This window comes from Streptomyces uncialis (assembly GCF_036250755.1).
GTDB lineage: Bacteria > Actinomycetota > Actinomycetes > Streptomycetales > Streptomycetaceae > Streptomyces > Streptomyces uncialis.
On the sequence record NZ_CP109583.1, the window covers coordinates 2125055 to 2180790 of the forward strand.

A 55736-nucleotide genomic window follows, 5' to 3' on the forward strand; every position below is an offset into this window, starting at 1 on the left:
CCCCGCCCATTCCAGACACGCGGTGAAGCCGATGGCGCCGATCCGCATACGCTCCGCGAAGCGTTCGGCCGCTGATTCCAGGTCATGGGACGGCCCGTCGATGGCTTTGGCCATCCGGTTGATCACCGCCAGCATCGCGCTCGTCGGGGCCCCGGGACGACCGGCCCGGACCATGTCCTCGGCCATGAGTTCCATCATCGCCTTGAGGTCTTCCATCGCGGACTCCACATCGGCCATCTCCCCCGTGATGGCCGCCAGTTGTTCCTCGGACTCCGCCACCAGATCGAAGAGGCCGGGGCCGTCGTCGTCGGGCTCGCCGACCGGGTCCGCCACGGCCGGTACCACCGCACCGACAGGCGGAGCCACGCATGGCACCTCGCGCAGGGCGTCGGTCAGCAATGCCGTGAGCTGCTGCCGGGCGGTGTCGGGGGCCGTGGAATGCGGTGGGATCTCGATGCGGGGGGTCCACCCGGCCCCGGGAAGGGCCACAGCTCCCTCGGCAACATGGATGGTGCGGCGGCCGAGCGCGTGGCGTACCCCCAGCGCGAAGGACAGCTCCTCGTCGGCGCCGCTGAGGCTCACGACGACGATGTCCACTTCGGAGACCAGGCGCAGCAGTTGGTCCGCGGGCAGACCGGCGTCCGTCAGCTGATCGGCCTGGACGAAGGTGACACCGAGCTCTTCGCAGGTGGGGCGTACGACATCGTCGTAGAAGGTCGTGGAACGCCGCTCGTCCGGGACAGGTCGGCCGGGCTCGTCCGGAACGGGTCGGTGGGAGGGAGGAACGACGGTGGCCGTCGTCCCGATGGCCAGGCAGGTAGGCATGGCGAAGCCCTTCGGATGGTTGGGGGATGTGCCCTGTGGGCGGTGATCGGTGACCGGCCGGAGGTCCGGGTCCGGGTCCGGGTCAGTCGAAAAGGGTGAGCGCCACTCCGTCGGCGATCTCGTCGGCGAAGACGGGGCGTTCGTCGACGCCCAGCGCGCGCAGCAGATCCGTGGTGAGTACCCGGTGCCGGTGCCCGACCCGGAGCGTGGGGCAGGGGAACGTGCCGAGGGCGATGAGCCGGTAGGCCGTGCCGAGGCACATACCGAAGGCCCTGGCCGCCGTCCTCAGATCGACACTGACCGGAAGGTCGAAGATCTCGCGGAAGGTGAGCGGCGTCGGGGCGGGAGCGGTCATCCGTTCCTCCCGACCCGCCGCAGGGAGAGCGTCGCGACCCGGTGGCCCCGGCCCGAGTACCGGAGGTCCGTGGCCGTCCCGGCCAGGCCCCACGCCTGGGCCAGCGCGCCGATCCGTACGCCTTCGAGGCGGTGCGCGGGGACGGTGATGCGCAGCCCGGCCGGGAGTCCGGACGGACGAACGGGCGGTTCGTAGTCCGCCTGCCAGACCTCGTCCGTGCCCGTGCCGGGCGAACGCCCGCCGACGTACTCCACGTCCTCCACGGCCAGTTCGGGGCGGACCGCCCGCCATGCCGTCCAGGTGCGGGAACAGGCCGACCGCAGGATATGGCCGCCCGGATCGGGGGTGTCCGCCCCGGTCTCCGCGAGGGCTTCGAGGTAGCACGTGACGAGTTCGGCCTCGACGTCCTGTCGCTCCGCGCGGAAGGAGCGGACGATCCTGGACGCGGTGCGGCTGAGACCTGGCAGCCCCATCCACACCACCGCCGAAGGCCAGTCGGACCGGTCGGCGTCAAGGCGCCCCCGCTCCGCGATCTGGTGCCACAGCGCGGTACGCGCCGCGGGGTCCGCGGAGCGGTCGTAGAGCGTCCGGCGGGCCAGTTGCATGGAGACCGGGACGCCCGCGGGGTCCGACCCGTCGATCAGTCGCAGCTCCGGGGCGGGATTGCGTTCGCCGTACCGCCGTTCGACGGAGGTGAAGATTCCGGGGTGAGGGGGAAGGGACATCGGTTCCTCCTGATCAGTCCGTGTCCGTGTCCGTGTCCGTGTCCGTGTCCGGGGTCGCGGTCCTGCCGTGCCACACCGTCAGCAGCCGCGCCGCCGTCTCCTTGCCGGGCATCGCGTCGTGGCCACGGGCGACGGCCATCAACCAGCGGAGGAATCCGGGCTGCCGGGCTTCGGTGAGAGCGTTGAGTAGTTCCTCCAGCCCCGGGTCCGGCCGCGGTGTGCCGTCCGCCTCGCGGCACCAGGAGAGAAGGACGTCACGCATGGACGCGAAGGTGGCCGCCTCGTTCAGGGCGTGTCCGGTTAGCCGGACCAGCTCCGAGGCCGCCTCGCCGCCGGTGAGCATCCGGCTGCCGCACCAGGCGGGGTCTGCCCCCGCCATCGCGGGAAAGGCGAGGGCGGCGATCAACTCCGACATGTCGTCCGACCCGGCCCATGTCCGCATCCGCTCCAGGACGATCCCCCTGGTACGGGTGTCGCCCGTCGCGAAGCGCTGCACCAGCGCGTCCACGACCGCGAACGCGACGGTCACCTCGTCCGTGCCACCGCCCGTCGTCTCCATGAGCTGGTGCGCCAGCAGCAGGGCCTGCGCGGTCGTCACCCCGCTGTCCGAGCGGCAGGCGTACGCCACCGCCCTGCGCAGGACGGTCTCGGGCGCGACACTCCACCGCTCCAGCAGTTCCGCCGCCCCGGCCGCCGCTGCCGGGTCCCGCAGGGCCGTGCCCAGCCCCCGGGCGGCGACCTCGACGGCCGCGGGCCACGGGGCCGACGCCACACCCGGCACCAGGTCCAGCGTCCGGCCGTCGGTCCCCGCGGCCATGGCCGCGACCGCCCGGCCGGCCCGTTCGACCTGGTCCGGCCGGTCGCCGGTGCGGGCGAGCCAGGTGTGCAGCAGGGGCAGCAGTTCCCCGTGCTCGCGGCACAGAACCCGCCACACGGCGTCGCCCACGGCGGGCCAGAAGAACGAGAGGGTGTCCGGGTCACCCGTCCCCGCGCGTGAGGTGCGGTGCGCCCCGAGAGTGCGCAGGGTCTCGGACAGGGGCCGCTGAGGTGCCGTGCCCTGCGGAGGCCTGTCGGGCCGAGGGGACAAGCGCGGCGCGGCGGTCTCCCGTTCCCCTCCGGACCCCGCCAGCTCCAGCAGGTCCGAGGCCCGCTCCACCACGGTGTCCCGGTCGAGCCCGCCGTAGACGCTGAGCGCGAGCAGATGGGCGAGGAGTACGGGATCTTCCTGTGCCCTGGCCACGAGGTCAGGGGCCTCGGCCCGGGCCAGGGCGTCCAGCACCTCGGCGCAGTCGGCACCGCCAGTGGAACCGAGCCGGGCCACGGCTCGCGCCACCCGCGCCGCCTGGCGGGGCGGCAGTTCCGCGGGCAGCAGCTCCTGGAAGTGGCCCGCTCCCAGGGCCCGCAGCAACCGGCCGCGCACCTCCTCGTCGGAGCAGATGTCCGCCAGGTGGGCGGCGAAGACCTGCCGTGGGTCGGGTGGCAGATGCCGGACGACCGGTGTACCCAGGCGGTTCGCGAGGTCGGACGCCAGGCCGGGCGCCTCCGCCAGCACGATCAGGAGGCGTGCCCCCGCCTCCGCCAAGGGCGCTTCCAGCCGGGACAGGTCCCAGGGGCGGAGGGCGAACGGGTCCGGAGGCTCCATCACGAGATAGCCGTGCACTCCCTGCGACCGCGGCGCCCACCGGGTGAGGTCCACGGACCCGTCCACCTGGAGGAGCACGGGATCCTCCCTGCCGTGGGCCAGCAGATTGAGGGCGTGTGTCTCACGGCCGGTCCCCGGCGCTCCGACCAGTACGGAGACTCCGGAGTCGAGTGCCGTGAGCGCGCTCTCGAACCCGGGCGGGGGCATGAAGCGGCGCCGCGCCGTCCTCAGGTCCTTCGCCCGTACGGGTCCCTGCCGCGTCGTTCCGGCGGCAGGGCCGCCACCCATCGCGGCGGTGACGGTCTGCCGTTGGCCGCCTGTCACCACACCGGTGTTGACCGTGCCGTGGGGAGCGAGGACCACCATGTTCCGCTCGGGGGGCAGGGCCGCGACGAGGGCGTCAAGGCCGTCGCCCGGAGGCATGTCAGAGATCATGACCGGCTCCGGCGGCACGGTGACCGGGGAATTCGACGGTCGTGACGTGCTGACCGCCGTGGACGGTGCCGGTGTTGATGATTCCCCGCTCGGCGTTCAGCACCGTGGTCGGCACGGGCTCGGCCGCTTCGACGCCGTCCCGCGTCTCCCGGTGGTCGGTCGCCTCCTCCGACGCCGACGCCGCCCGGGGGCGGTGGTTCCGGGGCTGATGCTTGTGCTGGTGCAAGGTGATGACCTCGTCCGCCTGGGGCGCTTCCGCTTCTCGCATGTCGTCCTTTCGAAGCGTTCGGTTGGCCGGGGATTTCTCATGCGCTGTTTCCCGACGACTTGAGATTCGCGGATTCCCGGGTGCCCGTCCGCTTCCGTGGTGCGTACGGAAGGTGTCTGCGGTCACATGCGCGGACGGCACGGAAATCAGCGCGCGAAAGGACGGGCGTGCCACTCCGAGGCAACACGCCAGTCCACTTGTTCGCACATCTCCCGCGCCCGGTACGCCACATCGGAACCTGGCGTCCGCATGCGGATATCCGGTCGACCGCGCACGGGTCGCCGCGGGACGCGGGGAACTCGTCCCGCTCCGGTCCGTCAGCCCTGACCCCGGACGATGTCGGCCGTGGTCCCCTCGACGTGGTCCCCGGCGACGTGATGGTTGCTCACGCTCTGACCGCCGTGGACCGTACCGGTGTTGATGGCGCCACGGGGAGCGCTGTTCCGCACGCGGGGGCCGCGCGGTCCGGCGCCCCCCAGCGGCCGGGTGCCCTCGCGGGCCTCGGCCTCGGCCTCGTCGCCGTCCGGGGCCTCTTCGTGCAGCGGCCCGGACGGCTGGGGTACGTAGACCCAGGCCCGCTGGGAGAAGGGCTTGCCGTCCACCGTCGCGGCGACCTCCACGAAGTGGTCGGGGTGACGCCCTGTGTACCCACCGGCGACGGCGTCCTCGTAGCAGCGGTCCGAGAGGATGGCCGCGACGTGCGTGATGTTCTCCTTGTGGGAGGCGAGCACCGCCTTGACGGGGCGGGAGTCGAGCAGCCGGTGCGTGTCGTTGCGTACTGTCCCGTTGCCGCCGAACTCGTCGCCGGTGTCCGGCAGCGGGCCGACATGCAGGCTGACCCGGAGCCTGATGGGCACCACTCCGTGGGACAGCACGTTGAAGTCGGTGAGCACGTCCTGGAGGACGAGCAGCAGGGGATGGATGACGAAGGGCATCAGCGCGGTGTCGAACCCGAACACGTACCCGTCGCCGGTCGAGTTGGGGAACACCCGGTCGTCCCAGAGTTCCTGGAGACCCGCCCGGGTCAGGGCGGCCTTGAGGAGTTCCGGGACGGCACGGCTGATGGCCTCGTGCTCGATGGCGGGATGTCCCGTGAAGCCCTTGGCGTCCACGGCCAGGACACCCCGGTAGGGGGGCAGGAGGCGGCTGCGGGTGAAGGGCGCCGCGCTCCCCCGGGGCAATTCACCGATGTGCTCGCGCATGGGGCAACTCCTCCGTGAAGCCCTGCCCGGCAGGGGCCGGACAGGGACGTGTCCGTCCGGATGGTCGTGCCACTGGAGCTTCACAGCGCGGGCGCGGACGCTCCGCTCCACGGGTGCGGACAGCCCGTGACGTGAGTCACATCACCGTCACACGCCGATGAAGCCGGCGAGCGCGGACCGCAGACCTTCCACGCTGGTCACGTCGATACGGCTCTTCGTGGCGTGCACACGGTCCGGACCGAGGCGCGCCAGCGCCTTGCTGACGGAGTTGCGGCCGACCCCGATGTGCTGGGCCAGCTCCTCCCGCGTGAGGGAGAAGGAACGCGTCCCCCCGGAGACCTCGACCAGCCGGAGCAGCGCCATGGCCAGGCGTTCGTGCACGGAACCGTCGCCCACCTCGGTCTGCTCCCGCAACCGGCTGGAGGCCAGCCGGGCGAGGGGATACGCCAGTCGGTGCCGGAGAACGAGGCGGTGGAAGTCCTCGGCGGGCACCACGGATGCCGTGCACCCGCTCATCGTCCGCACATCGGCGAGCCGTCGGCCGCCGTCCTGGAGTGCCATCTCGCCCAGGATCTCCCCCGGCCCGCGGAAGGCGAGCAGTCGCTGCCGACCGTCGCGGTCCGTGCGGACCACCTTCACCATCCCACCGGTCAGGGCGAGCACATGGGTGCCCTCGGTCCCCTGCCGCAACAGGGTCAGGTCGGCCGCGTAGGTCCGGGACGGGTAACGGGTCAGCCCGTCCCACGCCTCCGCCGGCAACAGATCCCGCAAGGCTCGCGCCGAGCCGACATATTGTTCGCTCATGCGAATATGCTAGACACACTCTCCTCGCAGGAGAAGGAATTTGGCCCTTTGAACTCGTGTACTAATGCTACGCAGTAAAGTCCGGAAGCACTCATACGGCCTCCCCGACCCCACGGACCAATCGGCCGCGTTCCGGGCGGAGTTCACCGCCGGGGCCGGCGCCGCACCCCGGTACCCGGACGGCCGGCCGCGCGGGGCGAGCCGTCGCCGTCGAACGTGCCCGTCGGTGGCCCGTAGAATCGACGCCTGTGGCCGACACCCAGTACGAAGACCTGTTGCGGCTGGTGCTCACCTCCGGGACCCCCAAATCCGACCGGACGGGCACCGGCACCCGAAGTGTCTTCGGACACCAGCTGCGTTACGACCTCTCGCGGGGATTCCCGCTGATCACCACCAAGAAGGTGCATCTGCGGTCCATCGTGTACGAACTGCTGTGGTTCCTCCGCGGCGAGACGAACGTCGGCTGGCTCCGTGAGCACGGCGTCACCATCTGGGACGAATGGGCCGGACCGGACGGCGAGCTCGGCCCGGTCTACGGCGCCCAGTGGCGCTCCTGGCCCACGCCGGACGGCAGGCACATCGACCAGATCACCGAGGTCCTGGACACACTGCGCCGCGATCCGGACTCCCGCCGGATGATCGTCTCCGCGTGGAACGTCGCCGAGCTGGACAGGATGGCGCTCGCGCCGTGTCACGCCTTCTTCCAGTTCCATGTCGCCGACGGCAAGCTCTCCTGCCAGCTGTACCAGCGCAGCGCGGACCTGTTCCTCGGCGTTCCGTTCAACATCGCCAGTTACGCCCTGCTCACGCACATGGTGGCGCGGCAGACCGGCCTCGAACCGGGCGACTTCATCTGGACCGGCGGCGACTGCCATATCTACGACAACCACGTCGAGCAGGTGACGGAGCAGCTGTCGCGCACCCCGTTCGACTTCCCGGCGCTGCGGCTGCGTCCGGCGGACTCGCTCTTCGACCACACGTACGCCGATGTGGAGGTGCTCGACTACCGGCACCACCCGGCCATCAAGGCCCCGGTGGCGGTGTGAACGTCGGACTGATCTGGGCGCAGACCGTCGACGGGGTGATCGGCGCGGACAACACGATCCCGTGGCGGGTGCCCGAGGACATGGCGCATTTCAAGGCGACCACCCTCGGCCGTCCCGTGGTGATGGGGCGCAGGACCTGGGATTCGCTGCCGCCGCGGTTCCGCCCGCTGCCCGGCCGGCGCAATGTCGTGGCGACCCGTGATCCGGGATGGACGGCCCGGGGCGCCGAGCGCGCCGGGTCCGTCGTGGAGGCGCTGGAACGCGCGGCCGAGCCGCTGGACGGGACGGCCCCTGACACGGTGTGGGTGATCGGGGGCGGGGAGATCTACCGGGCCGCTCTGGGCCATGCGACAAGGCTCTCGGTGACCGAGATCGACTCGCCGGTGAAGGGGGACACCTACGCCCCGGTGCCGGACCCGGCGTGGCGGGTCGCACAGGACACGGGCTGGCTGTCCTCGACGTCGGGGCCGCGCTACCGCATCCGCGAGTACATCCGCTGACCAGGGGTCCGCCCGGCACGGTCGGCGAGGGCCGACGGCGGTCCTGATCGCGGGAAGCCCACGTCCGGTCCCGGGAAGCCCACGTCCGGTCCTGGAGCGCCCGCGTCCGATCGCGGAAAGCCCGGGTCCTCGGACCCGGGCGGTGTGCCGGTGCCCCTGCGGGCGGGGAACGCTCCCCCGCCGTGGGCACCTCCGCCGGAAGGCCGACGGGTGCGTGCCGCCCCGCACCGGTGGGTGCGGGGCGGCACGGCATCAGATCAGACCGGTACGACGTTCTCCGCCTGCGGACCCTTCGGGCCCTGGGTGACGTCGTAGCTGACCTGCTGGTTCTCCTCCAGCGACCGGAAGCCGGCAGCGTTGATGGCGGAGTAGTGGACGAAGACGTCCGGGCCGCCGCCGTCCTGGGCGATGAAGCCGAAGCCCTTTTCGGCGTTGAACCACTTAACGGAACCGGTGGCCATATTGTCCCCTTGTCCAGGGTTGCGGGGCACTGGCTTGTCAATGCCCCTGGGGTGAGGTGATCGCCCTGGTCCTCGGGCACTGCTGCACAGCACAGCGCCCACGGGCGAACCGCGGGCGCTGACTTCGAACCACGACTACTGACGAGAAAGTTAGCCGATCCGCGATCGCCTGGCTACACGGCGCAGCAGCAGAGCGCGTTCCCGCCCAGCTCAGCGGCCGGATTTGCTCTCCACGACGGTCATCAGCGGGCTGACGCCGAAACGATCGTCCGACGTCCCTTTCGTGTACGACGGCCCCCTTCGCCGCCTTCCGCCCGCGCGGTCGCGGCCCTGTCACACGGTGATCACCGCCTTGCCCAGGAGTTCGCGGGACTCGATCGCCCGGTGCGCCGAGGCCGCCTGGTCGAGGGGAAAGGTGGCGCCTATCACAGGGCGGAGGGCACCCTTGGCCACCTCTTCGAGGGCCCGCGCCACGAGCCGGGCGCGCTCGTCGGCGGGCAGCTGGACGTCCGCGATGCCGAACAGGCGGATGCCGCGGGCCGCGGCGGCGTCCGGGTCCACCTCGCTGAAGCCGCCCGACGGGGCCCCGTGGGCGGAGAACCGGCCGCCGTTCGCGACCAGGGGGAACGCGGCGGCGCCGGTCGCGCCGCCCACTCCGTCCAGGACGACGTCCGCTCCCGTCCCGCCGAGTGCCGCACGGGCCTGCTCCACCCAGTCGGGACGGCTCGCGTCGACGACCGCGTCGGCGCCCAGTTCCCGTACCAGTGCGATCTTGCGGTCGCCGCGCGCCGTGCCGACGACCCGTGCGCCCGCCGCCTTCGCGAGCTGTACGAGCACGGTGCCCATACCGCCGGACGCCCCGAGGACCAGTACCCGCTCGCCGGGCCGCAGGTCCGTGGCGCGCAGCAGCGTGAGGGCCGTCACACCGTCGTGGACGAGGGCCGCCGCGTCGGTGAGGGAGACCTGGTCCGGTACGGCGGTGAGCGCCCCGACGGGGACCGCGACCAGTTCCGCGTACCCGCCGGACAGGTCGAGGGAGGCGGCGACCCTGCGGCCGGTCCAGTCCGGGTCCACACCGTCACCGAGGGCGCGGACGGTACCGGCGACGCCGCTGCCGGGGACGTAGGGCGGAGCGATCGGGAAGTAGTCGCGGCCCCACCCGGCGCGTATCTGGGTCTCCACGACGAGGGTGTCCACCGCCTCGACGGCGACCAGCACCTCGCCCGGGCCCGCCACCGGGTCGGGCAGCCGCACCGGTACCAGGACGTGCGGGTCTCCGAACTCGATCACCTGTGTCGCGCGCATGCCGCCCACTCCTCCGCTCGGGCCCCGGACCGTCCCGGGGTGGCCTTGGCCCCCGGACTTCCCGGGGGCCGTTGCGTGAAGTCTTGAACGCCAAGCTTGGTTGAGGTCAAGCGCTCATGGAATGTCCGGCCCGTGGGGGTGCGGGCCGGGCACCGGACGCCCGGCCCTTCCGTTACCCGTCGCGCGGAGGCGTCCGGTCCTCCAGGTCGAGCGGCTGCCCCTACAGGTCCGGCCGACCGGAGAGGCCCGGTTGCTCGCCCAGGCCAGGTCGCTCGCCCAGGTCCAGCCGGTCGGACAGTCCGGCCCGGGCGAAGGCGGCGATCAGCGCGTCACGGCCCTCGGTGAAGTGGGACCAGCTGTCGTGGTGCACCGGGACCACCCGGCGGGCGCCGAGTATCCCGGCGGCCTCGGCGGCCCGGGCGCTGTCGAGGACGAGGAGCCCGCCGCCGAAGAGACCGGGGACCCGGGGGGCGCCGGCGAACAGGACGGCGGTGTCCACCGGGCCGAAGCGTTCGGCGACCTGCCGGACCGGGTCGAGCGAGGCGTTGTCGCCGCTCACATAGACCGTGGGCAGGCCGTCACCGGTCAGGACGAAGCCGACGACCTCACCGAGCACCGGCTCGACATCGGCGCGCTCACCGGGGCCGTGCACGGCGGGCACGCCCGTCACCGTGACCGTGCCGCCGCCGGGCCGGTCGAGCCGGACCGGTTCCCAGTCGGCCAGGCCCCTGGCCCGGCCACCCAGGCGCCGGGCGCCACCAGGGGTGGTGAGGGTCAGCGGCACATCGGCGAGGAACTTCCGGCCCGAGTGGTCGAGGTTGTCCGGGTGCTCGTCGTGCGACAGCAGGACGACGTCGACACGGCCGACCCCGGCGGGACCGACCGCGGAAGGCGCCGTCTTGACCAGGGGCGGACCGCCCGGCACGGGGTACTCACCGGGCGCGTCGAAGGTGGGGTCGGTGAGGAAGCGCAGACCGCCGTGGTCGAACAGGGCGGTCGGACCGCCGAGGACACGGACGGGCATCGGCTCGGCGGGCGGGCGGGATGTGACCATGGGAGAGGCGACCTCACGGTTGAGGGGTGGTTTATCCGTGATGAACGTAACCGTCTCTCACGGATGGAGGCAACCCGTAACATGAGACGGATGAAGGAGACCCTGACCGGCGAGCCCGTACCCGCGCCCGCGCCCGGCGCGGACCGGTATCCCGCGCTCGACCTCGCCAACAGCGCCGTCACGCTGCCCGGCGGCCGGGCCCTCGACCTGCTCGCCACCCCCGCCGACGCCACCGGCTGGCTGACCGGACGCGACCTCGCCCCGGCCGGGTCGGACCTGCGGGAGCCATGTGCCGCGCGGCTGCGGGCGTTGCGCGCGGAGATCCGCTCCCTGCTCGCGTCGCGGGTCGGCGGCCACCCGGCGTCGACCGGGGCCCTCGCCACCGTCAACGAGGCGCTCACCCGGGCTCCGGCGGCCTCCCTGCTGCACTGGGACCCCGTCCACGGCCCCTACCGCGCCGCCGCCCACCCCACCACCCAACTCGTCGAGCACGCGCTCGCGGTGCTCGCCGCCGACGCGGCCGATCTGCTGACCGGTCCCGACGCGGAGCGCCTCACCGCCTGTGGCTCCGCCCCGTGCGACCGGTATCTGCTGCGGCACGGGCGCCGCCACTGGTGCTCGACCCGGTGCGGCGATCGGGCCCGTGCCGCACGCGCTTACGCCCGGCGCGGGGGCCGGGGGCGGCGTGACCGGGAGACGGCGGAGGGCTGATCCGCCGTTCCTCCTGGCCCGGGTGCCCTGGGTTCCCTGTGCTGGGCGCACTTGTTCCTGGGCCGTTGCTCGTCGTTTTGCGCAGTTCCCCGCGGGTCGCCTTCGCTTGCGCTTCCCAGGTCTGTCCGGCGGGGCGCACTTCGTTCCTGTGCCGTCGCTCGGTGGTTTCGCGCAGTTCCCCGCGCCCCTGGATGCTGCCCCTTCGGGTTTGTTCGTCGGGTGCGGGTCTGCCCTCGTCTTTTGCGCAGTTCCCCGCGCCCCTTTGGGGCGCGTTCTGCTGTCTTTCGGGTCGGGGCCGGTCGGGATTCTCCGTCCTCGATCCAACGCGCTCGGTCGGACGTTCCCCTTGCCCGACTGAAGAGCATCGGAGTCTGCGGGCAGAGATTCCCGCCCACCCCCTTCGCTGAGTCCTGCGACTGCGCGAGGAGGGGGTTCCGCAAGCGACGACCCCGCACCCGACCGACAGCCTGAAGGGGCGCCCCCAAACGGGCGCGGGGGACTGCGTGACCCGTCGTCGTGCTCGCGGCGGGGCCGGCCTTCCTGGACGGCTTCGTGCCCGGCGGCAGCCGTCACGCTCGGGACGGGGCGGGGTCAGAACGTGAAGGAGGCGGTCACGGGCAGGTGGTCGCTGCCGGTGCCGGGCAGGGTCCCCGCGGAGAGCGGCCGGATTCCCCGCGCCAGGACGTGATCGATACGGGCCAGCGGGAATCCGGCGGGCCAGCTGAAGCCGAACCCGTCCCCCGCCACGTCCTGCGCGGAGGTGAGCCCGCGCAGCAGGGGGGCCAGCGCACGGTCGTCCGTCGTGCCGTTGAGGTCCCCGACGACCAGGACCCGCCCCGGGCGTTCGGCGGTGACGGCCCGGGCGAGCAGGCGTGCCGCGTCGTCCCGGCGGCCCGTGGTGAAGCCGTGGACCGGGGACACCCGCACCGACGCCAGATGGGCCACGAAGACGGTGAGCGGGCCCTTCGGGGTGGCGAGCGTGGCGCGCAGGGCGCGGGGCCACGGCATGATCTCCACGGGTTGGGCGCCGGTCATCGCGTACGTGCTCCAGAGGCCGACCCCGCCGTGGACGGTGTGGTGGGCGTAGCGGGCGGGCAGTGCGCGGTGGAACGTCTCCCGTGCCTCTGCGGCCAGTTCCTGGACGGCGATGACCTGGGCGCCGGTGTCCGCGAGCCTGCGGGCGGTGCCCGCGGGGTCCGGGTTGTCCTCACCGACGTTGTGGCTGACCACGATCAGCTCGCCACCCGATTCGCGTTTGTCGACGAGCGTGCCCCCGAACCGGACCGGCCAGGCCACCGCGACGAGCACGACCCCGAACAGGACGAGCGGGGCGCGGCGGTACAGCCCGAACAGCGTCAGCGGGAGGAGCAAGGCCACCGTCCAGGGCAGGAAGGTCTCGACCAGGCTGCCGAGGTTCCCGAGGCTGTTGGGGAGGAGGGGGTGGGCGAACAGCAGCGCCGCACAGAGGGCACCCGCGACGGCGAGCCAGGCGCCCCTCCACGGCCGTACGGACCATCGCCGTGCCCCGCGCGCCCCGATGCCCTCGGCGGGCGGTACGGGGCCCTCAGCGGGCGGCAGGGGGCCTGCGGCGGGCGGCAGGGGTGCGCCGGGGGGCGGTGTGCCGGGGACTCCTGGGGCGGGCGGTGGTCCGGGGACGGCCGGGACGGACGCTGCGGGGGCGTTCGTGGGGAGGGCGGGGGCATCAGTGGGGGCAGCGGGGGGTGGGGTGCCTGTGGTCATCGTCGGACGCCCTGCCGGGCCGCGACGGCGAGCCGTTCGGTGGCGTCGAAGGCCGCCTGCATCCCCGTGGCCGGGGTGGTGTGGGGCAGCTGGTGCAGGACGACACCGAGGATCAGACCCGGTCGCGCGCCGCGACCCGGCTCCGCGGCCCACATCAGGGCGCCTCCGGCGGGCGTGCTCGATCCGGTCTTGCCGCCCACGATCCCCGCGATGCCGAGCAGCCGGTTGGTGTTGGCGACGGTGCCCGTGGCTCCCCCGATGGTGCTCTCGCGGGTGGCGACGACGTCCCGGAAGACCGGGTCGCGCATGACCGCGCGGGCGAGCCGGAGCTGATCGTCGGAAGTGCTCGTGGTCGTCGGCTCGAAGCCGCTCGCGCCGGTGTAGGTGGTGCGGGTCATCCCGAGGTCCGCCGCGGCGCGGTTCATCCTCGTGACGAAGGCGCGCTCGCTGCCCGAGTCCCAGCGGGCGAGCAGCCGGGCGACGTTGTTCCCGGAGGGCAGCAGCAGCATCTCCAGCAGCTGGCGCTGGTTGAGCCGCTGGCCCGCCTCCACGCGCGCGGTCGACTCCGATAGCGAGTGCGACTCGTCCTGTGCCCGCTGGTCGACCGTGACGGTCGGGCCGGGCTCGCCCGGTTTCAGCGGGTGGCGGGTGAGGACGACGTACGCGGTCATCACCTTCGTGACGCTGGCGATGGGCACCGGCTTCTGCTCACCGCTGCTCCCGGATCTGCCGCTGCCCGTGTCGGCCACACTCGCCTGGCCGCCCATCGGCCACGGGAGCGCCAGCCGGCCGGTGGCCGGGCCGGGGGCGGCCGGTCCGGCGGGGTCCGCCCCGGCCCGGGTGGTGACGGCCCAGCCGCCGAGCAGGGTGAGGAGCAGCGCGGCGACCGCGCCCCACAGCACGGACGCGGGGACCCGCGCCGGTGGCCGGCGGCCGGGGAACGGACCGGGGTCGGACTGGACGCGCAAGGCTGCCTCCGGGGGACGGGTACGCGGTGGTGCGTACGTCGTCCACCCTCGGGAAGGGCTGTGTCCGCGCCGCGGAGACGGTTCGTCCGTCGCCGCTCGGACCTGTGTCCGCCGTGTATCAGTCCGGCGGCCGGTCCCCGTCGGGCAGGCGCAGCACGGCGACCGCGCCGCCGTCGGGGGCGTTGGCGAGTTCCAGGCTGGCGCCGATGACCCGGGCCTGGCCCACCGCGATGGTCAGCCCCAGACCGTGTCCGTGACCGCGTTCCGAGGCGCCGGTACGGAACCGTTGCGGCCCGTCCGCCAGCAGCGCGGCGGGAAAGCCGGGGCCGTGGTCACGGACCACCACGGTCGGGCCGTCCACCCGGACCTCGACGCGTCCGCCGCCGTGGCGGTGCGCGTTGAGCACCAGGTTGGCGATGATGCGGTCGAGCCTGCGCGGGTCCGTCGAGACCTGCCGGTTGTCGACGACCGTCGTCAGGGCCGGCTCGCCGGTACGGGTCACCGACGCCTCCACGACGCTGCCGACGGGGACGAAACGCGCGTCGGACGCCTCGGCGCCCGCGTCCAGCCGGGATATCTCCAGCAGGTCCTCGACCAGTCCGCGCAGAACGCGTACCCGGTCCCGTACGAGTTCGGTGGCCGGGCCGTCGGGCAGCAGTTCGGTGGAGGTGACCAGGCCCATCAGCGGGGTGCGCAGTTCATGGGCGACATCGGCGGTGAACCGCTGTTCGTCGAGGAGCCGCTGCTGGAGGGACTGGGCCATCGAGTCGACGGCGGCCGCGATGCCGGTGACCTCGTCCCCGTCGTGCCCGACCTTCCCGGTGCGGGCGTCGAGTTCACCGTCGGCGATGCGCCGGGCGGTGCGTGCGACATGGCGGAGCCGTCTGCTGAGCAGTTCGGTGAGCAGGACGGACAGTGGGACGATCACCAGCAGGGTCGTTCCGGAGACCTTGATGATGGTCCGGTCCAGGGCCGCCAGTTCGCGTTCCTCGGTGCCCATGTGCGTCGTGACGCCGAGGATCTCGCCGCCCCCGACGGGCTGCGCGGCCCACAGCCACGGGCCGTCGCGCTCTGTCTCGTCGTACCAGAACGCGATCCCGTTCTCGCTCCTCACCCGGCTCAGCAGTTCGGGCGGCATTTCCGCCTGGTCGTACTCGGTGCCCTCCGGCGGCACACCGCCGTTCCTGTGGTATTTGGCCACCGAGGATTCCAGTGACAACTCGGCCCGGCCATAGGCCTCCTTCTGGAAGCGGTTCGCGGTGGCCTGGTGCACCAGACCGCCGACGGCGAGCGCGACACCGCAGGACGCGGCGATCACCAGCGCGGCGATCTTCCACCGCAGCGATCTCCAGCTCCACAGCCCCGGTCCCCCGGCGAACGGGTGCCTTGCACCGGTCATGGTGAGCGCCGCATCTTGTAGCCGAAGCCGCGGACGGTCTCGACGCGTTCCGCGCCGATCTTCCGGCGCAGCCGCTGCACACACAGGTCGACGACCCGGCTGTCGCCGTCCCAGCCGTAGTCCCAGACGTTGCGCAGCAGTGTCTGGCGGTCGAGGACGATCCCGGGGTGCGCCGCGAACTCCAGCAGCAGCCGCAGTTCCGTGGGGGCGAGCGCGATCCGCTCCCCCGCCCGGAACACGTCCAGGCCGCGGGTGTCCACCGTGAGGTCGCCGAAGACGAGCCTGTCGCGGTCGGCCGGGGCCGTCGGCGACAGTTCCTCGGCGGGGTCCGGGGTGAAGGTGGTCCGGCGGAGCAGGGCGCGGATGCGTGCGACCAGGACCGGGGTGTCGACGGGCTTCACCACGTAGTCGTCGGCACCCGCCTCCAGGCCCGACACCACGTCCAGGGAGTCACCGCGCGCGGACATCATCAGGATGGGGGCCTGGCTGGACTCCCGTACCCGGCGGCACAGGCCGATGCCGTCCAACTCGGGCAGCATCACGTCCAGCAGCAGCAGGTCGGGGGTGTGCTCGCGGAACATCTCCAGCCCGGTGAGGCCGTCGGCGGCGGACAGCAGCCGGTAGCCGTAACGTTCCAGCGCCATGGAGACCGAGGTACGGATCACCTCGTCGTCCTCGACCAGCAGGATGACGGGCTCCCGCTCGGACGGCTCGGCACCGTGCCCGGCGTCCGTCTGCGCTTCTGTGCTCACTGCGGGCCTTCCCCACGTACGACGCCTGTCACCGGTCCTCCATCCTGCCCTGCCGGGCTTGTCGGCCGGACCGCCCGGCCCGCCGGGCCCACTCTGCGACAGCCACCCATCCGCCGTACGGAGACCGTGTATCGATCGTGTAGTGGCCGGATGACGGATGGCTCTGAGATTCCGGTCACAGGGCGGTCGTGACCGGGGCCGTGGGCGGGTGCTGGGGGTGCGTGGCGGGCGGGGGACGGGGCGGGTCTCGCGCGGTGAGGCCGTGCGCGAGGTCAGGTCGTGCCGGGGGTCGTGGTGCGCTGCCAGGTCCAGGCGGCGATGCCGACCCGGTTGCGTACCTTGAGCTTCGCCTGGATGTTGGCGATGTGGGTCTTGGCCGTGCCCGCGGAGATGAACAGCTCGGTGGCGATCTCCGCGTTGGTGAGGCCGTCCGCCACCAGCCCGGCTATCTCCTCCTCGCGGGGCGTGAGGACGGACGGCGGCGGCACGGGCGGGGCCGGGGCGGTGGCGGCACGCTCCTTGAGGAGTCCGACGGTCAGCTGGGGGCTGATCAGCACATCGCCTGCCATCGCGGCCCGTACCCCCTCGATCAGCAGGCCGGGTCCCGAGCGTTTGAGGAGGAAGCCGCAGGCGCCGTCGCGCAGGGCGGTGCGGACGTGGTCGTCGTGGTCGAAGGTGGTGACGACGAGGACGCGCACCGGGTCGGTGACGCCGGGGCCCGCGAGCCGCCGGGTGACCTCCAGCCCGTCCAGGCCCGGCATCCGGATGTCCGCGACGACGAGATCGGGGCGCAGCGCGCGGGCCAGCGCGACGGCCGTGATCCCGTCCGCCGCCTCACCGACCACCGTCATGTCCGGCTGGGAGTCGAGGATCAGCCGGAATCCGCTGCGGACGTCGTCCTGGTCGTCCGCGAGCAGGATGCGGGTGGTGGGGGTGGTGGACGCGTTCATGTCGGGCCCTTCGGGTGCGGCGGGTCACGGGGACGGCCGGGGTGGTTCGGCGGGGACGCGCACGGCGGCGGGGAAGTCGGCGGTGAGCGCCCAGCCGCCGGTCCCGTGCGGACCGGCGTACAGGGTGCCGCCGAGGGCGCGGACGTGTTCCGTCAGGGCGGGGACACCGAGCCCGCCGGGGGTGCCCCGGCGCGGGAGCGGGGCGAGTGCCGTGCGGCCCCGGTCGTTGGTCACCCGCAGCCGGACCGTGGTGGCGGTGCGGGTGAGCCGGACGTCCACGCGGGTGGCCGCCGGGGCGTGCCGCCGGACGTTCGTCAGCGCCTCGACCACGACCCGGTACACCGCCGCGCCCGCCTCCCGGGACAGCGCGGCGGCCAGGTCCGGGGGCATCCGCAGCCGGGCCCGTGCCCCACCGGGCGAGGCGAAGTCGACGACGAGGGCGGGCAGCCGGTCGAGCCCGGGGAGCGGCTGTGCCGTCGTCCCGTCGTCGTGCAGCATCGCCACCGTCCGGTCCATCGCGGCCAGGGCGTTCAGCCCCGCCTTCTCGATGCGTTCCAGGGCGAGGGCCGCCTGGCCGGGATCGTGCGCGGCCACGAAGCGGGCCGCCTGTGCCTGGACGACGATGCCGCTGATGTCATGGGCCACGAAGTCGTGCAGGTCGCGGGAGAGCTGGAGCCGCTGGTCGCGCCGGGCCGCGGCCACCGCGTCGGCCCGGCGCCGGGCGAGCCGCCGCTGGTGGACACCGAACGCCGTCGCCACGAGCGCGGGCAGCAGCCAGAACACCACCGCCCCGGCGCGTTCCACCGGTCCTCCGCCGATCAGGACGGCGGGCCATACGGCCACCGCGAGGCAGGCCAGGGGCACCGCGGCCCGTCGTGCGCGGGGCGGCGACCAGCGGGTCACCGCGGCGATGAGCAGCAGCAGGGGGACGGCCTCCACGAGGCTCCACCACGCGCGGGCCGGCGCGGACACCCCGGTCAGGGGGTGACCGGCCGTCAGCGCCAGCGAGAGCAGCGCGCAGAGGGCGAGGGGGCGCGCCAGCCGGGTGCGGTGGGCGGGGCGCGCCAGGGCCAGGACGACGGTCGCGGTGGCCGCCAGCGCGGGCAGGGCGGGCAGGGCGGCCAGCGCGTGCCCCAACGCGTCCGTCGTGGCGACCGTCACGCCCCACGGGACGGCTGTGGTGACGCTCGTCGTCATCGGCTCCCCCTGTCACCCGAGATCATCAGGGTACGAGGGAGAGGCTGTTGACACCCTCACCCGAACGGTGGAGAGCGACCCGCGCCGGACGGAATTCCTGTGCCGATCGGCGGATGGGCGGGGGGACGGGGCAGGGGCGAGGCTGGTTCCTGTTCGGCGGACGGCGGTCCGGGTCCGGTCAGGTCGGAGTCCGGTCAGGTCCCTGTCGGGTCCGGTCGGGGTTCTTATGCGGGTCCCTGTCGGGTCCGGGTCCCTGTCGGGTCCGGGTCCTTGTCGGTCCGGGTCGGGTCGTTCCCGTCGGGTACCGGCGCCTCCGGGCACGTCACCGCCTCGTCACGTCTCATCTCATCTCATCTCATCTCATCGTCCAAGGGAGTTCCCCATGTCCGTCATCACCGCCCGCACCCTCGCCGCTGTCGGCGTCACCGCGCTGCTCGCCGGGTTCGCCGCCGTGGGCCCGCCGGCCGCCGCGTCGACCGCCGAGGCACGAGGTGCCGCGTCCCCGGCCACGGCCCCGTCCGTCGCCACGGCCGGCACCGCACACGAGAAGGCCGGGGTGGCGCGGGTACGGGGTGCGGCGCGGATCGACTACGTGTACTCGCCCGACGACACGATCCGTTTCAGCGTGGACGCCGAGGCGGTGCCCTTCACCCGGCCGCTGCCCGGGGTCGAGCTGCCGGGACTGCCGACGGACGCCCGGGGCACGGTGCGGATCTCGCACCACGTCAAGGCGACCGGCCGGACCGGCTGGTCCGTGGCCGATGTGGACTGTCTGGTGACCGGGGGCGGCACCGCCACCCTGACGGCGACCGTCCGTAAGTCGAACGTCACCGACCCGGGAACGCGGTTCGGTGTCAGCGTGCAGCAGGGGCGGCAGGGACAGCCGGACCGGCTCGGGTTCAGCTGGGGCGTGGTCAATGTGGCGGCCGACACCACGGGCGGGCTCAAGGCGTCCCCCGTGGGCAGTTGCATGGCCCCCGCCCCGTTCGCCCCGGTCACGGACGGCGGGTTCACGGTCAGGCACACCGAACTGCCGCTGCCCCCGGCCGGATCGGCGCGACCGGCCGCACCGCACTCCCGTCACCGCTGAGCGGGCCCGGCGGGTCGGGCGGGCGAGCCGGACCGGTGCGGCCGGGAGCCGCCGGTGCGGGACGGTCCCGCCGCAGCGCCACCGGCTCGTACGGCGCCGCCGGCTCGTACCGCACACCAGCCCGTACCGCGGTGCCACGGCTCGTACGGGGCGCTACGGGCGCGTGCGGCGCAATGGGCCCAGGGGCGGTATCGCGGGCCGGGGCGAGGCCGTCGGGCGGGGGGCCGGGATTCAGGTCAGCGCGTCGGCGACGACGGACGCCGCCTCCGCGATGAGCTTGTCGTCGTGGACGGCGTCCTTCTCGTCACGGCTCGACATGATGGCCATGACGATGGGGGTCCGGCCGGGGGGCCACACCACCGCGATGTCGTTGCGGGTGGCGTAGTGGCTCCCGGTGCCGGTCTTGTCCCCGACCGTCCAGCCCTCCGGCACCCCGGCCCTGATGAGCGCGTCGCCGGTGGTGTTGGTCCGCAGCCACTTCGTGAGCGTCGCGCGGTCGTCCTTGCCGAGGGCGTCCCCGAGGACGAACGCGCGCAGGCTGCCCGCGAGCGCCCGGGGCGTGCTCGTGTCCCGGGTCTCGCCCGGCGCCCAGCGGTTGAGTTCGGGCTCACGGCGCACCATCCGGGTGACGTCGTCCCCGACCTCCTCCAGCACCTCGTCCAGGCCCTCGGGGCCGTCCAGCTCGTCGAACAGCAGATTGGCGGCGGCGTTGTCGCTGTGGCGGACCGCCGCGTCGCACAGCGCGCTCAGGCTCATCCCGGTCCGGACGTGCTTCTCCGTCACCGGGGAGTGCGGGATCAGGTCGTCCTCGGAGTACTTGACCACCCGGTTCATCCCGCTCGGGGACTGCTCGCGGAGCACGGCTCCGGCGGCGAGGGCCTTGAACGTGGACGCGTAGGGGAACCGTTCGCGGTCGTTGTGGGCGATCTCGCGTCCGGAGCCGGTGTCGACGGCGTGGACACCCAGCCGGGCGTCGAACTTCCGCTCCAGTGCCTTGAGTTCGTCGGCGAACGGCTTCATGGCGGCCCCCGGGTCGCTCGCGCCGGCCGGTGCCGTACGGTTCGGCTGGGCGGGCGGGGCCGAGGACTGCGGGGAGCCGCCCGGGCCGCAGGCCGTGAGCGGGACGAGGGACAGTGCGGCGAGCGCGGCGAGGGCGGCGCTGCGGGCACGGGTGCGCGGCATGGTCGAATCCTCCGGGGTGCCCCGGGCAGGGGCGCAGGGGGGACGGGGCGCCGGACGGCCCCGTCCCGGTGGGTGGTCACGGGACGCGGGACCACCCTCACCCCCGGCGGTCCATGCGGTCCAATACGCTTCCGCGCGGTTCCATGCCGATCCGGCATAGAGTGCGGACCGTGGATCTGGTGGGAGCGTGCCGCGCGTTCGTCAGTGTCAGCGATCACGGCGGGTTCACCGTCGGGGCGGCCGCGTCCCGGATGTCCCAGTCGGTGGCCAGCCGCCGGGTCGCGGCCCTGGAGGAGCACTTCGGTGAGCAGCTGTTCGAACGCGCCTCGCGGGGGGCGGTGCTGACCCCGTTCGGCCGCGACATGCTGCCGGTGGCCCGGCAGTTGGTGCGGGCGGCCGAGGTGCTGCTGCACGAGGCGGAGGCCGCCCGGCGCCGGCCGTGGCGGCTCGCGGTGCCGGGGATCTGCTCCACGGCCGGTCTGGCCCGGCTCGTCGCCGAGGCGCGCGGCCACGGGGTGACCCTCGATCCGCGGGCGGCCGGTCCGGCCCGGCGCAGGGAGCTGTTCCACGCCCAGCAGGTGCGGGCCGCGCTGCTCGCGGTGCCCTCGGACGAGGCGACCTGGTCCGTGCCGCTCGGGCTCGCCGGTGCCCTGGACCCGGGGGTCAACCGCGTCCATCTGGAGACACTGCGGGTCGGCCGGGCGTCCCCGGGTCCGGCCCGGCGGATCTGGGTCCAGCCGGAGGACGACGTACCGCACATCCGTGATCCGCTGGCCCGGCTGCGGGACGCGGTCGGGCTGCGGCCCGCGCAGCTCGTCACCGCGCCGGATCTGACGACCGCCGCGGCCGAGGTGCTCTGCGGTGGCGACCTGCTGCTGTGCTCCCCCGCGCAGGCCGGGGAACTCGCCCTTCGGTGGCGGCCCCTCGGCGGGATCACCGTCAGCCGGGGGTTCGCGCTGGCCGCGGCGGCGGACGGCCGGCCCGAGCGGATCGAGGCCCGGCTGGACGGCGCCATCGCCCGCTGTCTCGGCGTACCGGAAGGGACGGCGTGATGACGGGCACCGAGGCCATGCTGGCCGACATACGGCGGCAACTGCGGGACGGTGGACTGCGCGGCTGTCTGCTCGTCCGGGATCTGCGCTCCGGCGAGGAGGTGGGCATCGAGCCGGATGTCGCGCTGCCCGCCGCCTCCCTGGTCAAGGTCCCGCTCGCGCTGGCGACGGCGGAACGCGTCCGGCGCGGCGAGCTCGACGGGGCGACGGCGCTCGATGTGCCGCCCGGCCGGATCACCACGCCCGGCCCCACCGGCCTGAGCCGCTTCCGTCATCCCGCGCGGATCGCGATCGACGATCTGCTGTACCTGAGCACCTGTGTGAGCGACGGGTCGGCCGCGGACGCCCTGTTCGGGCTGACCCCGCCCGCCCGGGTCACCGCCCTGCTCCAGGAGTGCGGGGTGGACGGCATCACCGTCCGGCACAGCGTGAGCGAGCTGTCCGACACCCCCGTGGAACGCTTCGACGCCGACGGGGCGCATCTCGCGCACGCCCTCGCCATCGACTCGGGCACCGGCGGACGCGGCCACCGGGTCCCGCAGCTCGACACCACCCGCGCCAGCACCGGTACCGCCCGCAGCTGGGTCGGGCTGCTCCAGGCCCTGTGGACACCGTCGCCGGTCCACCCGGAGGTGGCCGAACGGGTGCGCGGGCTGATGGCGCACAACGTGCTCCGGCACCGGCTCGCCCCGGACTTCGACTCCGACGCGGCCACCTGGTCGTCGAAGACGGGGACGCTGCTCAACCTCCGTCATGAGATCGGTGTCGTCGAGCACGCGGACGGTCAGGCGTTCGCCGTGGCCGCCCTCACCGAGTCACTGGTCCCGGCCGCCACCCAGCCGGGCGCGGACGCGCTCATGGCACACGTCGCCCGCACCCTGCGCGACCACCTCCGCCAGCTCTGAGCGGCCACGCTAGAGGTACGGGTACGGGTACGGGCGGGGTGCGGCTACGGGTGCCGTCGACCGGGCGGTGCCGTTCACCACGCCCCGCCGTTCGGCACACCCCCACCGCACCCCGCCCGTTCACCGCGTCCCGCCGTTCAGCGCGCGGCGTCGAACAGCGCCTCCGCGTCGTCCAGGACCCGGGCGAGGGCGCCGGGTTCCGGGCGCAGCGCGGCCACCAGCGGGTCGACGCCCCGCAGGCCCGCCCGTTCCAGCAGCCGCTTCTCGTTGGTCACCCACTCGCCGCGGGCCGCCAGCACCGCGTGTGCCGTCTGGGCGGCGGCGGTGGCCAGGGCGCCCGCGACCTCGGTGGCCCGGCCGTGGGGGACATGGGCGCCGCGCGCGTACCCGAGCGTGCCGGCCGCCCGGTCCCGCCATACCGGTGGGGCCGCCTCCCGGAGCGCCGCCGGGTAGCCGGGCCGGGGCAGGGTGCCCCGCAGGACCTGGTTCACGGCGAGTTCGGCGACGACCAGATAGCTGGGGATGCCCGCGAGGTGGAACATCAGCGGTTCCCAGTGGAAGCGGCCCTGGCGGGCCTCGGCGAGTTCGTGCTCGACGGAGTCGAGGTCCCGGTAGTGGACGTCGACCTGGCGGCCGTCGATCGTGAGCCAGGCACCGCCGTTGAAGACTCCGCCGCCCCAGTCGCCGATCCCGCAGACCTCGCCGTCCCAGCCGACGGCGCGCAGTTCGGCCGGGTCGAAGCGGCCCCGGTAGTAGACGGCGAGGTCCCAGTCGCTGCCGGCGGTGTGGGTTCCCTGGGCGCGGGAGCCGCCGAGGGCGACGGCGTGCACGGCGGTCAGTGCGGCGAGGCGGTCGGCGATGTCGTCGAGGAAGAGTGCGTCGGTCATAGGGGATTCCGATCGGGCGCGGTGGGCGAAGGGCGCGCGGGCACGGGGGCGGGACGCCGGAGCGGTAGGGCTCGGACGGCGTCGCACGGACCGGTGTGCCGGGGTCATCGCTTCATGTCGGGCACCCTACCCGCCCCCGCGACGATGGACCGGCGGCCTTCGCGCGGCGCCCGCGGGGTGGTCGGTTCCGCGGCGCCCGCGGGGGCCGGTTCCGCCGTGCCTCGCACCACCTAGACTCCCGGTCATGGACGACTCGGCGCGTATGTGGATCACCGCGGTTCCGCCCTTCGGCCCGGACGACACCGGGGTGCTGCTCGCCCTGGACCACGACTCCCAGGACCTCGGCGAACTGACGGCCCTGGCGCTGCTGGACCGGGGGCACGAGGGCGAGGAGGGGGTGTTCTATCTGCTGCCGTTCGACCTCGCGGCCCGCTACGAACGCGTCGGTGACCGGCTCGCGGTCAGGATCACGGCGTCCCGTGAGGTGCTCGCGGACGATCCGGCCGGTGGCCGTGGTCCCGGCGGCCCGGCGGCCGGACTCCCCCCGGACGCGGACGACGCGGACCGGGTCACCTTGCTGCGCCGTGAACTGGTGACGGATTTCGTGCCGTCCGGTCCGGACGGCGAGAAGCAAGGGGTGCTGCTCATCGATCACCCGGGACCGGCGTCCCTCCCGGAGCTGTTCGCGCGGTTCGAGCGGGGCGAGTCGGGATTCGCCGTCCTCAACGCGAGCTGAGCGGGGGCGCGTACGCGGAACACCCCGTGCACGGGAACATCGCCACGCACGGGCAACCCCACGCATGGCGGCATACGCGTACGCGCGAATTCGCCGTGCCCGGGACAGTCGTCCGAATTCCGCATTCCATGACGGCCACCACGCGAAATATGGTTTCCTTGCAGAAACCATTCGATCGTGAGGACGCCATGTGGAATTATGAGCACAGCATCACCACCAGTGCGGCGGCGGAAGCCATTTGGGCCTACTACGAGGACCCGGCCCGCTGGCCGGAGTGGGACCCGGAGATCAAGGAACTGACGCTGGACCGGCCCTTCGGCGCCGGGGCGAGCGGCTTCCTGCATCTGCACGACCTGCCCCCGGCACCCCTCGCGGTCACCGAGGTGCAGCCGCCCACGGACTTCCGTACCGAGACCGGGATGCCGGACGGGACGGTCATCGGCTTCACACACCGGCTGCGCGCGGAGACCGGCGGGCGGGTACGGATCACGCACGGGGTGCAGATCGCGGGCCCGTCAGCGGGTGCGGAGCTCGGAGCGCTGCTCACGGCGGGCGTACCGGACGCGATGCGGCGGCTCGCCGATGTCGCGGAGGCCGACGCCGGGTAGCCGGTCACCGGCCGCCCTTCACCCGTCGCGCGCCCCGGGTGACCGGTCACCGAACGGCCGCCGGTCACGGGTCATGGGTCGCCGCCAGGAAGCGATCCGCGCCCGGGCGGGGCGGCCGTAGCACTCCCCGGGCCGTCACCCGCTCCGCCGATAAGATTTCCCAAAAGAAATCGCCTTGAGGTAATCACCGAATGCGGTTCGACCGGCCGGGCGTTGGCCGAAATCGGAACAGCCTGCGGTAAAGTGCGTTCCTCAGTGAATTGAAGGCGGGGGTGCGGCGGCCGGGCACCCCGCGGAAGTGGAGTGCCGCGGTGACCGGACCCGAGACCGTACCGCCCCCGGCGCGGGGTGCCCCGAGTCTGGAGGACGCGCTGTCCTCGCTCCAGTGCGTCCTGGTCGCCCGGCGTGCCGGCAGCGGCCCGGAGCCGATCAACTGGCAGCAGTACGACGTGCTGGAGATCCTGCGCGTCCGCGGCCCCATGACCCCCTCACTGCTCAGCGGGTCGCTCGGGGTGTCCCGGCAGACCGTCTCCAAGTCGCTGCGGGTGGTGAAGGATCTGGGGCTGGTCGTACAGGCGGCGCTCGGCGAGGACAGACGTGAGCAGACGACGTCCCTGACCCGGGCCGGTCATGTCTTCCTCGCCCGCAACGCGCGCGGTCGCCGGGAGAACGCGCGGGCGGCGATGTCGGTACTGGACCCCGACGAGCGGGAGGCGTTCGCACGGATGTGCCAGAAGGCGGCCGACGCCATCAAGGAGTTGCTGCCCGAGCAGCCGCCACAACGGCACTGAGCTGGGCCGATCCACCGACGCGCGCGGGAGCGCGGGACGCGGGCGGCGGACGGGTGGGCGCGCCCGTTCGAGCGGCGAGGATGAATCTCCGGGGAGGAGCGGCGATCCTGTGTGCGCGGCCGGCGGGCCGGGTACCGCTCTGGTTCCCGGCCAGGGCGCCGCCCCGCCGCCGCGGCATGTGAACCGACCCCCGGAGATCCCCTTCATGCACACCCGTTCCAGCGCACAGCACTGCCCCTTCGACCACGCCGAGGCCCTGGAGTTCGACCCGACGCTCCAGCGGTTCCTGGACGAGGAACCCGTCGCCCGGGTCCGGCTGCCCTACGGCGAGGAGGAGGCCTGGCTGGTCACCGGGTACGACGACGTGCGGACGGTGACCACCGACCGGCGGTTCAGCCGCAGTGCCGTGATCGGCCGTGACTTCCCCCGGATGACGCCGGAGCCGATCGTCCAGGCCGAGGCGATCAATGTGATGGACCCACCGGTCAGCAGCCGGTTGCGGCGGCTGGTGGCCAAGGGGTTCGCCCCGCGGCAGATCGCCCGGATGCGGCCCCGTATCCAGAGCGCCGTGGACGAGCTGCTGGACGGGATGGAGCGGCGGCCCGCGGCGGCGGACCTGGTGGAGCGGCTGACCGGGCCGCTCCCGCTCCTCACCATCTGCGACATCCTGGAGATCCCCGCCGCCGACCAGGCCGGACTGCGGGCCCACGCGCGCACCATGATGGACGTCGGCTTCGACAACCGGGCCGCCGCCGTCCGGGCCAAGGCGGAACTGCGCGCCTACTTCACGGAGTTGACGGCGCAGCGCCGTGCGGACCCCGGCGACGACCTGATCAGTGTGCTGGCCGCGGCCCGGGACGGCGACGAGCTCCTGGACGACGACGAGCTGGCCGTGATGGCGATGGTCCTGCTGATCACCGGGCAGGACACCACGATGTACCAGCTGGGGAACATCTCGTTCACCCTGCTGACCCGGCCCGCGCTGGCCGCCGCGCTGCGGGAGCGGCCCGGGGAGCTGCGCCGGACCCTCGACGAACTCCTGCGCCTCATCCCGTTCCGCAAGGGGGTCGGCATCCCCCGGGTGGCCACCGAGGACGTGGAGCTGAGCGGGGTGACGATCCGGGCGGGCGACATCGTGCATGTGTCGTACCTGACGGCCAACCGGGACGCCCGTAAGTTCGAGCGGCCCGACGAGCTGGACACGGGCCGCGCCGGGCCCTCGCACATGACCTTCGGCTGGGGCGCGCACCACTGTCTCGGGGCGCCGCTGGCACAGGCCGAGATCGCGATCGCGATCGGGACGCTGCTGAGGCGGTTCCCCAGGCTGACCCTGGCGCGGCCCGCCGGGGAGGTGGAGTGGAACAGGACGTCGATCTGGCGCTACCCCCTGGCCCTGCCCGTCACCTGGTGAAGCCCCGGCGGGCGCCCGTCACCTCGTGGCCGACCGGCCGCCCACGGCGTGACGACGACGGGCACGACCGCCGTCGTCACGCCGTGAGGGGCCAGTCGCCTATCCGCTTGTCGTAGCCGCCGGTGACGAGCCGGGGTTCACCGGCCACCTCGACCTGGCACAGCGCGCGGACCCAGCCGCAGCCGTAGGGGCCGAAGATGAAGGCGGCGCCGCCGACGGTGTCCACCAGGCTGCCGTCGGCCGGGTCCCAGAGCTTGACGCCCGGCCCGTCGCCCCCGGACGCGAGCAGGGTCCGGCCCCCGTACGTGACCGGGGACAGCGCGTGGAGCCATCCGAAGTCGTCCTTCATCGCGCGGAGTTGGTTCCCGGTCGCGGGGTTCCACAGTCGTACCCGCTCGTCGGTCCCGGCCGACGCGAGCAGGACGCGCTTCGGTCCGGGCACCACGCACAGCGCGTTGGGCCAGCCGCCGACGTGACCGGTGAGCGTGCGGACCGGCTCGCCGGTGGTGGGGTCCCACAGCCGCACGGTCCCGTCGGTGTGGCCGGAGGCGAGGAGTTCCCCGTGCCCGCCCTTGACGGGCACCCCGCAGACGGCCATGACCTCACCGGCCTCCGGGGCCAGGACATGGACCGGCGCACCGGATTCGGGTCGCCACAGCCGCAGTTTGCCGTCCTGCGCGCCCGAGGCGACGAGGACCCCGCCGGGCGCGCGCACCTGGCACACGGACGACGGCCCGATACCCGCGCCCGTGAGGACGGCGACCTGCGCGGCGGCGTCCGGGTCCCAGAGCCGTACCGTGCGGTCCTTCGCCGCGGAGGCGAGCAGGACGCGGTCCCCGGTGTCCACCTCGCACAGCGCCGTCACCCAGTCCCGGTGGCCCTTGAGCGCGGCGGCGGCTGAGCCGGTGGCCGGGTCGGTGATCCGTATCCGCCGCCGGGGTCCGGCGGCGGCCAGCAGCGTGCGACCACCGGTGCGCACCGGGGAGAGCGCGGTGACGCGTGGGGCGACCGCCCTGAGCAGGGACAGCCGGGCGACGACGAGGACGACCATGATCACCCCGGCGGTGATGAGCGCCTGGACGACGTCGAGCACGCCGAACAGGGCGAGCACGAGAACGATCAGCCACAGCAGACGGACGCGCAGTACGCGGAACAGCAGCCGGTGCAGCCCGTTCAGCAGATTCTCGTTCACCACTGCGGTAGCCCCCATGATTCTCGTCGTCGCGCACTGATGCGGCGTCAAGTGTCCTGCCCTGTAGGCGCATTGGGCAACCAACCAACCGTGACGGCGGGTACCGGCCGGGGCGCGGGGGGCTTCGGGACGGCGGCGAGGAGTTCACGGGTGTACGGGTGGCGGGGAGCGCCGAGGACGTCGGCGGTGTCGCCGTACTCGACGACGCGGCCCTGGTGGAGGACTGCCACCCGGTCGCACAGGGCCCAGGCGAGGCCCACGTCATGGGTGATGAACAGCAGCCCGATGCCCTCCTGCCGGCGCAGCGCGTCGAGCAGTCCGAGCACCTGGGAGCGGACCGAGACATCGAGGGCGGACACCGGTTCGTCGCAGATCAGCGCCTCGGGACCCAGCGCGACGGCGGCGGCGATCACCACACGCTGGCGCTGACCGCCGGACAGCTCATGGGGGTAGCGGTGCCAGTAGCGTTCGGCGGGGGCCAGCCCGCAGCGTTCCATGGCCGCGACCGCGCGGGCGGTACGGTCCTCGCCGGGGGTGCCGATGCCCTGGATCTCCAGCCCTTCCAGTACCTGCGCACCGACCGTCCGGCGGGGGTTGAGGGACTGATAGGGGTCCTGGAAGATCATCTGGACGCTGCGCCGGAAGGCGCGGTCGGGTGTTCCGTCCAGGGGCCGGCCGCGGAACCGGACCGTGCCGTGGCTGGGCCGCTGAAGGCCCGTCAAGGTCCGGCCGAGGGTGGACTTGCCGCTGCCGGAGGCCCCGACCAGGCCCAGCACCTCACCCTCGTCCCAGGTCAGGTCGACGCCGCTGAGCGCGGTGACGGGGGCGGCGCCCCGGGTGCGGGCGGGAAAGGTGACGCCGAGATCCTCGACGGCGAAGAGGGGCTGGTCGCTCATCGTGCGGCCTCCGGGGCCGGGGCGGGCCACGGCAGGAGGTGGCAGCGCGCGGTGTGGGACTCATGGGGGTGGGCGCGGGCCGTCGGGGCGTCGGCGCGGCAGCGGTCCATTGCCGCGTGGCAGCGCGGGGCGAAGGCGCAGCCCGGTTCGGGGGCGGCGGGGTCGGGCGGGGCGCCGGGGATCGGCGGGGGGAGTTCGCGGGGGCCGCCGACGGCGGGGAACGACGCGAGCAGCCGCTGGGTGTAGGGGTGCTGGGGGGAGCCGTAGACCTGGTCCACGTCCCCGGCCTCGACGACGCGTCCGGCGTACATGACGGCGACGCGGTCGCAGGTCTCGGCGAGGACGGACAGGTCGTGGGTGATCAGCAGGACGGACAGGTCCAATTCCCGGCGGAGTTCGTCGAGCAGGTCGAGGATGCGGCGCTGGGTGATGACGTCCAGGGCGGTGGTCGGTTCGTCGCCGATGATCAGGTCGGGTCCGCAGGCCAGGGCGAGGGCGATCATCAGTCGCTGGCGCTGTCCGCCGGAGAACTCGTGCGGGTAGGAGCGGACCCGGGCCGGGTCGAGCCGGACCTGGTCGAAGAGCTCGTGGACGCGGGCGTCGGCGGCGGCGCGGTCGAGTTCCGGGCGGTGCAGCCGGATGGCCTCGCGTATCTGGTCGCCGACGCGCATGACGGGGTCGAGGGCGTTCATCGCGCCCTGGAACACCATGGAGACGCGCCGCCAGCGCACCGCCCGCATCCCGCGCGGGGACAGGGCGTGCAGGGGGCGCGGTCCGTGCTCGGTGTCGAGCAGGAGTTCGCCCGCGGTGCGGACCAGGGCGTCGGGGAGCAGACCGAGGAGGGCGAGCGCGGTGGTGGTCTTGCCGCAGCCGGACTCGCCCGCGAGGCCGAGGGCCTCGCCGCGGCGCAGATCGAGGTCGACGCCGTCCACGATCCGGGCGGTGGGCAGGTCCTTGCGGGCGACGGTCAGGCCCCGCACGGTGAGCAGCGGGGGGCGGAGGGTCGTGGGGACGGTGTTCATCGGTGCTCTCTGAGGCGGGGGTCAACGCGGCTCTCGATGGCGTGGCCGAGCAGGGAGAACCCGAGGACGACCAGGGTGATGCCGAGTCCGGGGGCGAGGAAGTAGCCCCAGGCCCCGCTGCCCATCGCCCCGGAGTCCTGGGCGGACTGGAGCATGCCGCCCCAGGAGAAGCGGTCGGGGTCCCCGAGGCCGAGGAAGGACAGGGTGGACTCGGTGAGCACCGCGAGCGCGACGTACACGACGGCGTTGGCGAGGACGAGCGGCATCACATTGGGCAGGATCTGGGTGCGGATCACCCGGGCGCGTCCGGCGCCGAGCACGACGGAGCGTTCCACGAAGGCACGGCGTTTGAGGGACATGACCTCGGCGCGGACGATGCGGGAGGTGCCCGCCCAGCCGAAGAGGCCGATGACGAGGATGAGCACGCTGGTGCGGCCGAGCGGGAGGTCCGCGGCGCGGTTGCCGAGGAGGCTCGCGGCGAGCACGGTGACCGGGATCATCGGCAGTACGAGGAACCAGTCGTTGAGGACGCCGAGGGCCCGGTCGACCCAGCCGCCGAAGTATCCGGCGGCGACACCGACGGCGGTGCCGATGACGGAGGACACGAGGGCCGCGGTGAAGCCGACGAGCATGGTGTCCTGGGTGCCGAGTATCAGTTGGGAGAGCAGGTCGCGCCCGTTCTCGTCGGTGCCGAGCCAGTGGCCGGCGGAGGGTCCGGCCATGATGTCCGCGGAGAAGGAGGCGGCGGCCCGGGGGTCCTGTGGTGCCAGCCAGGGAGCGGTGGCGGCGACCAGGGTGAACACGGCGAGCAGTGCGGCGCCCACCGCGCCGCGGCCGTCGCGCAGGACGGCCCGTACGGCGGTGGCGGCGCGGGCGCGGCGGCCCCGGTCACCGTGGCCGAGGAGGCGCCGGGCGGTGGCGCGGTGCTCCTCGTTCGTCGTCAGTGAGGGTTCCATGGTCGTCTCTCCCGTGGGTGTCGTCCCGTTCATGGGCGTCAGTCCCCGATCCGGGGGTCGAGCCGCCCGTAGAGCAGATCGATGGCCAGGTTCATCGCGATCACCAGGACGGACGAGAGCAGGAACAGCCCCTGGAGCATGGGGTAGTCCTTGCCGTGGATGGCCTCCATGGTCAGCTGTCCGATGCCGGGCCAGGAGAACAGTGCCTCGACGGTGATGGCCCCGCCGAGGACGAAGCCGAGGTTGAGGCCGATCACGGTGACGACGGGCAGCATCGCGTTGCGGACGACATGGCGGCGGCGTACGGCGCGGGGGGTGAGGCCGATGGCGCGGGCGGTCAGGACGTAGTCCTCCCGCAGGGTGTCCACGACGGCGCTGCGCATGTTGACGGCGTACTGGGCGAGGAGGCCGAGGGTCAGGGTCGCCACGGGCAGGACGGCGTGCCGGGCGACGTCCGCGGCGTGCGCGAGGCCGGTGGCGGTGGAGCCGGGGGTCGACGCCAGGCCGGTGGGCAGCAGTTGCCACCACTGGGCGAAGACCGCGATGAGCACCATCCCGAGCCAGAAGCTCGGCATGGAGTAGAGGACGACGGAGCCCTGGGTGAGGAGCGTGTCGCGGGCACGGCCGCGTTTCCAGGCGGCGAGCAGTCCGATCCAGGGGCCGAGCAGCGAGGCGAGGACGGTGGCGACCCCCACCACGAGCAGGGTGTTGGGCAGCGCGGTGAGCAGTTCCTCGGTGACGGGGCGGTTGGTGATGAAGGAGGTGCCGAGGTCACCGCCGAGGGTGTCCTTGAGATAGCGGACGAACTGGACCCAGGTGCTCTGGTCGAGTCCGCGCTGCCGGATCAGTGCTTCCTGGGCGGCCTCGGTGAGACTGGGGTTGCGGGCCAGGTCGTGCTTGGGGTCGCCCATGGCCCGGAAGATCACGAAGTTGAGCACGAGGACGAAGGCGAGGGTCCCGAGCGCGGTCAGCAGCCGGCCGGCGAGACGGCGTGGTGTCAGCATCCGTGTGTCCCCCTCACTCGTCGGTCCAGTCGCGGATCTCGGCGGGACGGGCGCCCCGCCGGCGGCCCAGCGCGTAGCCGCCGCAGGCGGTGAGCAGGGCGAGCGCCAGCCAGGCGGGGGCGGGCACGCCGCTGCCGGTGTCGGCCGCGGCGGCCGTGGTGCCGGGCCTGGGGCCCGCGCGCAGGGCGGTGAGCTGGGACCAGTTGGTGCCGAAGGGTGAGCCCTTGCCGGTGCTGGGCGACGGCTGGTGGCCGTGCCAGGTGTCGTTGCGGGTGAGGACGATGTACGCGGAGAACACGGTGGGGATGTAGGGCAGTTCGGTCAGGGCGATGCGTTCCGCGCGGTGCATGGCGGCGACCCGTCCGGGCATCTCGCGGGAGCGCACGGCGTCCAGGGTGGCCTTGTCGTAGCCGGGATCGGAGTAGTACACATCGGCCCACGAGCTGCCGGTGCGCAGTACCTCCAGATTGAGGTCGGGGGTGCCGACGTCGCCGCTCCAGGCCCAGTAGAAGGCGTCGAAGCTGGGGGCGGTGCGGCCCTTGACGCTGCTCGGGTTGTAGATGGCGTTGTTGAGGGCGTCCTCGGTGACCACGGACATGTCGATGGTGATGCCGATCTCCGCGGCCCAGGCGCGGATACGGCGGACGGCGTTCTGGTCCTGGGTGGAGGTGGCGCGGACCATCATCTCGAACTCGGCCTTGGTGCCGTCCTTGACGCAGGGGGTGGTGGCGCAGTCCCAGCCGCCGTCCTTGAGGAGGGCGCGGGCCCTGGCGGGGTCGTGGCGGTAGCCGATCTCCGGGTCCTTCGCGAAGCCCTTGTAGTAGGCGGAGTAGTAGGGCGAGATCAGTCCGTCGGCGGGGAGGTTCTGTCCGGCGTAGATGGTCCGGGAGAGGTTGTCGCGGTCGATGCCCCAGGCGAGGGCGCGGCGGACGGCGGGGTCCTGGACGACGGCGGTGCGGACGTTCTTCGCGGGTCCGGCGCAGTCCCCGGCGCCGCCGGGCGGGCAGGAGTTGAACGCGATCTCGGAGTAGCCGGGGGCCGGGGAGCTCCAGACGGTGATGTCGCGGTCCTTCTTGAGCTTGGCGACCCAGCTGCTGTCGCCGTCGGCGACCATGTCCAGGCTGCCGAGTCTGATGTCCCGCAGCGCGGCCTCACCGGCCTGGTAGTGGACGAGCAGCACCCTGCGCATGGCGGGCCGTTCCCCGCGGAAGGCGGGGTTGGCGGTGAGGACGGTGGTGCCGCCCTTCTTGTACGCGGTGATCCGGAACGGGGCGGTGGTGACCGCGGGCAGCGGCATCCGTATCTTGTCGATCGACTCGACGGGGTATTTCGCGAAGACGTGCGCGGGCAGGACGGGGACGAAGGCCGATTCCAGCCGGGCGTCGGGTGCGGAGAGCGAGAACACGACGGTGAGCGGGTCCGGTGCGGTGACCTTCTTGATGTTCACGACGTAGCCGCGCAGGACGTTGGTCTCGTTGGCGCGGACGGTGTCGAAGGTCCACTTCACATCGGCGCTCGTCAGTGGCCTGCCGTCGGACCAGGTGATGCCGGGGCGCAGCCGGAAGGTCCAGGTGCGGCCGTCGGGTGAGGTGCGGTACGACTCGGCGAGGGAGTTGTCGAGGTCGGGGCGGCCGTCGGCGGTGCGGTAGTTGAGCAGCAGATCGTAGCCGAGCTGGCTGACGGAGTTGGCGAGCGAGTTCTGCTGGCCGAAGGGGTTGACGCTGTCGATCGGCTGGGAGTGGCCGATGCGGTAGTCGCCGTCCGGTGCGGGGGCCCGCTGTCCGGCGGACCCGGTGTCCGTCGCGGGGGCGGGGGTGGCCGCGGGGGCCGCGGTGGCCCCGGTGAGGGCGAGCAGGAGTGCCGCGACGAGTGCCCCGGTGCGGGACAGTGCCCGTCCGGGGCCGGTTCTGGTGCTGCTGGGCATGGTGGCGCGGGCCTTTCTACGGAGCGTCGAGCGGGAGGTGGTCGCGGAACCAGTCCAGGAGCCGCCGGTGGCGGTCGAGACGCCGGTCGAACCGTCCGGTGCCCTGGTAGAGGTGGCCGGACCCGGGGTAGAGCACGTACCGCACGGTCCGGCGCAGGGTGCGCAGGGCCAGGAAGAGCTGTTCGTTGTCGGCGGCGGGGCAGCGCAGGTCGTCCTCGGCCTGGAGCATCAGCAGCGGGGTGCGGATACGGTCGGCGAGCCGCAGGGGGGACGCCTCCCAGAGCCGGTCGGCGCCGTCGGCGGTGAGCGGGTCGCCCATGCCGGAGGCGGTGCCGTAGCCGGGGCCGATGTCGCAGTTGGCCCAGGCGGACACCTGGTTGCTGACGCCGTTCTCGGCGACGGCCGCGGTGAAGCGGTCGCTGGTGGCGATCATCCAGTGGGTGAGGAAGCCGCCGTAGGAGAGTCCGCAGATCCCGAGGCGGCCGGGGACGGAGCGGCCGGTGGCGACGAGGTGGTCGGCGACGGCGTGCACGTCCTCGGCGTCGGCGCGGCCCCACGCACCGTGCAGTCCGGCGACCCAGGCGCTGCCCCGGTCGGTCGAGCCGCGGGGGTTGGGCAGGGCGACCCGGTATCCGGCCGAGGCCAGCAGCAGGGCCTCGATGTTCGGCAGGGTTCCCCACTGGCCGGTGGGTCCGCCGTGCAGGGAGATCACGGTCGGCAGGGGCGCGGCGGCGTCGGCGCCGGGCGGGTGCAGCAGATGGACGGTGACCGGTCCGGCGGGGCCGGGGGCCTCGACGGTCTCCACGGTGGGCAGTCGCCGGCCGTCCAGCCAGCCGGAGCCGGCGGTGGTGAGCCGCCGGGTGCTCCCGTCGCCGTCCAGCGCGTACACCTCGGGGGCGGCGACGGCACCGGGCGGCACCAGGACGGCGGCGGTGAGCCCTCCGTGGCGGGCCAGCGAGGCGACCACGCTGCCCGGTCCGGCGAGCGGACCGCCGGTGACCAGGTCGTAGGGGCGGACGCCGCCCTCCTCGACGACGGCGGTGACCTCGGCCGTGTCCTCGGGTTCGGTCCACCAGTCGTGCAGATCGCTCTCGCCGCCCAGCGCGCCGACCCAGCGGTCCGTGTGCCCGGGGAGCAGGGGGGTGAGAGCGCCGGTGGCCGGGTCGAGGTGGAACGCCTGGGGCGGGTCCTGGTCCCGGGGATCGCGCACGGCGCGGCCGATCAGGGTGAGGGTGCCGTCCGGGCGGACATGGTGGCGGATCACCCCGCCGTCGAGCGCGCCGACCGCTTGTGTTCCCCCGGGTGTCACGGCGTGGACCTGCGGACGGGGTGCGAGGTCCGCGTCCGGTCCGGGGTCGGCGAGGACGTACACCGTGCCGTCGGGGCCGACCCGGGGGCGGGCCACGGAGCGGGGGCCTTCGGTGAGCCGCCGTACCGTGCCGTCGAGGTCCACCCGGTGGACATGGCGGGGGTGCAGCAGCAGCCCCTCGCCGTCCAGCCGCCAGCCCGCCCGTTCCAGGACCCGGCAGGTCGGTTCCGCGTCGGGGCCGGGGTCCCCCGCGGTGGACTGCGCGTCATGCTCCTCGGGCGCGTGCCCGTCCTCGGCGAGGACGGCCAGCCAGCGGCTGTCCGGACCCCAGTCGAGGTCGCGGACCCCGCGGGGGAAGGCGGGCAGCGGCCGGGGTGCGGTGCCCGGCAGCTCCAGGACGTGGGGACGGCCGTCGCGCAGGAACGCGAGGTGGCGTCCGTCGGGCGAGAAGCGCGGTGAGGTGTCGCACCAGGCGCCGTCGGTGAGCTGCCGGGCGGGCCCACCCGCGTGGGGCACCGCCCACAGGCCGATCCGGTCCCGTCCGGCGACGACCGTGCGCAGGGTGAACACGACCAGTCCGCCACCGGCGGCCGGGTGGACCGTGAGAGCGCCGATCGCCGTCTGTCCGGCCAGGTCCCCGGGAGCGATCCCGTCGCGCGGCGGGGTGGAAAGGGACATCGACACGCTCCTTCCCAGTTGTCCGATGTGCGGTCCGGTGTGCGGTCCGGTCCGGTAAGTGGCGCTCAGCTTGCCAGCACATCGATATTCAGACAAGAGACGTCTTGAGATTTACTCAATCAGACATCTACTCTTTGACTCGTGACGGAATCAGACACCCTCGACTCCCTGGACCGGCGGATCGTCGCCGCCCTCCAGATCGACGCCCGGCTGCCTTACGGCACACTCGCCCAGGCACTGGGCGAGGTGGAACGCACGGTCGCGCGCCGCGTCCAGCGCCTCCTGGACTCCGGCGCACTGCGGTTCACCGCCTTCGTGGACGAACTGCGCACCGGCGTGGGGCAGTCGGTGAACCTGCGCGTGGAGGTGGAGCCGGGCAGCGCCGACCGGGTCGCCGGGGCGCTCGCCCAGCGCCGCGACACCCGCTGGGTGGCCGTGGTCACCGGTGACGCGGACGTGTCCTGCGAGCTGGTGGCCGACGGACGCGCGGCACTGCACCGGGTGGTCTCGGAAGAACTGCCGTCCATCCCCGGGGTGCGCAGCACCCGCAGCTTCCCGGTGCTGCGCCATGTGAAGCCCACCACCGCCTGGCACGCCGACCTGCTCACCGCCCCGGAGACCGCCGCGGTGACCTCCGGCGCGGTCGCCGTGTCCGATCAGGGCGGCCGGACCGAATTGCAGCCCACCGACCACCAGCTGATCGAACTGCTGGTGGAGAACGCCCGCTACAGCTGGGTCGAACTCGCCGAACGGCTCGGCGTGGTGCCCGCGACGGTCCGGCGCTGGACCGAACGCCTGCTGAGCGGCGGCGCGGTGGCGCTGCGCGCCGAGATCGAGTCCGCGCTGCTCGGCTACGCGGTCGAGGCGGAACTGTGGATGGAGACGGCGCCCTCCGAGATAGAGCCGGTGACGGCCGCGCTGGCCCCGCACCCCGCGGTCCGGTACTGCGGGGTGGTCGTCGGCAAGCAGGCGGTCAACATCCATGTGGTGCTGCCCGCCATGGACGACCTCTTCGACTTCCAGGTCGGCGTCCTCGGCAGGCTCCCCGGGCTCGTCGGCTGCGAGGCGACCCTGGTGACCCGGGCCCACAAACGCGGATTCGTGGTCAAGTGAGACCCCCCGCCGCCGGGAACCCCGCCGCGCGGGACGCCGCCGCCCGCGGCGCCATGGGCCAGGACACCGCGGACCGGGGCATCGCCGTCCGCGAGGCCGCCACCGAGGACACCGTCGCCCTGCTCACGGACCTGCTGCGGATCGACACGTCCAACCCCGGCGACGGCGGCGGGCCCGGGGAACGCGAGGCCGCGGAGTACGTCGCGGGCAAGCTGGACGAAGCCGGGCTCGCCCCCGCGTATCTGGAGTCCGCCCCCCGGCGCGGCAACGTCGTCCTGCGGATACCGGGCCGGGAACCCGCCCTGCCCGCGCTGCTCGTGCACGGCCATCTCGACGTGGTGCCCGCCGACCCGTCCGAGTGGTCCGTGCCGCCCTTCGCCGGGGAGCACCGGGACGGCGCGGTCTGGGGCCGGGGCGCCATCGACATGAAGGACATGGACGCGATGATGCTCGCCCTCGCCCGTTCCTGGGCGCGGACGGGCAGCCGGCCGCGCCGGGACCTGGTGTTCGCGTGGATGGCCGACGAGGAGGCGGGCAGCGCGCTCGGCTCCCGCCATCTCGTGCGCCACCACCGGGAGCTGTTCGACGGCTGTGCCGAAGCGATCAGCGAGGTCGGCGGCTTCTCGGTGGAGGTCTCGGCCGAGCGCCGTCTCTATCTCGTGGAGACCGCCCAGAAGGGTCTGCACTGGCTGCGGCTGACCGTCGAAGGCCAGGCCGGTCACGGCTCCATGCTGCACACCGACAGCGCGGTCGCCGAGCTGGCCGCCGCGGTGGCCCGGATCGCCGCGCACCGCTGGCCGCTGGTGCTCACCCCCACCACCCGCGCCTTCCTCACCGAGGCCGCGGACGCCTTCGGGGTGCCCTTCGACGCGGACAGCGGTGACCCGGCGCAGGTACTGGAGTGCCTGGGACCACTGGCGCGGTTCATCGGCGCGTCGCTCCACCACACCGCCAACCCGACGCGGCTCACGGCCGGGTACAAGACGAACGTGGTGCCCGGCACCGCGACGGCCGAGGTCGACGGACGGTTCCTGCCCGGTCTGGAGGACGAGTTCGAGCGGACCCTCAAGGAACTCGCGGGGCCCCGGGTCCGTATGGAGACCATCGAACGCGATGTGGCGGTCTCGGCGCCGTTCACCGCCCCGCTGGTGTCGGCGATGTCGCGGGCGCTGCGCGCGGAGGACGAGGGCGCACGAACCGTCCCGTACTGTCTGTCGGCCGGGACCGACAACAAGGCCTTCGCCGCGCTCGGTATCACCGGGTACGGGTTCGTGCCCCGGCGGCTGCCGCCGGACCTGGACTTCTCCGCGCTGTTCCACGGCGTCGACGAGCGGGTTCCCCTATCGGCGCTGGAGTTCGGCGTGAACGTCCTGGACCGGCTGCTCCTCGGCTACTGACCGGGCGGGACCGGGACGGATCACGGGTGAGCGCACGCCGCTCCGCCCGACCGGGTGACGCCGCTCCACCGATGGGGTGAGACCCACAGCGCGCCTGTTTGCCGACGGGCCCCGCGGTCTACATCTGTTCGTGCCCGCCCGTCCGTGGGTCCCCGGGCGGGACGGACGCGGGCCCGTCACCGCCCGGGGGACACGCGGAGGCGCGGAGTGCGACGGACGAACAGCAGGCAGGCGACGGGACGGGGGACGGCCCGCCGCCGATGGGGACACATATCCGGCGGCCTGATACTCACCGTGGCCGGAACGCTGGGCACGGCCGTACCGGCCACCGGCCAGGCCGCGGGACCCACCGCACCCGCACCCGGACCCGTACGCCAGGGAACCGACGAGGACGGACCGGACACCGCCCGGCGGTCCGAGTCCGAGTGCAACCTGTCGACCGGCCCGTACCAGAAGGACGTGGAGAGGCATCTCGGGCTGGTCGTGGACGGCAAGCAGTCCGCCGCCGACTGCGCGGCGATCCAGACGTTCCAGCGCGAGCACGACGTCGTCCCCGCCCAGGGGTACGCGGGCCTGTACACGTACCGCGCGGTGATGTGGCGGCAGGCCCTCGCGGAGGGGGACGCGGTCCGCGGCTGCCCGGACACCTCGGGGGTGGTGGTGTGCATCGACATGAACCGGCAGGTGCTGTGGGTCGAGGACGCGGGGACCATCCTGTTCCGGCCGGTGCCCGCCCGTACCGGTTCGCCGGACTACCCGACGCGCAGCGGGTGGTTCGAGATCTACAAACGCGAGAAGGAGTTCTGGTCGACCCTGTACGACGGCCCGATGCCGTTCGCCCAGTTCTTCGACGGCGGCCAGGCGCTGCACGCCAGCTACCGCAACATCTGGGAGGACCCCGGCTCGCACGGCTGCGTCAATCTCCGCTACGACGACGGCAAGACCCTGTGGGACGTCCTGCGGCTGGGTGACGCGGTGTACGTCTGGGGACGCCGTACCGGGGGCTGACCGGACGGCCGCCCCGGGCTCATCCGGCCATGGACCCGGCGAGCGGCACACCCCTCGTCCCGCCCGCCCCGCCCGGAAGGGCTCCGGAGGGCTCCGGGCGGCGTTCGAGCAGTGGGAGCATCGGGTCCATGACGACGGTGTCCGGTGATTTCACCTTGACCATGGACGAGCTGCGGGTGGTGGCGCGGTACGCGGCCGAGAGCGCTCAGGAAGTCCTCCCGGTGTTCGAGGAGGCCGTTCCCGGTGACCCTCGGCCGCGCGCGGCCCTCGACGCCGCGTGGGAGTTCGTCAACGGCGCGCGAAGGACGAAGCTCCAGCGCGTCACCTCGCTGGACGCGCACCGGGCCGCGAAGGAGGCGGACACCGAGGCGGCACGTCTCGCCGCACGCTGCGCCGGTGACGCCGCGGCCGCCGCGTATCTGCACCCGATCGCGCGGGCCACCCAGGTGGGGCACATCCTGCGCGCCGCCGCGTGTGCCGCGCGCGTCGCCGAGTTGAACGCGGGCGGCGACCCCGCCGTCGGGAACGCACTGATCGAGCAGGCCGGGCGACGCGCCACACCGGTCCTGGTCGACGTGCTGTCCCGGTACCCTCTCGCGCCGACCGGCAAGAACCGCGTCGCGCAGCTCATGAGCACGTTGGACGCGTCACTGCGCGCACCCCGCTGAGCGATCAGCCCTCGCGGCGCGACGTGGTGCGACCCGGCCGGCCGGGAGGGGCCGGGGCGTCGTCCGGGGGTGGGACCTCGTCCGGGGCCGCCACCTCGTCCGGGGGTGGGACCTCGTCCGGGGGCGGGTTCCCGTCCGGGGCCGCAGCCTCGTCCGGGGGTGGGCCGAGGCTGCGGGTGTGCTGGCGGGCTAGCTCGGTGAAGGCGAGGGACGCCGCGCTGCGGTAGGCGTTCTCGCGGCGGAGCAGGGTCGCGGTGCGGGCGGGCAGGGGCGGTTCCAGGGGGACGCGGGTGAGGTCGGGGTGGTCGTGGGTGACCGCGTCGGGCAGGACGGTCGCGAGCGGGGTGTGGCGGACGATCTCGGTGAGCGCCTGCACCGAGTCCGCCTCCATCACGACCCGGGGGCGCACCCGGTGGGCGGTGAGGTAGGCGTCGACATGCGCCCGGGTCGCGTAGTCGGCGCTGAGCAGGATCAGCGGACGTTCCGCCAATTCCCCTACGGGCAACGGCTCCTGGACCGCACCGGGCGCCGGGTTCCGGGTGGCGGTGACGAGGCTGAGCGTCTCGGTGAACAGGGCCGTCGCGGTGATCCCGGGCGGCCGGGGGCCGTGGAAGGCGATACCGAGGTCGAGTTCGTCGGCGAGCAGCCCCGCCTCGATCCGCTCCTGGGTCATCTCCCTCACCTCCAGGGTGATCCCGGGGTGACGGTCGTACAGCGCGGCGGCCAGCGGTCCGGCGAGGTACGCGGTGAAGGTGGGGGTGAGCGCGAGCCGCAGATGGCCGCGTGACAGATCGGCCACGTCCAGCACGGCACGCTCCCCCGCCGCGAGGTCCCGCAGCGCGCGGCGGGCGTGCCCGGCGTAGACCTCCCCGGCGTCGGTGAGGCGGACCGTACGCCCCGAGCGGTCCAGGAGCTGTGCGCCCAGGGTCCGCTCCAGCTGTCTGACCTGCTGGGAGAGCGTGGGCTGGGAGATCCGCAGCTCCTCGGCGGCACGGGTGAAGCTGCCCTGCTCGGCGACGGCCAGCAGATAGCGCAGATGTCGGAGTTCCGGAGCCATTCCCCCAGTGTAGGCGGAGGTATAGATGGCATCGATAGAAGTAATGCCTGATGCGTCTTGGACTCTATAGGCGCAGGTCGTGCATGGTGGATCTCGTCAGCCGCTCAGGCCGACAGACCACGAAAGGAGTGACCATGCACGACCTCACCGAGGGTGTCGCGCGGTTCCAGCGCGATGTCCACCCGGCCAAGGCGGAGCTCTTCGCCCGACTGGCCTCGGACCACCGGCCGAGCACCCTGTTCATCGGTTGCTCCGACGCCCGTGTGGTGCCGGAGCTGATCACCCAGAGCGAGCCGGGTGAGCTGTTCGTCATCCGTACCGCGGGGAACCTCGTCCCGGCGTACACACCCGGCGCCGACGCCGTCACGGCGGGCATCGAGTACGCCGTCGCGGTCCTCGGCGTCACCCAGACCGTGGTCTGCGGCCACTCGGCGTGCGGGGCGATGACCGCCCTGGCCGAGGGGCACGACCTGAGCGGCGCGCCCGCGATCGCCGACTGGCTGCGCCACGCGGACGCCTCCCGGGCGCACTCCGTCGCCGCGAACGGTACGACGGAGGTCGACGCCCTGGTGCGCGGGAACGTCCGCGCCCAGCTGACCAGCCTCGCCACCCATCCCTCGGTGGCCCGCGCGCTGGCCGCCGGCACGCTCACCCTGCGCGGCTGGGTGTACGACATCCCGACCGGCCGCGTCGAGGAGCTCGTCACCTCCGGCCGCCCGGCCCCCGCCCTGGTCTGACACCAGGCCGGTCCCCCTCTTCCCCGCGCCGACCGGCGCCCGGAAACTTCCGGCCCCTCCCACCGGGAGCGGCCCACCCCCCGAAAGGACACCCTCCATGGTGCACGCACAGCTCGACCCCGCCGCCCGTCAGGCCCTGGCCGCCGAGGCCGTCGACGCGAAGATCCGCAAGGATCTGACCTGGCAGCAGATCGCGGACGCGGCGGGCCTGTCCGTCGCCTTCGTCACCGCCGCCGTGCTCGGCCAGCACCCGCTTCCCGAGGACTCCGCCAAGGCCGTCGCCGAGCTGCTCGGCCTGGACGACGACGCCGCGGCTCTGCTCCAGACCATCCCGATGCGCGGCACCTCCCCCGGCGCGGTCCCGACCGACCCGACGATCTACCGCTTCCACGAGATGCTCCAGGTCTACGGCACGACCCTCAAGGCCCTGGTCCACGAGCAGCTCGGGGACGGCATCATCAGCGCGATCAACTTCAAGCTGGACGTACGGAAGGTCGCGGACCCCGACGGCGGCGAGCGCGCGGTGATCACCCTGGACGGCAAGTACCTCCCGACCAAGCCGTTCTGACCACCACGCCGACACAGGACGAGCGGTACCGACGGGCCCACCCGCCGGTACCGCTCGTTCCGCTGGTCACCAGTCGGTGAGATCAACGAGACGGTCGCAGTGCGGGTCGTCCGCCGAGTCCGCGACAAGCCACTCCTCGCCGAGCATCGAGGGCAGCACCGCCAGCAACGCCGTCAGCGCCCCACCCGGCCGTACGTCGGCCGCCGTCACACCGGGGACCTCGTCACTGTCCATGTACAGACGCAGCAAGCCCCGTTCCCGGAACAGGAAGCCACGCAGCCGGGCCCCGGACTGTTTCTCGGGCGGGAACACCAGGCACCGCAGGAGGGTGGAGACCCAGTCGTCGTTCGTGAACGGCGCCCCTTCCACCCGTGCCGGATCGACCAGGCAGAGGTCCATCCCCATGACAGAGGTGACTTGGTCCGACGCGTGAAGGCCCGTTCCCGTATGCACCGCGCGCAGCAGGGAGACGACATCGTGGGATGTGCGCAGGTCCTCGCCCGCTCCAACGGGGATCTCGTACGCCGTCAGCCGGGCCGGGGCGCATTCGCCCCGGTCACCGAGCACACCTCGGACGGCCGGGGCGCCGTCCGGGGCGGGCAGCACTCCCCGGACATGCTGGTCCCCCAGCAGCGGCGCGCGGACGAACTCCAGCAGCCGGGCGGCCACTTCCACCTGGAGTTCCGCGATCTCGTGCTCGTCCTCGTTCACCGGTTCGCTCATTCACCCAGTGTGGACACCTCCGCATCCCCTCGCCGCAGGCGGTGATCAGCAGCCGCCCATGGGTAGGGTCGCGGCATCCGAGGACGAGGAGCACGGTATGCCGGACGATGTCGTGATCGCGCAGACCACCATCGACGACGAGACGAAGGCCGGGGAACTGGCGGGCGGGGCCGTGGAAGGCCGACTCGCGGCGTGCGCCCATATCGACGGGCCCTTCACCGCCGTCTACCGGTGGAAAGGCGACCTCATCCGCGACAAGGAGTGGCGGATCTCGTACAAGACGACCCGGGAGAGGCTTCCCGCTCTGGCGGAGTGGGTGAAGGCGGCCCACTCGTACGAGGTGCCGCAGTGGATCGTGCTCGCGGTGGACGGCGGCTCCGAGGAGTTCCTGTCCTGGGTGGCGCAGGAGAGCGCGCCGAACGCCTGAACCCGGCGCGGCACATTGCTTCGATCGCGGCGGCGCATCACCCGATCGTGGCGGCCGGGTCCGAAACGGGAACCCACCGTCGCGGAATCCGTACGGTGAAGCCTTCTTACAGCCGCTGTTCCAAGGAGGCGAGGGGCCGGAATGACCGTGAGCGCAGGGCCGGTGTGGAGTCTTCCACTGGCCTGGGGGCAGGTGGAGGTGCCCGCGAGTATCGGTGGCGTACGAGCGGTACTGCACGAGGGACGGGTGGCCGAGTTCGAGGCCGAGATCGCCCGGACACCGGCGGTGGACCTCGTCTACGCCGTTCTCGCCTGGGCGCTTCCCGCGCGGGCGTTCACCGAGGATCCGGCCACGGTCGCGCGCCTGCGGGCCGGTGACTTCACCGGAGTGCTGGACGGCGACGGCGAGCCCGTCACCCCCACTCATCCACCCCATGACGACACGACGGGTGCCTCCCGGTCCCCCGTGTTCAGGACGGGATTCCCCCTCGGGTCGGTGACCCATCCCGCCACGATCGAGGGCATCCGCGCCGTCCTCGGCAGGGAGAAGCTGGCCGAGTTCGAGGCCGAGACCGCCCGGACCCCGGCACAGGATCTGGTCTACGTGGCCCTGCGATGGGGATATCCGCCCGAGGAGAAGGCCGCGGACGACGCCGTGATCGAACAGGTGAAGGCGGAGCTCGCCGCCGGAGTCACGCGCCCGGCGCGTCCCCCGGTGGAGGAGGCGTGAGCCGGTACCGCATCCAGTACGCGAGCCACGCGGAGAAGGTCCGCGCGGAGATGACGCCCGCCTACCGGGCCCGGTTCGACGCCGAGATGACCAGGACGCTCGGGCAGAGCCCCTAAGGCCACGGTTCCAAGCCTGAGCACCCGCGTGAGAAGGACCGGCGGCTCGCCACCGTCGCCGACGTCTTCGTCCGCTCCTACGTGTCCGAACCGCCCGTCCTCGTGGTCACGACCGTCAACATCACCCACCTCGGCTGACCCGTTCCGCGGGTGCGGACACTTCCGCGTCCCCGGCGGTACGCGGTGAACACCCCGGCCACTTCCCCAGGCCCGCGACGTACCGCCCGTCCGCTGCCTTGCGTGCGCACGGCCGCCCTTTGCCACGAGCCAGCCGTACATTGGTCGTTGAGTGCCCTCACCCATCAAGGGGAACCCATGATCAATGCATCCGTCATGACCACCGGGGAGCGGCTCAGGTACTACCGGAACAAGGCGGGAAAGACCCAGGCGGCGGTGGCCGGGCTGGTGGGCCGTTCCGAGGACTGGCTCAGCAAGGTCGAGCGGAACGTCATCCCGGTCGATTCACTCAGCATGCTGATCGCCATCGCCCGCGAAGTCGGACTCGACAACGTCGCCGACCTCGTGGGCCCGACAGTCAGCCTGAGCCTCGCCGCCGGCGCCGAGCATCCGTCGGTGCCGGCCATTCGACGAGCCCTCAACACACCACCCTCGCTCCTCGGCCTCGGCCTGCCCGGTGACGCCCTCACCGCCGAACAACTCGACGGACGTGTCGTCGAGGCATGGGACATCTACGAAACGCGGACCGAGCGGTACGGACCGGTCGGTGAGCTGCTGCCCGGACTGCTCGCGGAAACGTACGCCACCCTCAGCGCCTCGACGGGTGAGGAGGAGCGGCGGGTCGCGGGGTGCCTGGTGTCGCTGCTGCATCTGCACCAGGTGTTCCTGCGGCGGGTCGGTGAACGTCCCCTGTCCCTGCGGGCGGCCGACAGGGCGATGCAGATCGCTGACGAGACCGGGGACCGCGCGCTGATCGCCGCCGCCGCGTGGAACGTCGTCGGCATCCTCACGTCCAGTGGTGAGGTCTCGGACGCACTCGACCTGGCCCGCCGGATGATCGACCACTGCCACCCGGACGGCGACGCCACCCCCGAACACCTCTCCGCGTACGGCGCTCTGCACCTCGGTGCCGTCATCGCGGCGGTGCGGGACAGCAAGGCACCCACAGCCTGGGACCTGCTTGCCAAGGCCCGGCTGGTCGCCGCGAGGCTCGGCACGGACCGGAACGACTTCCACACCTCGTTCGGACCGACCAATGTGTCGATGCACGGCGTGCACCTCGCGGCTGAGGAGGGAGACATAAGGGAGGCCCTGCGTCTGGCGGACGACGTCGACGTACCTGAGCCCGGAGGTGTGCTGCCACTGGAGCGCACCACCCGCTACCTGGTCGAGGTGATGCACGCCAACCGGCTTGCCGGTGACCAGTACGCCACCCTGCACATGCTGCGCGAGATCATGCAGGCGTCTCCCGAGGAGATCCGCTACTTCCCCCTCGTGTGGGAAGCCGTACAGAGCCTGCTCAAGCATTCCCGCCCGCAGATGCGGCGTGAGGTGCACGCGATCGCTGAGCATGTCGGAGTACTGGCGTAGGCCACGACAGCCCACCCGGGTCGCTGCCGCATTCTTCCTCCAATGCCGGTGATATGACGGTTGATCAGAATCGACCGGGCCATGGTCGGCCTCGCAGCCGCCCTGTATGCCGAAAGCGGCGGGTTCATCGTCGGCGCACCCGCCCCTGCGGACAACAGCGGGACAGGGGAGGAGGAGTGAAATCACCGATTTCTCGTACGCCAGGACAGACCTGCCGCAGCACCGAACGCAACTGCGCCAAGAGGCCGACTCGCCTCGCACGCAACCGTTTTGGGCGTACCGTTTCAAGCGACGAGCCAGAAACGGAGTTCGGCATGAGCATGCACCAGTGGTCTGACTACAGCACCGGCGAGCGAATCAAGGCCCTTCGTGGCACGGAGATCACACAGGACGCCCTGGCCGGGATGACAGGGCTCTCCATCGCAACCATTCAGGCGGCCGAGCAGGACAAGCGGCTCTCCCTTCCGACCCTCCTGAAGATCACCGCGGCACTCGGCGTCGACACGGCAGTCACCCTTGGGCAGCAGCCGCCACGCCGGTCCCTGCAACAGGACGACCGCGCGATGCTGAAGAACCTTTCGCACGCGGTGCACGACACAGCGGCCGGAATCACGCACGCCACCGCCCCTCCGCCGCTGACCGATCTGGAGAAGATCGAGAAACGGGCGTGGGAGCTGTACTGGCAGGGCCGCTACGCCGAGGTGGGAACGATCAGCGCGCCGCTGCTGCGTGACGCCGCCGCCCGGCTGCGCGCCCAGCCTGCCGGGGAGCAGGCGCGCGCCTGGGGTCTGGTGGCGGACGCGTACCGCCTGTGCGGCTACGTGGCGAACCTGATGGGAGTGCGTGACCTCGCCTATGCCGCGATCGGTCATGCCCAACAGGCAGCCGAGCGGGCCGGTGACGACCTGCGTCAGGCCCTCGTCGCCTCCGGGCGGTCCTGGGTGTACCTGCGTGACGCGCGTCTTCGTGACGCGCTGGAACTGGCTGAGAGGTCAGCGACCGACATCGAGCCGCTGTTCTCCAAAGCCACCCCGGAGCAACTCACGGTGTACGGATCGCACATCAACTTCGCCGCCGTCGTCGCCTCACGCATGGGCAACGCGGACCGGGCGTCCGACTATCTCTCCCAGTCCCACGCGACCGGTGCCCGGTTGGGCCGGGAGATGCGCGCTCATGGAACCCTGTTCGGTCCGGTGACCGCGACCACTCAGGCCGTCGGTGTCAACCTGTCGCTCGGACAGGCCGGAAAGGCCCTGGCCCTGGTGAACTCCATCCATGACGTCACGAGCCTGAGCGAAGCCGCGCAGAACCGCTACCAGCTCGACAAGGCACTCGCCCTGGCGGACGCGAAGATGTGGGACGCGAGCCTGGACACGTTGGAGGCGGCCGTACGGGCAGCACCGCACTGGGCTCGCCACCAAGCGCTCCCCCAGGTGATCGTGTCGAAGATCGGCCGCGCGTCCACTGTCCGGCTGCGCAGGGTGGCGAAGCTGATCGGCGCCAATCCGATCGTCTGACCAATCACCCCGACTCGTACGTCGCGTACGACCCGAACCCCGAACGGTGCGGGGAACTCGTACGCGACGGGCGGCTCCCACCGCGCAGCGATCGCAGAAGTCGTACAGCCCCGATCTGTACTGTCACCCGCTGTAGCGGAAGGGTTACGGGCATGAGTGAGAGCCCTCTCCGGACACCGCGCCAGCGTCAGCGCCGCCGCGCCTTGCACAGCGCCGCCGCCGGTCGCACCGCCGTGATCCTCTACATCTGCCTGCGAGACCCGGACCATGGGGCGAACGAGACCGCAACCATCCTGCGCGGGTACGCGCTCGCCCGGGACTGGGAAGTCACCGAAATCGTCTTCTGCGAGGCCCCCACACCGACACCGCTCAACGAGCGTGCCCAGTGGGCCCATGTCCGGCACGCGATCACCGAACATCACATCCAAGGCGTCATCAGCTTGGAGGGGCAACTCACCCCGTAGAGTCTGCCGATCACGTCTGGATCGCTGAACACGGCGCATTCCTCTGCGAAGTATCGGCAGATGTCCAGCAGCCCGGATCGGACCTCGCGACGTGATCGAACCCAACGCGGATTCGCCACCACTTGCGTCGCTCCTCACCGAGTGGGCCCAGCACCGGGCCCCACGCGAGCGGGCCGCCGTCGCCGCACTCGTCGCGGACGAGGAGCTCCTCCACCGCGACGAGATCCGCACCGCCCTGATCACCAAACAGGACGGCCACATGGCCTGCGACTGGGCCCGCCTCGCCCGGCGTCACGTACTCGTCCCCGATCTGTCGGCCTCCGACCGGGCCTTCCTCGTCCTGGTCCTCGCCATCGCCCAACGCACCGCCGCACCCCTCGGCCAACTCGACACCCTCGGCGAACACCGGCTCACCCTCGTCCTACGCGCCCTCGCCCACCTCGGCGGATCCGACACCCCCGCCGCAGGAGAACGCGCATGACGACTGAGACACCCCCGGCGGAACACCCGCAACTTCTCACCGACCGCCTCCTCATCTGGGCAGGCGGCCGAACCCCGGGCGAACAAGCCGCCGTCATCGCCCTCATCGACGAAGGCGACCTCCTCACCCGCCGAGAAGTCCAGCAACTCCTCATCAGCGACAACGGCACCACCCTCCACTGCGACTGGCCCCGCTTCGAAACCCGCTACCGCACCGCCCTCACCCTCGACGACGAGGAAGACGCCTTCCTCACCCTCGTCATCGCCACCGCCTTCCCCCGCCTCGTCGCCCTCTGGAAAGTCGAAGCACTCGGCAGACGCCGACTCACCATCATCCTCCGCGCCATCGAACACCTCGCCACAACCAGCACCACCGTCCAGGAGCCGACATGATCTGCTCCCACTGCGACCAACCCATCCAGGACCACGAGGCATACGAGAGACAGTCGTCGCCCTCCGCGTCCGGGCCGGGGACGACCCTGTACCGGCACGCGGTGCCGTGCCGGGAGCGGACCGGGCCCGCGCACGGGGGCGCCGACACGGACACGGTCGGACTCGCCTGGGGGCGGCTCCTCACCCATCTGGACAACTGTGCCGAATGCCTCGGCGACGACCCCTGGGACTGCCGGACCGCGCACACGCTCCGCAGGGCATGGCGAGCGGCACGGTCCGCACCCCGGCGAACGCCTGCCGTCTGCGCGGGATGCCTGTCCGCCCGGCTCCTGGGACGCGCCGACGACATCCACATGTGCCACGGCGTCACCTGGATGCGGGTGGAGGGACGGCTCCTCGCGGTGGTCGCGGCGCGCGAGCCGTGTCCGTGTCCGTGCGCCTCGTGAGCCGGGGGTCGCGGGCGGGTGCCCCTGGTCTCCGCCCGGGTCCGGCCCGGGTGGGGGCGCTGGGCCGGAGGGGGGCACCTGGGGGCCGGTCCCGGGGGAACCGGGCGTGCCGGAGGGGGAAACGGGTCGCGGGCTTATAGCAATGGCCCATGCGTGATGTCCGTGTTCCCGACCCTGCCGCGGGGCTCGCTCCGTCGGCCGCCGGGGCCTGATGGCGGCGCTGATCCTCGCTCATTTCCTGCTCGCCGCGTGCGCGGGGCCGCTCGTGGGGCGGCTGGGTCCACGGGCGTTTTTGGTACTGGCGGTGCCGCCCGCCGTGACCGTGGGGTGGGCCGCGTTCCAGTGGGGCACCGCCGCCGGGGGCGGTGCGGTCACCTGGTCGCTGGCGTGGCTGCCCGCGTACGACGTGTGGCTCGCGCTGCGGATGGACGCGCTCGCGCTGCTGATGGTGCTGCTCGCGGCCGGGGTGGGTGCGCTGGTCCTGGTGTACTGCGTGCGGTACTTCGACGCCGGGACGCCGATGCTGGGGCGGTTCGCGGGGAATCTGCTGGCGTTCGCGGGGGCGATGCTCGGGCTGGTGCTCGCGGACGATCTGGTGGTGCTCTATGTGTTCTGGGAGCTGACCACCGTCTTCTCCTATCTGCTGATCGGGCACGGCAGCGAACGCAAGCAGAACCGGCGCTCCGCGCTCCAGGCGCTGACGGTGACGACGCTGGGCGGGCTCGCGATGCTCGTCGGGTTCCTGATGCTCGGTCGGGCGGCGGGCACGTACCGGATCTCGGAGCTGGTGGCGAACCCGCCGACGCCGTCCACCGCCGTGTCGGTGGCCGTGGTGCTGGTGCTGGTGGGCGCGCTGTCGAAGTCCGCGATCTGGCCGTTCAGTCTGTGGCTGCCGAACGCGATGGCCGCGCCGACGCCGGTGAGCGCGTATCTGCACGCGGCGGCGATGGTCAAGGCGGGGGTCTATCTGGTGGCGCGGCTGGCGCCCGCGTTCGCGGACGCGCCGCCGTGGCGGCCGATGCTGCTGGTGCTCGGTTCGGCGACGATGCTGCTCGGGGGCTGGCGGGCGCTGCGGCTCAACGATCTGAAGCTGGTGCTCGCGTACGGCACGGTCAGTCAGCTGGGGTTCCTCACCGTGCTGGCCGGGGCGGGGAACCGGGACGCCGCGCTGGCCGCCGCCGTGATGATCCTGGCGCACGCGCTGTTCAAGGCCCCGCTGTTCCTCGTCACCGGGATCGTGGACCACGCGACGGGCACCCGGGACCTGCGGCGGCTGTCCGGGGTGGGGCGGACGCTGCCGTGGGTGGCGGGCACGGCGTGTGTCGCGGGCGCGTCGATGGCGGCGCTGCCGCCGCTGCTCGGGTTCGCCGCGAAGGAAGCCGCGTTCGAGGCGCTGCTGCACGGCGGCACGGCGGACCGCTGGGCGCTGGCCGCCGCGACGGTGGGTTCGGCGCTGACCTGCGCGTACACCCTGCGTTTCCTGTGGGGGGCGTTCGCCCGTAAGCCCGGTCTCGCGGACACGCCCGCGCGCCGGGTGGACGTGGCGTTCCTCGGGGCGCCCGCGCTGCTGGCGGTGGCCTGTCTGGTGCTGGGGCCCGGGGTGCCCTGGCTGAACGGGCTGCTCGGCGCGTACGCGGACACCTTCCCGGCGCCCGCGCACCCCTATGAGCTGGCGCTGTGGCACGGGTTCGGCACCGCCCTGCTGCTGTCGGCGGCGGCCTGGGCGGGCGGTGTGGCGCTGTTCGTGCTGCGCGGGCCGGTGGTGCTGCTGTCGCGGCGGGTGGCCTGGCCGACGGCGGACCGGATGTTCGGGCTGGGGCTGCTGGGCCTGGAGCGGCTGGCGCTCCAGGTCACCGGGTTCTTCCAGCGCGGTTCGGTGTCCGTGTATCTGGCGACGGTCCTGCTGGTGCTGTTCGGCGGGCAGCTCGCCGTGCTGGTGGTGGACGAGCCGTGGACGGGGGCGGCGCCGCCCCGGCTGTGGGACTCGCCGGTGCAGGGCGGGGTCGCCCTGCTGACGTGCGCGGCGGCGCTGCTGTGTCTGCCGGTGCGGCGGCGGATGAAGGTCGTGGTGCTGGCGGGGCTCACCGGCTACGGCACGGCGCTGCTGTTCGTGGTGCACGGGGCGCCGGATCTGGCGCTCACCCAGTTCTGTGTGGAGACGGTCTCGCTGCTGGTGTTCGTGCTGGTGCTGCGGCGGATGCCGGTGTACTTCCAGGAGACGATCAGCCGCCGCCGGCTGCTGATGCGGGTGCCCTTCGCGCTGGCCGCGGCGGCGGTCGCCGGGACGTCGATGTGGGTGGTGGCCGCCGCGCGCGTGGCCGACCCGGCGGGCGGCGCGCTGGTCCGGGCCACCGCCGAGCACGGGGTGAAGGACGTGGTGGCGACGATCCTGGTGGAGTACCGGGCGTGGGACACCCTGGGTGAGTCGGCGGTGCTCGCGGTCGCCGCCGTCGGGGTGACGAGTCTGATCTATCTGCACCGCAGGACCGGGCCCGTCGAGGGCGGTGAGACGCTGCTCGCGCCGGGCGCCGCCGAGGCGCCCACCGCCCCGGCCGGTCCGACGGCGTGGTCGTACGGCTCACGGTTCGTCACCCGGGGGCCGGTCGCGGAGGACACCGCTCCCGAGCGGACGTGGCTGGCCGCCGGGGGCACGCTGGCGCCCGAGTACCGGTCGGTGGTGTTCGAGGTCGTCGCGCGGCTGGTGTTCCACCCGATCCTCGTGCTGTCGGTGTATCTGCTGCTGTGCGCGGAGAACCTGCCGGGCGGCGGCTTCGTGGCCGGTCTGGTGGCGGGGCTCGCGATGATGGCGCGGTATCTGGCGGGCGGCCGGCACGAGCTGGCCGACGCGGCGCCCGGCCATCCCGGGCTGCTCACCGGGCTCGGACTGCTGCTGTCCGCGTCGGTCGCCGTCGTCGGACTCGTCGACGGGACGGTGCTGCACGCGTTCTCCTACGACGGGCATATGCCGGTCGTGGGCCACTTCCACCTGGGCACCCCGGTCCTGTTCGACACGGGGGTGTATCTGCTGGTGCTCGGGGTGGTCCTGGACATCGTGCGGGCGCTCGGGGCCCGGGTCGACCGGCAGATCGAGCACGCGGCCCGCGCGGCGCACCGGGAGGCCGGCCGGTGACCGTCAGTCTGACGCTGCTGGCGACCGGGTCACTGCTGTGCGCGGTGGGCGGGGTGCTGCTGCTGATGCGGGCGCTGACCCGCATCCTGACCGGTGCGGTGATCCTCAGCAACGGGATCAACGTCCTGATGCTGACGGCCGCCGGGGCCGCCGGTCCACCGCCGCTGCTCTACCCCCGGGTGGACATCGCGCGGGTCACCGATCCGCTGCCGCAGGCCATCGCGCTGACCGCGATCGTCATCACCCTCGCGACCACGGCGTTCCTGCTGGCGATGGCGTACCGCAGCCAGCGTGTCAACGGCTCCGACGAGGTCATCGACGACATCGAGGACCGGCGGGTCGCGCTGCGCGCGGAGGTGCAGGAGCAGCGGGCCGCGCTGCGGGAGCTGCACGGGCCCCGGGGGCGGGGCCCGGAGGGCGACCGGGACGAGTACCTCTCGGAGCGCAAGCGGCTGCGGGCGATGCTGCGGGAGGACCGGGCCCTCCAGGCGCGGGCCCGGGACGCGTCGGGCGATCTGTGGAACGACATCCTCGGCGAGGACCCGGGCGACCACCCGGACCCGTCCGCGCCTCCCGCGGCCCCCGACCACCGCGACCCGTCCGAGCCCCCCGTACCCCCCGATCACCGTGAACCGCCGCCCGGCGGCGCCGAGGAGGGCCGTCCGTGAACGCGCTCGTGCCGCTGCCCGTCCTGCTGCCGCTGCTGGCCGCCGGGTCCGAACTCGTCCTCGGCACCCGCTACCCGCGCGCCCAGCGGTTCGTCGGTGTCGCCGTGCTGACGGCCGTGCTGGGGCTGTCGCTGACGCTGCTGGTGGCCGCCGACAGCCGGGGGCCGATCGTGATGCACCTGGGGGACTTCGCGCCGCCGCTCGGCATCACGCTGGTCGCCGACCGGCTGTCCGCGCTGATGCTGACGGTGTCGGCGGCGGTCACACTGTGCGTGCTGGTCTACTCGGTCGGCCAGGGCATGGCCGACCGGGAGGAACAGTCGCCGCTCGCGGTCTTCCACCCCGCCTACATGGTGCTGGTCGCCGGGGTGTCGTGCACGTTCCTCGCCGGTGACCTGGTCAATCTGTACGTCGGCTTCGAGATCATGCTGGTGGCGAGCTTCGTGCTGCTGACCCTCGGCGGTACGGCGGCCCGGCTGCGCGCGGGAGCGACGTACGTCCTGGTGTCGCTGGTCTCGTCGATGGTGTTCTTCACGGCGGTCGCCCTGACCTACGCGGCGGCGGGCACGGTGAACCTCGCGCAGCTCGCCGTCCGGCTGGCGGAGCTGCCGATCGGGGTGCGGACCCTGCTGGAGGCGACGCTGCTGACGGTGTTCGCCGTGAAGGCCGCCGTCTTCCCGCTCGCCGCCTGGCTGCCCGACTCGTACCCGACGACCCCGGCGCCGGTCACGGCGGTGTTCGCGGGACTGCTCACCAAGGTCGGCGTGTACTGCGTGCTGCGCACCGAGACCCTGCTGTTCCCCGGCAACCGGCTGGGAGACCTGCTGCTGGTGGCGGCCCTCGCGTCGCTGGTGGTCGGGGTGCTCGGCGCGGTCGCCCAGACCGATCTGAAGCGGGTGCTGTCCTTCGTCCTGATCAGCCACATCGGGTACATGATCTTCGGGATCGGGATCGGTACCCGGGCGGGACTGGGCGGCGCGATCGTGTACGTCGTCCATCACATCACCGTGCAGACCGCGCTGTTCCTGGTGGCCGGGCTGATCGAGCGGCGGACGGGCACCACCGAGCTCACCCGGGTCGGCGGACTCGCGGCGGCCGTCCCCGCGCTGGGGGCGCTGTTCCTGCTGCCCGCGCTGAACCTCGCCGGGATTCCGCCGATGTCCGGGTTCATCGGGAAGCTGGAGCTGCTGCGGGCGGGTGTCGCGGACGCCGGGGTCCTCGCGTACGTCCTGGTGGGGGCGGCCTCGCTGACCAGTCTGCTGACCCTGTACGTGATGGCGAAGGTGTGGAACCTCGCGTTCTGGCGGGCGGCCCCGGCGGGAGCGGCCGAACGCGGGACGGTGCTGGAGGAACCCGACACCGACGACTCCGGCCCGGACCCGGACGACGTGGTGCGGCGGCCCGCGCCCGCCGGGCAGGCCGTGACCGCGACGCTGTCCGGGCGGGCCATCACCGTCACCACCACCACGGACCGGCTGCCGCGCACCATGACCTGGGCGACGGCCGCGCTGGTGCTGCTGTCCCTCGCGTACACGGTGCTGGGCGACCCGTTCACCGCGGTCACCGGGCGGGCGGCGGACGAGCTCCTGGAACGTTCCCCCTACATCGAGGCGGTGCTCGGCCAATGACGTCCCCGTGATCTCGGTCAGGTTCCATGACCCGGGGCTGCCCCCGTACAGCTGTGTGGTGGTGGGGCGCCGGCGGCGGGTGCTCGATCTGCCGCTGATCGCCTGGCTCACCGTCGTATGGGTGCTGCTGTGGGGCAATCTCAGCGTCGCCAATGTGGTCGGCGGGGCGCTGGTCGCGGTGGTGGTGTGCCTGGTCTTCCCGCTGCCGCTGGTCAACATCGGGCTGCGGCTGCATCCGCTGGGCATCGCGCGGCTGGCGGTGCGGCTGGTGTGGGAGATGTACACGGCCGGGCTGAAGGTCTCGCACCAGATGCTCGACAACCGTCCGTTCCTCGCGGCCGTCCTCGCCGTCCCGCTGCGCTGCCGCGGCGATCTGATGCTCACCGCGACCGCGGTGGCCGTCTCCAACATCCCCGACGGCTCGGTGGTCGAGGTCCACCGGGCGCAGGCCACCCTCTTCGTGCACGTCCTGGAGGCCGACGACCCGCGGACCCCGGAGCGGACCCGGCAGGCCGTGTGGCGGATGGAGGAGCTGGTCGTACGCGCGTTCGGCGACCGGGACGAGATCGCCCGGGTCCGCGAAGCGCCGCCCCGGCCGGAGGGCGCCCGGTGAGCGCCGCGCGGAACGTCGACCAGGTGCTGCTCACGGCCGCCGCGGTGATGATCCTGCTCGCCGGGGCGCTGGTGCTGTACCGGGTGTGGCGCGGCCCCTCGATGCTGGACCGCGCGATGGCGCTGGACGTGTGCGCCGCGCTGATGATCGCGGGCATCGCGGTGCGCTCCGCGCTGAACCGGGACGCCTTCTACTTCCCGGTGATGCTGGTGCTGGCGTTCCTCGGCTTCACCGGGTCCGTCGGCATCGCGCGGTTCATCGCCGTCCGGGACCGGCCGCCGGACCCGACCCGGGCCGGGGAGGAGGGCCGGTGAGCGCGGGCAC

Annotated in this window: 57 protein-coding genes (2 of these 57 running past the window's edge); 30 read left to right on the forward strand and 27 right to left on the reverse strand. The window is 72.9% G+C overall.

Annotated features, from left to right (window positions below; all coding sequences use genetic code 11):
• The 7 genes from OG711_RS08615 to OG711_RS08645 form a co-directional block, all read right to left on the reverse strand.
• On the reverse strand, positions 1-825 hold the 5' portion of the coding sequence (locus tag OG711_RS08615; RefSeq protein ID WP_329558962.1) for a hypothetical protein. The gene continues 252 nt to the left of window position 1, outside the view; only the first 825 of its 1077 coding nucleotides appear in the window; it begins with the start codon at positions 823-825; the stop codon falls past the left edge of the window.
• Between the two features lie 82 nt (positions 826-907).
• The gene (locus OG711_RS08620) at positions 908-1180 is read right to left on the reverse strand and encodes a DNA-binding protein (RefSeq protein WP_329558963.1); all 273 of its coding nucleotides are present in this window, start codon (positions 1178-1180) and stop codon (positions 908-910) included.
• Positions 1177-1905, reverse strand: coding sequence for a hypothetical protein (locus OG711_RS08625; RefSeq protein WP_329558964.1), 729 nt, complete (start codon positions 1903-1905; stop codon positions 1177-1179). Before OG711_RS08625 ends, OG711_RS08620 begins: the two co-directional genes overlap by 4 nt.
• A gap of 13 nt (positions 1906-1918) precedes the next feature.
• Positions 1919-3982 carry a hypothetical protein gene (locus OG711_RS08630; protein WP_329558965.1) on the reverse strand — a complete coding sequence of 688 codons (2064 nt, stop codon included), beginning with the start codon at positions 3980-3982 and terminating at the stop codon, positions 1919-1921.
• A complete protein-coding gene (locus OG711_RS08635) occupies positions 3972-4250 on the reverse strand; it encodes an S-type pyocin domain-containing protein (RefSeq protein WP_329558966.1) in 279 nt (92 codons plus the stop codon). Before OG711_RS08635 ends, OG711_RS08630 begins: the two co-directional genes overlap by 11 nt.
• A gap of 317 nt (positions 4251-4567) precedes the next feature.
• Positions 4568-5452 (reverse strand): hypothetical protein, encoded by an 885-nt coding sequence (locus OG711_RS08640; protein WP_329558967.1) that lies wholly within the window; start codon positions 5450-5452, stop codon positions 4568-4570.
• Between the two features lie 147 nt (positions 5453-5599).
• A complete protein-coding gene (locus tag OG711_RS08645) occupies positions 5600-6256 on the reverse strand; it encodes a Crp/Fnr family transcriptional regulator (RefSeq protein WP_329558968.1) in 657 nt (218 codons plus the stop codon).
• A 248-nt stretch (positions 6257-6504) separates the two neighbouring features.
• Between OG711_RS08645 and OG711_RS08650 the strand changes: the two genes are divergently transcribed.
• Complete coding sequence (locus tag OG711_RS08650) at positions 6505-7302, forward strand: thymidylate synthase (protein WP_073789957.1); 798 nt, start codon at positions 6505-6507, stop codon at positions 7300-7302.
• Positions 7299-7802, forward strand: coding sequence for a dihydrofolate reductase (locus OG711_RS08655; protein WP_073789955.1), 504 nt, complete (start codon positions 7299-7301; stop codon positions 7800-7802). Before OG711_RS08650 ends, OG711_RS08655 begins: the two co-directional genes overlap by 4 nt.
• A 257-nt stretch (positions 7803-8059) precedes the next feature.
• Here the strand turns inward: OG711_RS08655 and OG711_RS08660 are convergent, their stop codons facing one another.
• From OG711_RS08660 to OG711_RS08670, 3 genes are all read right to left on the reverse strand, one after another.
• Positions 8060-8263 carry a cold-shock protein gene (locus tag OG711_RS08660; protein WP_073789952.1) on the reverse strand — a complete coding sequence of 68 codons (204 nt, stop codon included), beginning with the start codon at positions 8261-8263 and terminating at the stop codon, positions 8060-8062.
• Between the two features lie 333 nt (positions 8264-8596).
• A complete protein-coding gene (locus tag OG711_RS08665) occupies positions 8597-9568 on the reverse strand; it encodes a zinc-binding dehydrogenase (protein ID WP_073789950.1) in 972 nt (323 codons plus the stop codon).
• Between the two features lie 220 nt (positions 9569-9788).
• Entirely contained in the window at positions 9789-10622 is an 834-nt protein-coding gene (locus OG711_RS08670; RefSeq protein WP_329558969.1) for an MBL fold metallo-hydrolase, read from the reverse strand.
• A 90-nt stretch (positions 10623-10712) separates the two neighbouring features.
• Between OG711_RS08670 and OG711_RS08675 the strand changes: the two genes are divergently transcribed.
• Positions 10713-11333 carry an ABATE domain-containing protein gene (locus tag OG711_RS08675; protein ID WP_329558970.1) on the forward strand — a complete coding sequence of 207 codons (621 nt, stop codon included), beginning with the start codon at positions 10713-10715 and terminating at the stop codon, positions 11331-11333.
• Positions 11334-11924: 591 nt separating this feature from the next.
• On the opposite strand, the gene OG711_RS08680 is transcribed toward OG711_RS08675, so the two are convergent.
• The 6 genes from OG711_RS08680 to OG711_RS08705 form a co-directional block, all read right to left on the reverse strand.
• Complete coding sequence (locus OG711_RS08680) at positions 11925-13073, reverse strand: endonuclease/exonuclease/phosphatase family protein (RefSeq protein WP_329558971.1); 1149 nt, start codon at positions 13071-13073, stop codon at positions 11925-11927.
• Positions 13070-14041 (reverse strand): D-alanyl-D-alanine carboxypeptidase family protein, encoded by a 972-nt coding sequence (locus tag OG711_RS08685; protein ID WP_079184765.1) that lies wholly within the window; start codon positions 14039-14041, stop codon positions 13070-13072. Before OG711_RS08685 ends, OG711_RS08680 begins: the two co-directional genes overlap by 4 nt.
• A 118-nt stretch (positions 14042-14159) precedes the next feature.
• The gene (locus OG711_RS08690) at positions 14160-15440 is read right to left on the reverse strand and encodes a HAMP domain-containing sensor histidine kinase (RefSeq protein WP_329558972.1); all 1281 of its coding nucleotides are present in this window, start codon (positions 15438-15440) and stop codon (positions 14160-14162) included.
• Positions 15437-16084 (reverse strand): two-component system response regulator CseB, encoded by a 648-nt coding sequence (gene cseB / locus OG711_RS08695; protein ID WP_245876855.1) that lies wholly within the window; start codon positions 16082-16084, stop codon positions 15437-15439. Before cseB ends, OG711_RS08690 begins: the two co-directional genes overlap by 4 nt.
• A gap of 380 nt (positions 16085-16464) precedes the next feature.
• Positions 16465-17142 carry a response regulator gene (locus OG711_RS08700; protein ID WP_073789939.1) on the reverse strand — a complete coding sequence of 226 codons (678 nt, stop codon included), beginning with the start codon at positions 17140-17142 and terminating at the stop codon, positions 16465-16467.
• 24 nt (positions 17143-17166) lie between these two features.
• On the reverse strand, positions 17167-18339 hold the full coding sequence (locus tag OG711_RS08705; protein ID WP_329558973.1) for a sensor histidine kinase: 1173 nt from the start codon (positions 18337-18339) through the stop codon (positions 17167-17169).
• A 382-nt stretch (positions 18340-18721) separates the two neighbouring features.
• Between OG711_RS08705 and OG711_RS08710 the strand changes: the two genes are divergently transcribed.
• On the forward strand, positions 18722-19429 hold the full coding sequence (locus OG711_RS08710; RefSeq protein WP_329558974.1) for a hypothetical protein: 708 nt from the start codon (positions 18722-18724) through the stop codon (positions 19427-19429).
• Between the two features lie 231 nt (positions 19430-19660).
• Here the strand turns inward: OG711_RS08710 and bla are convergent, their stop codons facing one another.
• Positions 19661-20611 (reverse strand): class A beta-lactamase, encoded by a 951-nt coding sequence (gene bla, locus OG711_RS08715; RefSeq protein WP_329558975.1) that lies wholly within the window; start codon positions 20609-20611, stop codon positions 19661-19663.
• A 170-nt stretch (positions 20612-20781) separates the two neighbouring features.
• Here bla and OG711_RS08720 point away from each other — a divergent pair, with 170 nt between their 5' ends.
• Entirely contained in the window at positions 20782-21663 is an 882-nt protein-coding gene (locus OG711_RS08720; protein WP_329558976.1) for a LysR family transcriptional regulator, read from the forward strand.
• On the forward strand, positions 21663-22568 hold the full coding sequence (locus OG711_RS08725) for a serine hydrolase (protein WP_329558977.1): 906 nt from the start codon (positions 21663-21665) through the stop codon (positions 22566-22568). The genes OG711_RS08720 and OG711_RS08725 overlap by 1 nt, the downstream gene beginning before the upstream one ends.
• A gap of 137 nt (positions 22569-22705) precedes the next feature.
• Here the strand turns inward: OG711_RS08725 and OG711_RS08730 are convergent, their stop codons facing one another.
• Positions 22706-23455 carry a nucleotidyltransferase domain-containing protein gene (locus OG711_RS08730; RefSeq protein WP_329558978.1) on the reverse strand — a complete coding sequence of 250 codons (750 nt, stop codon included), beginning with the start codon at positions 23453-23455 and terminating at the stop codon, positions 22706-22708.
• A gap of 244 nt (positions 23456-23699) precedes the next feature.
• Here OG711_RS08730 and OG711_RS08735 point away from each other — a divergent pair, with 244 nt between their 5' ends.
• From OG711_RS08735 to OG711_RS08750, 4 genes are all read left to right on the forward strand, one after another.
• A complete protein-coding gene (locus OG711_RS08735) occupies positions 23700-24191 on the forward strand; it encodes a hypothetical protein (RefSeq protein WP_329558979.1) in 492 nt (163 codons plus the stop codon).
• 158 nt (positions 24192-24349) lie between these two features.
• A complete protein-coding gene (locus OG711_RS08740; protein ID WP_178391061.1) occupies positions 24350-24799 on the forward strand; it encodes an SRPBCC family protein in 450 nt (149 codons plus the stop codon).
• Between the two features lie 311 nt (positions 24800-25110).
• Complete coding sequence (locus tag OG711_RS08745; RefSeq protein ID WP_329558980.1) at positions 25111-25590, forward strand: MarR family winged helix-turn-helix transcriptional regulator; 480 nt, start codon at positions 25111-25113, stop codon at positions 25588-25590.
• 205 nt (positions 25591-25795) lie between these two features.
• A complete protein-coding gene (locus tag OG711_RS08750; protein WP_329558981.1) occupies positions 25796-27001 on the forward strand; it encodes a cytochrome P450 in 1206 nt (401 codons plus the stop codon).
• 76 nt (positions 27002-27077) lie between these two features.
• Here the strand turns inward: OG711_RS08750 and OG711_RS08755 are convergent, their stop codons facing one another.
• The 7 genes from OG711_RS08755 to OG711_RS08785 are packed head-to-tail and all read right to left on the reverse strand — an operon-like array spanning position 27078 to position 35982.
• Positions 27078-28211, reverse strand: a complete 1134-nt coding sequence (locus OG711_RS08755) for a WD40 repeat domain-containing protein (protein WP_329558982.1) — start codon at positions 28209-28211, stop codon at positions 27078-27080.
• 29 nt (positions 28212-28240) lie between these two features.
• On the reverse strand, positions 28241-29089 hold the full coding sequence (locus tag OG711_RS08760; RefSeq protein WP_329558983.1) for an ABC transporter ATP-binding protein: 849 nt from the start codon (positions 29087-29089) through the stop codon (positions 28241-28243).
• Entirely contained in the window at positions 29086-30111 is a 1026-nt protein-coding gene (locus OG711_RS08765; RefSeq protein WP_329558984.1) for an ABC transporter ATP-binding protein, read from the reverse strand. The genes OG711_RS08760 and OG711_RS08765 overlap by 4 nt, the downstream gene beginning before the upstream one ends.
• On the reverse strand, positions 30108-31067 hold the full coding sequence (locus tag OG711_RS08770) for an ABC transporter permease (protein WP_073789917.1): 960 nt from the start codon (positions 31065-31067) through the stop codon (positions 30108-30110). Before OG711_RS08770 ends, OG711_RS08765 begins: the two co-directional genes overlap by 4 nt.
• 38 nt (positions 31068-31105) lie before the next feature.
• On the reverse strand, positions 31106-32071 hold the full coding sequence (locus OG711_RS08775; protein WP_073789915.1) for an ABC transporter permease: 966 nt from the start codon (positions 32069-32071) through the stop codon (positions 31106-31108).
• 13 nt (positions 32072-32084) lie between these two features.
• Positions 32085-33995: an ABC transporter substrate-binding protein gene (locus OG711_RS08780; RefSeq protein ID WP_329558985.1), complete on the reverse strand. Its 1911-nt coding sequence runs from the start codon at positions 33993-33995 to the stop codon at positions 32085-32087.
• A 16-nt stretch (positions 33996-34011) separates the two neighbouring features.
• Positions 34012-35982, reverse strand: a complete 1971-nt coding sequence (locus OG711_RS08785; protein WP_329558986.1) for a S9 family peptidase — start codon at positions 35980-35982, stop codon at positions 34012-34014.
• 141 nt (positions 35983-36123) lie between these two features.
• Here OG711_RS08785 and OG711_RS08790 point away from each other — a divergent pair, with 141 nt between their 5' ends.
• The 4 genes from OG711_RS08790 (at position 36124) to OG711_RS08805 (ending at position 40168) form a co-directional block, all read left to right on the forward strand.
• Complete coding sequence (locus tag OG711_RS08790) at positions 36124-37095, forward strand: Lrp/AsnC family transcriptional regulator (protein ID WP_073789908.1); 972 nt, start codon at positions 36124-36126, stop codon at positions 37093-37095.
• A 53-nt stretch (positions 37096-37148) separates the two neighbouring features.
• Positions 37149-38492 carry a M20/M25/M40 family metallo-hydrolase gene (locus OG711_RS08795; RefSeq protein ID WP_073790494.1) on the forward strand — a complete coding sequence of 448 codons (1344 nt, stop codon included), beginning with the start codon at positions 37149-37151 and terminating at the stop codon, positions 38490-38492.
• Positions 38493-38786: 294 nt separating this feature from the next.
• Complete coding sequence (locus OG711_RS08800) at positions 38787-39500, forward strand: L,D-transpeptidase (RefSeq protein WP_329558987.1); 714 nt, start codon at positions 38787-38789, stop codon at positions 39498-39500.
• Between the two features lie 128 nt (positions 39501-39628).
• A complete protein-coding gene (locus OG711_RS08805; protein WP_329558988.1) occupies positions 39629-40168 on the forward strand; it encodes a putative immunity protein in 540 nt (179 codons plus the stop codon).
• Between the two features lie 4 nt (positions 40169-40172).
• Here the strand turns inward: OG711_RS08805 and cynR are convergent, their stop codons facing one another.
• Entirely contained in the window at positions 40173-41225 is a 1053-nt protein-coding gene (gene cynR / locus OG711_RS08810; RefSeq protein ID WP_329558989.1) for a transcriptional regulator CynR, read from the reverse strand.
• 134 nt (positions 41226-41359) lie between these two features.
• Here cynR and OG711_RS08815 point away from each other — a divergent pair, with 134 nt between their 5' ends.
• Positions 41360-41962, forward strand: coding sequence for a carbonic anhydrase (locus tag OG711_RS08815; protein ID WP_329558990.1), 603 nt, complete (start codon positions 41360-41362; stop codon positions 41960-41962).
• A 97-nt stretch (positions 41963-42059) separates the two neighbouring features.
• The gene (cynS, locus tag OG711_RS08820) at positions 42060-42530 is read left to right on the forward strand and encodes a cyanase (RefSeq protein WP_073789901.1); all 471 of its coding nucleotides are present in this window, start codon (positions 42060-42062) and stop codon (positions 42528-42530) included.
• A 66-nt stretch (positions 42531-42596) separates the two neighbouring features.
• On the opposite strand, the gene OG711_RS08825 is transcribed toward cynS, so the two are convergent.
• Complete coding sequence (locus OG711_RS08825) at positions 42597-43253, reverse strand: hypothetical protein (protein WP_329558991.1); 657 nt, start codon at positions 43251-43253, stop codon at positions 42597-42599.
• Positions 43254-43350: 97 nt separating this feature from the next.
• Here OG711_RS08825 and cutA point away from each other — a divergent pair, with 97 nt between their 5' ends.
• The 14 genes from cutA to mnhG all read left to right on the forward strand — a co-directional run.
• Entirely contained in the window at positions 43351-43680 is a 330-nt protein-coding gene (gene cutA, locus OG711_RS08830; protein WP_266507115.1) for a divalent-cation tolerance protein CutA, read from the forward strand.
• A 141-nt stretch (positions 43681-43821) separates the two neighbouring features.
• On the forward strand, positions 43822-44409 hold the full coding sequence (locus tag OG711_RS08835) for a hypothetical protein (protein WP_178391059.1): 588 nt from the start codon (positions 43822-43824) through the stop codon (positions 44407-44409).
• A gap of 431 nt (positions 44410-44840) precedes the next feature.
• Positions 44841-46073 carry a helix-turn-helix domain-containing protein gene (locus OG711_RS08840; RefSeq protein WP_329558992.1) on the forward strand — a complete coding sequence of 411 codons (1233 nt, stop codon included), beginning with the start codon at positions 44841-44843 and terminating at the stop codon, positions 46071-46073.
• A gap of 314 nt (positions 46074-46387) precedes the next feature.
• Entirely contained in the window at positions 46388-47590 is a 1203-nt protein-coding gene (locus OG711_RS08845; protein WP_329558993.1) for a helix-turn-helix domain-containing protein, read from the forward strand.
• A 152-nt stretch (positions 47591-47742) separates the two neighbouring features.
• Positions 47743-48054 (forward strand): hypothetical protein, encoded by a 312-nt coding sequence (locus tag OG711_RS08850; RefSeq protein ID WP_329558994.1) that lies wholly within the window; start codon positions 47743-47745, stop codon positions 48052-48054.
• Between the two features lie 91 nt (positions 48055-48145).
• On the forward strand, positions 48146-48535 hold the full coding sequence (locus OG711_RS08855; RefSeq protein ID WP_329558995.1) for a hypothetical protein: 390 nt from the start codon (positions 48146-48148) through the stop codon (positions 48533-48535).
• Positions 48532-48927 (forward strand): hypothetical protein, encoded by a 396-nt coding sequence (locus OG711_RS08860; protein ID WP_329558996.1) that lies wholly within the window; start codon positions 48532-48534, stop codon positions 48925-48927. The genes OG711_RS08855 and OG711_RS08860 overlap by 4 nt, the downstream gene beginning before the upstream one ends.
• Positions 48924-49373: a hypothetical protein gene (locus OG711_RS08865; protein WP_329558997.1), complete on the forward strand. Its 450-nt coding sequence runs from the start codon at positions 48924-48926 to the stop codon at positions 49371-49373. Before OG711_RS08860 ends, OG711_RS08865 begins: the two co-directional genes overlap by 4 nt.
• A 211-nt stretch (positions 49374-49584) precedes the next feature.
• Positions 49585-52503, forward strand: a complete 2919-nt coding sequence (locus OG711_RS08870; RefSeq protein ID WP_329558998.1) for a Na+/H+ antiporter subunit A — start codon at positions 49585-49587, stop codon at positions 52501-52503.
• Positions 52500-53171 (forward strand): Na(+)/H(+) antiporter subunit C, encoded by a 672-nt coding sequence (locus OG711_RS08875; protein ID WP_329558999.1) that lies wholly within the window; start codon positions 52500-52502, stop codon positions 53169-53171. The genes OG711_RS08870 and OG711_RS08875 overlap by 4 nt, the downstream gene beginning before the upstream one ends.
• Positions 53168-54799 carry a Na+/H+ antiporter subunit D gene (locus OG711_RS08880; protein WP_073789891.1) on the forward strand — a complete coding sequence of 544 codons (1632 nt, stop codon included), beginning with the start codon at positions 53168-53170 and terminating at the stop codon, positions 54797-54799. The genes OG711_RS08875 and OG711_RS08880 overlap by 4 nt, the downstream gene beginning before the upstream one ends.
• A 7-nt stretch (positions 54800-54806) precedes the next feature.
• Positions 54807-55412 (forward strand): Na+/H+ antiporter subunit E, encoded by a 606-nt coding sequence (locus OG711_RS08885; protein ID WP_329559000.1) that lies wholly within the window; start codon positions 54807-54809, stop codon positions 55410-55412.
• Positions 55409-55726 carry a monovalent cation/H+ antiporter complex subunit F gene (locus OG711_RS08890; protein WP_073789887.1) on the forward strand — a complete coding sequence of 106 codons (318 nt, stop codon included), beginning with the start codon at positions 55409-55411 and terminating at the stop codon, positions 55724-55726. The genes OG711_RS08885 and OG711_RS08890 overlap by 4 nt, the downstream gene beginning before the upstream one ends.
• Positions 55723-55736 carry the beginning of a monovalent cation/H(+) antiporter subunit G gene (gene mnhG / locus OG711_RS08895; RefSeq protein WP_329559001.1) on the forward strand. 379 nt of this gene lie beyond the right edge of the window, so the window shows 14 of its 393 coding nt (coding positions 1-14); the start codon lies at positions 55723-55725; its stop codon lies beyond the right edge, outside the window. The genes OG711_RS08890 and mnhG overlap by 4 nt, the downstream gene beginning before the upstream one ends.

What these genes read in the sequence shown, in the direction of transcription:
- OG711_RS08620 (WP_329558963.1), bottom strand. Translation starts at nt 1,180, where the DNA reads ATGACCGCTCCCGCCCCGACGCCGCTCACCTTCCGCGAGATCTTCGAC.
- OG711_RS08625 (WP_329558964.1), bottom strand. Translation starts at nt 1,905, where the DNA reads ATGTCCCTTCCCCCTCACCCCGGAATCTTCACCTCCGTCGAACGGCGG.
- OG711_RS08630 (WP_329558965.1), bottom strand. Translation starts at nt 3,982, where the DNA reads ATGATCTCTGACATGCCTCCGGGCGACGGCCTTGACGCCCTCGTCGCG.
- OG711_RS08635 (WP_329558966.1), bottom strand. Translation starts at nt 4,250, where the DNA reads ATGCGAGAAGCGGAAGCGCCCCAGGCGGACGAGGTCATCACCTTGCAC.
- OG711_RS08640 (WP_329558967.1), bottom strand. Translation starts at nt 5,452, where the DNA reads ATGCGCGAGCACATCGGTGAATTGCCCCGGGGGAGCGCGGCGCCCTTC.
- OG711_RS08645 (WP_329558968.1), bottom strand. Translation starts at nt 6,256, where the DNA reads ATGAGCGAACAATATGTCGGCTCGGCGCGAGCCTTGCGGGATCTGTTG.
- OG711_RS08660 (WP_073789952.1), bottom strand. Translation starts at nt 8,263, where the DNA reads ATGGCCACCGGTTCCGTTAAGTGGTTCAACGCCGAAAAGGGCTTCGGC.
- OG711_RS08665 (WP_073789950.1), bottom strand. Translation starts at nt 9,568, where the DNA reads ATGCGCGCGACACAGGTGATCGAGTTCGGAGACCCGCACGTCCTGGTA.
- OG711_RS08670 (WP_329558969.1), bottom strand. Translation starts at nt 10,622, where the DNA reads ATGGTCACATCCCGCCCGCCCGCCGAGCCGATGCCCGTCCGTGTCCTC.
- OG711_RS08675 (WP_329558970.1), top strand. Translation starts at nt 10,713, where the DNA reads ATGAAGGAGACCCTGACCGGCGAGCCCGTACCCGCGCCCGCGCCCGGC.
- OG711_RS08680 (WP_329558971.1), bottom strand. Translation starts at nt 13,073, where the DNA reads ATGACCACAGGCACCCCACCCCCCGCTGCCCCCACTGATGCCCCCGCC.
- OG711_RS08690 (WP_329558972.1), bottom strand. Translation starts at nt 15,440, where the DNA reads ATGACCGGTGCAAGGCACCCGTTCGCCGGGGGACCGGGGCTGTGGAGC.
- cseB (WP_245876855.1), bottom strand. Translation starts at nt 16,084, where the DNA reads ATGGCGCTGGAACGTTACGGCTACCGGCTGCTGTCCGCCGCCGACGGC.
- OG711_RS08700 (WP_073789939.1), bottom strand. Translation starts at nt 17,142, where the DNA reads ATGAACGCGTCCACCACCCCCACCACCCGCATCCTGCTCGCGGACGAC.
- OG711_RS08705 (WP_329558973.1), bottom strand. Translation starts at nt 18,339, where the DNA reads ATGACGACGAGCGTCACCACAGCCGTCCCGTGGGGCGTGACGGTCGCC.
- OG711_RS08710 (WP_329558974.1), top strand. Translation starts at nt 18,722, where the DNA reads ATGTCCGTCATCACCGCCCGCACCCTCGCCGCTGTCGGCGTCACCGCG.
- bla (WP_329558975.1), bottom strand. Translation starts at nt 20,611, where the DNA reads ATGCCGCGCACCCGTGCCCGCAGCGCCGCCCTCGCCGCGCTCGCCGCA.
- OG711_RS08725 (WP_329558977.1), top strand. Translation starts at nt 21,663, where the DNA reads ATGACGGGCACCGAGGCCATGCTGGCCGACATACGGCGGCAACTGCGG.
- OG711_RS08730 (WP_329558978.1), bottom strand. Translation starts at nt 23,455, where the DNA reads ATGACCGACGCACTCTTCCTCGACGACATCGCCGACCGCCTCGCCGCA.
- OG711_RS08735 (WP_329558979.1), top strand. Translation starts at nt 23,700, where the DNA reads ATGGACGACTCGGCGCGTATGTGGATCACCGCGGTTCCGCCCTTCGGC.
- OG711_RS08750 (WP_329558981.1), top strand. Translation starts at nt 25,796, where the DNA reads ATGCACACCCGTTCCAGCGCACAGCACTGCCCCTTCGACCACGCCGAG.
- OG711_RS08755 (WP_329558982.1), bottom strand. Translation starts at nt 28,211, where the DNA reads ATGGGGGCTACCGCAGTGGTGAACGAGAATCTGCTGAACGGGCTGCAC.
- OG711_RS08760 (WP_329558983.1), bottom strand. Translation starts at nt 29,089, where the DNA reads ATGAGCGACCAGCCCCTCTTCGCCGTCGAGGATCTCGGCGTCACCTTT.
- OG711_RS08765 (WP_329558984.1), bottom strand. Translation starts at nt 30,111, where the DNA reads ATGAACACCGTCCCCACGACCCTCCGCCCCCCGCTGCTCACCGTGCGG.
- OG711_RS08770 (WP_073789917.1), bottom strand. Translation starts at nt 31,067, where the DNA reads ATGGAACCCTCACTGACGACGAACGAGGAGCACCGCGCCACCGCCCGG.
- OG711_RS08775 (WP_073789915.1), bottom strand. Translation starts at nt 32,071, where the DNA reads ATGCTGACACCACGCCGTCTCGCCGGCCGGCTGCTGACCGCGCTCGGG.
- OG711_RS08780 (WP_329558985.1), bottom strand. Translation starts at nt 33,995, where the DNA reads ATGCCCAGCAGCACCAGAACCGGCCCCGGACGGGCACTGTCCCGCACC.
- OG711_RS08785 (WP_329558986.1), bottom strand. Translation starts at nt 35,982, where the DNA reads ATGTCCCTTTCCACCCCGCCGCGCGACGGGATCGCTCCCGGGGACCTG.
- OG711_RS08795 (WP_073790494.1), top strand. Translation starts at nt 37,149, where the DNA reads ATGGGCCAGGACACCGCGGACCGGGGCATCGCCGTCCGCGAGGCCGCC.
- OG711_RS08805 (WP_329558988.1), top strand. Translation starts at nt 39,629, where the DNA reads ATGACGACGGTGTCCGGTGATTTCACCTTGACCATGGACGAGCTGCGG.
- cynR (WP_329558989.1), bottom strand. Translation starts at nt 41,225, where the DNA reads ATGGCTCCGGAACTCCGACATCTGCGCTATCTGCTGGCCGTCGCCGAG.
- OG711_RS08815 (WP_329558990.1), top strand. Translation starts at nt 41,360, where the DNA reads ATGCACGACCTCACCGAGGGTGTCGCGCGGTTCCAGCGCGATGTCCAC.
- cynS (WP_073789901.1), top strand. Translation starts at nt 42,060, where the DNA reads ATGGTGCACGCACAGCTCGACCCCGCCGCCCGTCAGGCCCTGGCCGCC.
- OG711_RS08825 (WP_329558991.1), bottom strand. Translation starts at nt 43,253, where the DNA reads ATGAGCGAACCGGTGAACGAGGACGAGCACGAGATCGCGGAACTCCAG.
- cutA (WP_266507115.1), top strand. Translation starts at nt 43,351, where the DNA reads ATGCCGGACGATGTCGTGATCGCGCAGACCACCATCGACGACGAGACG.
- OG711_RS08835 (WP_178391059.1), top strand. Translation starts at nt 43,822, where the DNA reads ATGACCGTGAGCGCAGGGCCGGTGTGGAGTCTTCCACTGGCCTGGGGG.
- OG711_RS08840 (WP_329558992.1), top strand. Translation starts at nt 44,841, where the DNA reads ATGATCAATGCATCCGTCATGACCACCGGGGAGCGGCTCAGGTACTAC.
- OG711_RS08845 (WP_329558993.1), top strand. Translation starts at nt 46,388, where the DNA reads ATGAGCATGCACCAGTGGTCTGACTACAGCACCGGCGAGCGAATCAAG.
- OG711_RS08850 (WP_329558994.1), top strand. Translation starts at nt 47,743, where the DNA reads ATGAGTGAGAGCCCTCTCCGGACACCGCGCCAGCGTCAGCGCCGCCGC.
- OG711_RS08860 (WP_329558996.1), top strand. Translation starts at nt 48,532, where the DNA reads ATGACGACTGAGACACCCCCGGCGGAACACCCGCAACTTCTCACCGAC.
- OG711_RS08865 (WP_329558997.1), top strand. Translation starts at nt 48,924, where the DNA reads ATGATCTGCTCCCACTGCGACCAACCCATCCAGGACCACGAGGCATAC.
- OG711_RS08870 (WP_329558998.1), top strand. Translation starts at nt 49,585, where the DNA reads ATGGCGGCGCTGATCCTCGCTCATTTCCTGCTCGCCGCGTGCGCGGGG.